Annotated in this window: 31 protein-coding genes and 1 tRNA gene (1 of these 32 only partly in view); 17 read left to right on the forward strand and 15 right to left on the reverse strand. The window is 70.5% G+C overall.

Going from position 1 to position 42,943, the window contains the following annotated elements; genetic code table 11:
- Positions 1–313, reverse strand: the start of a protein-coding gene (locus ACFUJY_RS24885) for a hypothetical protein (RefSeq protein ID WP_383303470.1). It extends 1,658 nt beyond the left edge of the window; only the first 313 of its 1,971 coding nucleotides appear in the window; it begins with the start codon at positions 311–313; its stop codon lies beyond the left edge, outside the window.
- A 324-nt stretch (positions 314–637) separates the two neighbouring features.
- On the opposite strand from ACFUJY_RS24885, the gene ACFUJY_RS24890 reads away from it, so the two are divergent.
- The 3 genes from ACFUJY_RS24890 (at position 638) to ACFUJY_RS24900 (ending at position 7,694) form a co-directional block, all read left to right on the forward strand.
- Positions 638–1,960, forward strand: a complete 1,323-nt coding sequence (locus ACFUJY_RS24890) for a hypothetical protein (RefSeq protein WP_383303472.1) — start codon at positions 638–640, stop codon at positions 1,958–1,960.
- A 276-nt stretch (positions 1,961–2,236) separates the two neighbouring features.
- Entirely contained in the window at positions 2,237–6,736 is a 4,500-nt protein-coding gene (locus ACFUJY_RS24895; RefSeq protein WP_383303474.1) for an AAA domain-containing protein, read from the forward strand.
- Between the two features lies 1 nt (position 6,737).
- Positions 6,738–7,694, forward strand: coding sequence for a hypothetical protein (locus ACFUJY_RS24900; protein WP_383303477.1), 957 nt, complete (start codon positions 6,738–6,740; stop codon positions 7,692–7,694).
- Between the two features lie 290 nt (positions 7,695–7,984).
- On the opposite strand, the gene ACFUJY_RS24905 is transcribed toward ACFUJY_RS24900, so the two are convergent.
- Together ACFUJY_RS24905 and ACFUJY_RS24910 are read right to left on the reverse strand one after the other, a co-directional pair.
- Positions 7,985–9,028 (reverse strand): serine hydrolase domain-containing protein, encoded by a 1,044-nt coding sequence (locus tag ACFUJY_RS24905; RefSeq protein ID WP_383303480.1) that lies wholly within the window; start codon positions 9,026–9,028, stop codon positions 7,985–7,987.
- 99 nt (positions 9,029–9,127) lie between these two features.
- Positions 9,128–10,072: a glycosyltransferase family 4 protein gene (locus ACFUJY_RS24910; protein WP_383303483.1), complete on the reverse strand. Its 945-nt coding sequence runs from the start codon at positions 10,070–10,072 to the stop codon at positions 9,128–9,130.
- Between ACFUJY_RS24910 and ACFUJY_RS24915 the strand changes: the two genes are divergently transcribed.
- Positions 10,050–10,511, forward strand: coding sequence for a tyrosine-type recombinase/integrase (locus ACFUJY_RS24915; protein WP_383303486.1), 462 nt, complete (start codon positions 10,050–10,052; stop codon positions 10,509–10,511). The two genes, ACFUJY_RS24910 and ACFUJY_RS24915, sit on opposite strands and share 23 nt — an antisense overlap.
- A 46-nt stretch (positions 10,512–10,557) precedes the next feature.
- Here the strand turns inward: ACFUJY_RS24915 and ACFUJY_RS24920 are convergent.
- The 5 genes from ACFUJY_RS24920 to ACFUJY_RS24940 form a co-directional block, all read right to left on the reverse strand.
- Positions 10,558–10,630, reverse strand: a tRNA-Arg gene (locus ACFUJY_RS24920).
- A 91-nt stretch (positions 10,631–10,721) separates the two neighbouring features.
- Positions 10,722–13,982: a type I restriction endonuclease subunit R gene (locus tag ACFUJY_RS24925; protein WP_383303488.1), complete on the reverse strand. Its 3,261-nt coding sequence runs from the start codon at positions 13,980–13,982 to the stop codon at positions 10,722–10,724.
- Positions 13,979–15,217, reverse strand: a complete 1,239-nt coding sequence (locus ACFUJY_RS24930) for a restriction endonuclease subunit S (RefSeq protein ID WP_383303491.1) — start codon at positions 15,215–15,217, stop codon at positions 13,979–13,981. The genes ACFUJY_RS24925 and ACFUJY_RS24930 overlap by 4 nt, the downstream gene beginning before the upstream one ends.
- Positions 15,214–16,833 carry a type I restriction-modification system subunit M gene (locus ACFUJY_RS24935; protein ID WP_383303494.1) on the reverse strand — a complete coding sequence of 540 codons (1,620 nt, stop codon included), beginning with the start codon at positions 16,831–16,833 and terminating at the stop codon, positions 15,214–15,216. The genes ACFUJY_RS24930 and ACFUJY_RS24935 overlap by 4 nt, the downstream gene beginning before the upstream one ends.
- A gap of 17 nt (positions 16,834–16,850) precedes the next feature.
- Positions 16,851–18,989 carry an N-6 DNA methylase gene (locus ACFUJY_RS24940; protein ID WP_383303496.1) on the reverse strand — a complete coding sequence of 713 codons (2,139 nt, stop codon included), beginning with the start codon at positions 18,987–18,989 and terminating at the stop codon, positions 16,851–16,853.
- 368 nt (positions 18,990–19,357) lie between these two features.
- Here ACFUJY_RS24940 and ACFUJY_RS24945 point away from each other — a divergent pair, with 368 nt between their 5' ends.
- Positions 19,358–22,753, forward strand: coding sequence for an ATP-binding domain-containing protein (locus ACFUJY_RS24945; RefSeq protein WP_383303499.1), 3,396 nt, complete (start codon positions 19,358–19,360; stop codon positions 22,751–22,753).
- A gap of 63 nt (positions 22,754–22,816) precedes the next feature.
- Positions 22,817–23,557 (forward strand): hypothetical protein, encoded by a 741-nt coding sequence (locus tag ACFUJY_RS24950; RefSeq protein ID WP_383303501.1) that lies wholly within the window; start codon positions 22,817–22,819, stop codon positions 23,555–23,557.
- A gap of 54 nt (positions 23,558–23,611) precedes the next feature.
- Here the strand turns inward: ACFUJY_RS24950 and ACFUJY_RS24955 are convergent, their stop codons facing one another.
- Positions 23,612–24,892 carry a M6 family metalloprotease domain-containing protein gene (locus ACFUJY_RS24955; RefSeq protein ID WP_383303503.1) on the reverse strand — a complete coding sequence of 427 codons (1,281 nt, stop codon included), beginning with the start codon at positions 24,890–24,892 and terminating at the stop codon, positions 23,612–23,614.
- A gap of 271 nt (positions 24,893–25,163) precedes the next feature.
- On the opposite strand from ACFUJY_RS24955, the gene ACFUJY_RS24960 reads away from it, so the two are divergent.
- Together ACFUJY_RS24960 and ACFUJY_RS24965 are read left to right on the forward strand one after the other, a co-directional pair.
- The gene (locus tag ACFUJY_RS24960; protein ID WP_383303506.1) at positions 25,164–25,811 is read left to right on the forward strand and encodes a TetR/AcrR family transcriptional regulator; all 648 of its coding nucleotides are present in this window, start codon (positions 25,164–25,166) and stop codon (positions 25,809–25,811) included.
- Positions 25,812–26,046: 235 nt separating this feature from the next.
- On the forward strand, positions 26,047–27,579 hold the full coding sequence (locus tag ACFUJY_RS24965) for an MFS transporter (RefSeq protein ID WP_383303509.1): 1,533 nt from the start codon (positions 26,047–26,049) through the stop codon (positions 27,577–27,579).
- Positions 27,580–27,706: 127 nt separating this feature from the next.
- On the opposite strand, the gene ACFUJY_RS24970 is transcribed toward ACFUJY_RS24965, so the two are convergent.
- Positions 27,707–28,219, reverse strand: a complete 513-nt coding sequence (locus ACFUJY_RS24970; RefSeq protein ID WP_383303511.1) for a MarR family winged helix-turn-helix transcriptional regulator — start codon at positions 28,217–28,219, stop codon at positions 27,707–27,709.
- Positions 28,220–28,364: 145 nt separating this feature from the next.
- Here ACFUJY_RS24970 and ACFUJY_RS24975 point away from each other — a divergent pair, with 145 nt between their 5' ends.
- Complete coding sequence (locus ACFUJY_RS24975; RefSeq protein WP_383303514.1) at positions 28,365–29,147, forward strand: dioxygenase; 783 nt, start codon at positions 28,365–28,367, stop codon at positions 29,145–29,147.
- A 13-nt stretch (positions 29,148–29,160) separates the two neighbouring features.
- On the opposite strand, the gene ACFUJY_RS24980 is transcribed toward ACFUJY_RS24975, so the two are convergent.
- On the reverse strand, positions 29,161–30,207 hold the full coding sequence (locus tag ACFUJY_RS24980; protein ID WP_383303518.1) for a questin oxidase family protein: 1,047 nt from the start codon (positions 30,205–30,207) through the stop codon (positions 29,161–29,163).
- 412 nt (positions 30,208–30,619) lie between these two features.
- Between ACFUJY_RS24980 and ACFUJY_RS24985 the strand changes: the two genes are divergently transcribed.
- A complete protein-coding gene (locus tag ACFUJY_RS24985) occupies positions 30,620–31,618 on the forward strand; it encodes an RNA polymerase sigma factor RpoD/SigA (RefSeq protein WP_383303520.1) in 999 nt (332 codons plus the stop codon).
- A 109-nt stretch (positions 31,619–31,727) separates the two neighbouring features.
- Here the strand turns inward: ACFUJY_RS24985 and ACFUJY_RS24990 are convergent, their stop codons facing one another.
- On the reverse strand, positions 31,728–32,708 hold the full coding sequence (locus ACFUJY_RS24990; RefSeq protein WP_383303523.1) for a helix-turn-helix transcriptional regulator: 981 nt from the start codon (positions 32,706–32,708) through the stop codon (positions 31,728–31,730).
- A 61-nt stretch (positions 32,709–32,769) separates the two neighbouring features.
- Here ACFUJY_RS24990 and ACFUJY_RS24995 point away from each other — a divergent pair, with 61 nt between their 5' ends.
- A complete protein-coding gene (locus tag ACFUJY_RS24995) occupies positions 32,770–34,290 on the forward strand; it encodes an MFS transporter (RefSeq protein ID WP_383303525.1) in 1,521 nt (506 codons plus the stop codon).
- 77 nt (positions 34,291–34,367) lie between these two features.
- Here the strand turns inward: ACFUJY_RS24995 and ACFUJY_RS25000 are convergent, their stop codons facing one another.
- Positions 34,368–35,123 (reverse strand): DUF6227 family protein, encoded by a 756-nt coding sequence (locus ACFUJY_RS25000; protein WP_383303527.1) that lies wholly within the window; start codon positions 35,121–35,123, stop codon positions 34,368–34,370.
- A 192-nt stretch (positions 35,124–35,315) separates the two neighbouring features.
- Positions 35,316–36,365 carry a P1 family peptidase gene (locus ACFUJY_RS25005; RefSeq protein WP_383303530.1) on the reverse strand — a complete coding sequence of 350 codons (1,050 nt, stop codon included), beginning with the start codon at positions 36,363–36,365 and terminating at the stop codon, positions 35,316–35,318.
- A 212-nt stretch (positions 36,366–36,577) separates the two neighbouring features.
- Here ACFUJY_RS25005 and ACFUJY_RS25010 point away from each other — a divergent pair, with 212 nt between their 5' ends.
- From ACFUJY_RS25010 to ACFUJY_RS25035, 6 genes are read left to right on the forward strand one after another with little or no spacing between them, the layout of a single operon-like run.
- Complete coding sequence (locus ACFUJY_RS25010) at positions 36,578–37,729, forward strand: MFS transporter (RefSeq protein WP_383303533.1); 1,152 nt, start codon at positions 36,578–36,580, stop codon at positions 37,727–37,729.
- The gene (locus tag ACFUJY_RS25015) at positions 37,726–40,050 is read left to right on the forward strand and encodes a molybdopterin oxidoreductase family protein (protein WP_383303535.1); all 2,325 of its coding nucleotides are present in this window, start codon (positions 37,726–37,728) and stop codon (positions 40,048–40,050) included. Before ACFUJY_RS25010 ends, ACFUJY_RS25015 begins: the two co-directional genes overlap by 4 nt.
- Positions 40,051–40,057: 7 nt before the next feature.
- A complete protein-coding gene (locus ACFUJY_RS25020; RefSeq protein WP_164402152.1) occupies positions 40,058–40,660 on the forward strand; it encodes a 4Fe-4S dicluster domain-containing protein in 603 nt (200 codons plus the stop codon).
- Positions 40,657–41,466, forward strand: a complete 810-nt coding sequence (locus tag ACFUJY_RS25025) for a ubiquinol-cytochrome c reductase iron-sulfur subunit (RefSeq protein WP_383303539.1) — start codon at positions 40,657–40,659, stop codon at positions 41,464–41,466. The genes ACFUJY_RS25020 and ACFUJY_RS25025 overlap by 4 nt, the downstream gene beginning before the upstream one ends.
- On the forward strand, positions 41,463–41,900 hold the full coding sequence (locus ACFUJY_RS25030) for a hypothetical protein (protein ID WP_383303542.1): 438 nt from the start codon (positions 41,463–41,465) through the stop codon (positions 41,898–41,900). Before ACFUJY_RS25025 ends, ACFUJY_RS25030 begins: the two co-directional genes overlap by 4 nt.
- Positions 41,901–41,952: 52 nt before the next feature.
- Positions 41,953–42,168, forward strand: coding sequence for a hypothetical protein (locus ACFUJY_RS25035; protein ID WP_383303544.1), 216 nt, complete (start codon positions 41,953–41,955; stop codon positions 42,166–42,168).
- 55 nt (positions 42,169–42,223) lie between these two features.
- On the opposite strand, the gene ACFUJY_RS25040 is transcribed toward ACFUJY_RS25035, so the two are convergent.
- Positions 42,224–42,796 (reverse strand): hypothetical protein, encoded by a 573-nt coding sequence (locus ACFUJY_RS25040; RefSeq protein ID WP_383303546.1) that lies wholly within the window; start codon positions 42,794–42,796, stop codon positions 42,224–42,226.
- Positions 42,797–42,943: the final 147 nt, after the last annotated feature.

Here is a 42,943-nt window from a genome sequence, read left to right on the forward strand (position 1 = left end):
ATTCTTGGTGTGTTGCAGGCTGCTCGGCCAGTGCTCCCATCAGTTCCCCGATGAACCGGACATGCCGGTGGAAGATGCCGATCAGATCGCACGGATCGCCGCTCTCCAACCACTGTAGAGCTGACGCGGTTGGCAGGAACCCGTCTTCTGTCCTGCTCAGCACACCTGCTCGGACGAGTTCCGGCAGTATGCGACTGGAAGCCCGGCCCTCTACGGGAAGCGTGGAGTCGTGAGTTCGACCATCTGCCGATTTATGCAGACCGGTGATCAAGTTGCGCAGCTGGCTTTCCCACCCCGATACCGAGCCAGACATCTTGGGTACTGAACTCGTACGCAACGACCAGGCGAGCGGGTAAATAATTTGCCCCATGGGGCGGGACAATATTTACAGTGCTGAAACCAAAGGGAGGATGATTGTAAATTGCGTCAGATTGCTCAAGTGGTTCCCTTCGGTGGCTATTTCTGAACGTTTTTCGCCATTTCTGATCGGTTATCGGCTGGGCAGGTAGGCCGGTCAGTGCGGACTGCATCGTGGACGCTTGAATGCCTACTGGAGGACAGGGGGTCGGCCGGGAGGAGGTTCCGTGCTTCGGGAAATCTCCGGCGCCCTCGTTGCCCGTCCTTCATGCTGACGGGCATGCACCCTCGTGACAAAGAGATATGGCTGGCGATCGACCAGGGCGTCCGGGCGATCGACTGGGAGGCGTGGTTCGGTTGCCCGGAGGGCGCCGACTACCTCTCGCGCGCAGGCCACGAGGTCACCGCACGTGCGGTGGCCGGGCTCACCGCGTTCCTTGGCAGCGGTTGGCTGCCAAGGGCCGTGACCCCCTCCCCTGCCTCGGGCCGGACGAGCGACACTTTCGTCGGTCTGGGCCGGGCCGCCCCAGTACTCCAGATCATGAAAGGCGCCGAGCAGGGAGCATGGGTGGAAGCGGTCCGGTGGTGGGCGGCGTACGCGCTTCTGGAGGAAGCAGGGGTGCCTGGCCTTGCCTCGGTTAGGCGGGATGTCCGACGCGACATCACCCTGTCCCGGTTCCTACACACCCAGACGCAGGCCCGGCTCGCGCTCATGGGGGTGTCCCGGGGACTCCCGGTCGAGCTGGAGCCGACGAAAGCCAGCGGCGGTCCCGGCGATATCCGAATCGGTCCGGTCTTCATCGAGGTCGTGACCTTCGCCGAGGACCAGAAGCTCCAGGATTACGAGAAGTTCCGCCAGAACTGCCGAGTTCACCTCCTTACCCTGGACAGGGGCCGCGACATCCACTGGGAAGGCGACTTCCCCGAACTCCTCAACGGCGACGACTTCGAGACGTGGAAGAAGCGGACCGAGGAGGCCGCTCAACAGTGCGCGGACTTGGAGACTGCGGTTGAGGTTCTCAGTAACGCCGGAAGGCGGCTGACCGTCCACCCCGGAAATGCGCCCCAAGGCACCACCTTGACCGGGGAGACCGTGGAGAGCGACCAAGGCAGGCGGCTGCTAGGCAAGGTGCGGGGCAAATGCCACAAGACGGCAGGGGCAGGCACCGCGTGGATTTGGGTGGAGGACCACAGCGGCCTCTTCTACTTTCCGATGCCCTTCGCTGCAATGTCCCTCCCGGCCAAGACTGACGCGCTCGCGGATCTGTTCGGGCCGCTCTTGGAGGAGTACGTCCATGTCGCCGGAATCATCGTGTCGAACGCGGCCCGCCGACGCCTACCGCTCCCGTTGGACGAGGACGCGCTGCGCCCTGCTGCACAGGGCTTCCAACGGGGCCTGCCCCTCGACCGGGTCCGCGAGACGATCGTGATCCCCCGGAAGATACTTCTGCCTGATCAGACGAACCTGATCGCCAGAATGTGCGATGCCGAAGCTGCTGTACTCGACTGGGCCCTGCTGAGACTCGGTGTCCCCGGGGGTGTGAGGTCGCTCCTGGCGGATTGGTCGACGACGCGCCAGGTTTCCCCGCTGTGGACGCCCTGAGCCGGCCTCGGCGGTAAAGGTGTGTGGAGTCACCTAACCCAGTAGTAAGCACCCGAGAGCAAGCTGGCTAACGACTGGCCGGGTTACAGCCAACTTTCGCGGAACGCGGCTTGTTCACGTCGTTACTCGCCGGTCTCTGTTGATGAAACCGCTCCTTTCTCGCATCCTGGAAGGCTTTCCGTCGAGCCATGACCTGGGGGATAGGTGTCTCATAACTCTGCTCTGCGTGCGAACGATCCAGAGGCGGTCCACCGCGCGCGCCAACTTATCGAATACATGCGCGAAATTGTTCGCGGGTCGTATAAGCCGGTGCGGGACTGCCAGAAGTATCCGGAGGTCCTCTGGCTCTCCAGCCTGCCGGACGACAGGCTGCAGCGGCACCCGGACGGCGACCGGCTGCTGCTCAAGGTGCCACACCGCCCGCCAAGGCCGGCTCCTGCACTGCCCGAGGTGCTGGTGGGGTGGGTCGACCCCGAGGCCGCCACTACCGCGACGCCCGAAGCGCCACCGCTAGCCGAGTCGGGTCCAGGGCAGGGGTGGCAGGAGGACGAGAACGGAGACCTGTTCGAGGTTTCCGAAATCCTCCGGGAGGAAGCACACGAAGTGCTGCGGGCCTACTCGCGATGGCTCGAAGCGTGGCGTAAGTGGTCGGAAAAGGAGCGTGTCGACCAGCCGTATCGGGAACTTCATCAGCAGCTGTACCGAATGGTGACCAGGATTCAGCAGGACGGTGAGGAGTATGAGGCTGTGCTGGGTTCCGGATTCCTGAATATCGGATCTGCGCGTCCGTCGGCGCGGATAGCCCGGCACATCCTGACGGCGCCGCTGATACTCACCATGAATTCCACCGATATGACCATCACCGTCGCTCTCACGCCCGGCGACCCCGCACGGCTGGAGGACAGCGAGTTCCTCGGCGCGGACGAGGGATACAGCACACGGCTACTGAGCCCGCTGCGGGACCGTGTCGACGCGGACGGCTTCCATCCGCTGTCCCGTGACTCTCAGGATGTGCTTGCTGATTGGTCGGAGAGGGCGTTTGGTATCGATCGCGCGGTGGCGTTCCACCACGGCTGGGGCCGCCCGCCTGCCGACCCGGCACTGCCGGTGCCCACACTCGGGTTCACGCCGGCGATCATTCTCCGTCAGCGGGGACAGGGCGCCCTCGTGAACTTCTACGATGGCATCGCGAACCGCCTCGCCCAGCCTGGTGCAATCGCGCCCCTGGGGCTGGCTCAGTTGTTGTACCAGCTGGAAGCGGAGGACCGCAGGGTGTGGGGCACGGCGGGTGGCCGGGACGTGCCCCCCGCCCTCGGCCCCGATCCGCTGTTTCCGCTGCTGTCGAACGAAGCCCAGCGGGAGGTGCTAAGGCGCCTTCAGACCGATACTGGCGTCGTCGTTCAAGGGCCGCCCGGCACGGGAAAGACGCACACCATCGCCAATCTCGTCTGTGCCTTGTTGGCGGACGGCAAGAGGGTGCTCGTGACGAGCGAGAAGAGCCAGGCGCTGAAGGTCCTGCGGCAACAACTGCCCGCCGAACTGCGCAGCCTATGTGTCCTCCAGGGCGGCCGGCGCGAGGACGGCAGTGGAGACCTTGAGCAGTCCGTGCGCGCACTCTCCCAGCTCAGTGCCACTCAGTCGACGGAGCGTCTCGACGTGCGGATCAAGGGCCATGAGTCGTTGCGCTCGAAGCTGTCCGACACCCGCGCGCGGCTTCGGGACGAACTCCGCACTGTTCGTGAGGCGGAGTGGTACGAACACCTCGATGTGGCACCCGGTTACGAGGGGCGGCTCGCGGAGATCGTGGAGACCGTCGCTGCCGGTGCGCCGAAATATGACTGGATGCCCGCCCTGCCCGCATCGGCACCGCGAGAACCCTCGCTCAGCGAGGACGAGGCCCAGCGCCTACTAGGTCTAGTGGCCCGGCATGGGGCTGAGGTGCTGGAAGAGCGTGCCGCCCGCTGCCCAGACCCCGCAGACTTTGTGGCACCCGTGTTGTTCGAAGAGGCGGTCAACACCTTGGACGCAGCGGTGCGCTCCTGCGCCGAAGCGTCGTCCGACACGCTGTCCGTCGAACTCGCGAATCAGGGGCCCGATCTGATCACGACGTTGGTAGAGCTTCTGGATGCAGCTGAGCACGCACTCCAGAGTGAAGGGCTACCAGGTGAGCCAGCGGCCTGGTTGCCGGGCGAATGGACCACGCGTGCCCTGCGGGACGGTATGGCCGGCCAGCGTAGCCAGTTGTGGGACGCAGTGCGCCGGTCGGCCGCACGCGCTGAGGAGGTGCAGAGCGCGCTTCAGCGAAATCCCTTTGCCGTGCTCGACGTACCTGAGGTGGCGCTCGCCGAGGAGTCGCGCCTCATCGCCGCTGGGAGGGACCTCGAACAGTTCCTGCGAGGTGGCGGCAAGCTGCGGAAATTGGTGCCGAAGCCGGTCCAGAAGGAAGCACAAGTCCTGCTTCAAGGTTGCCGAGTGGACGGGCGACTGCCCAGTACGCCGGAGGAGATCTCCGCACTCGTGGCTCACCTGGCCGCACGCCAGTGCGTTCGGCAGCTGAACGAGCGCTGGCAGAGTGTCGGCGCACCTGCCGCCGAGGGTTCCACGGAGGTCGCTCTGTCGGAGCTGCTGGACCGGGTGCCGACGCTCCGTGCGGTGGACGGGTTCACTCAGTCCGTGCGTACGCTGCACGACGTTCTACTCAAGGCCCGAATCAAGGCCACAGTGCGGACGGCGCAGCAGTGGGACGACGTCCGTACATCGGCGTACTGTGCGGGACTGCTGCTGCAGGCCCGAGCGGCGGAGGAGAGGCTCCGGTCGATCGGCGAGCAGCTGCCGCGACCCGATGCCCATGGAGTGGCTGAGCTGGCGGAGGTTCACCGAGCCGTCACCACCCGTGATCCGAAAGCGTACGTGGCCGCGATCGAGTCACTGACCGAGGCGTTCCATCGCGAGGCCGATCGCCGGGAGGCCCGCAAACTCCTGGACCGACTGTCCGGGGATCACCCCGAACTGTCCCGGCGCTTTGCCGAGTCCCCGACCGATGCGGCTTGGGAGAGCCGCTTCGTGCACTTGGACGGTGCCTGGGCATGGCGGCGTGCGCGTACCTTCCAGGACACGATGCTGACACCCGGCAGGGAACCCAAGCTGGAAGGGGAGTTGGAAGCGGTCGAGGCGCAGTTGAAGAGCACGGTGACTCAACTGGCGGCCGACAGAGCGCTGTACCACTGCTTGGACCGGATGACGGCCGGCCAGAAGCAGGCACTGAGTGCCTACGCGTCGGCCACGGCGAACGCCGGCAGGGGAATGACGGCACTCGGCAAACGGCATCTTAAAGCGGCTCGTTCCGCGATGCGTGACGCACGTGACGCGGTGCCGGCGTGGGTTATGCCGATAAAGCAAGTAGCCGAAATGATCGATCCCGAGCCGGACGCCTTCGATGTCGTCATCGTGGACGAGGCAAGCCAGGTCGGTTTGGACGGCCTGATGCTGCTGTGGCTCGCTCCGAGGGTCATCGTCGTGGGTGACGACAAGCAGTGTGTTCCGTTCTACACGGGCGGTAAGCATGAGCGTTTCAACGAACTCCTCGACTCACTCCTGCCCCATCTCACCGACTGGCAGCGGGACGGGCTCAGCCCCAAGTCGAACCTCTACGACCTGCTGTCCGCGCGCTTCAGCGAGACGATCCGGCTCACCGAGCACTTCCGATGCATGCCAGAGATCATCAAGTGGTCGTCCGCTCAGTTCTATCCCGACAACGAACTCGTACCCCTGCGGCAGTACGGAGCGGACCGGCTGCGGCCCCTCGAAGTCGTCCACGTCCATGAAGGCCACTGCGAAGGACGGCGAGAGACGCTGATCAACAGGCCCGAGGCTGAGCGCATCGTCGCCAAGTTGCAGGAACTCGCAGAGGACGAGGCGTACGCGAAAAAGAGTCTCGGAGTGATCGTGCTCCGTTCCGGACACCAAACGCGGCTGCTGGAGAATCTCATCGACACACGGATCGACTCCGCGGTCCAGGAGCGGCACAACATGCGTGTGGGCACGGCCGAACAGTTTCAGGGGGACGAACGGGACGTCATCCTGCTCTCTCTGGTAGTCGATGCTGACAACACTCGGGCCCTGACTGGCCAGGGCGACGGAAGGCGATTTAATGTGGCCGCCAGCCGGGCCCGTGACCAGATGTGGCTGTTCACTTCCGTCACGCCGGACCAGCTGCGCAGCAAGGACCTGCGCCACTCCCTGCTCACCTATATGCAGGCGCCGCCGGAACTCCAGGGAAGCTCTCCCGGCCTTTCCACGGTGTCACCCGACGATCGATGCGAACCGTTCGACTCTCTGTTTGAGCAGCGGGTATTTCGCAGGATCAAAGAAAACGGCTACCACGTCGTTCCCCAGTGGAAGGCCAGCGGCAAACGTATCGACCTCGTCGTCGTCGGAGAGACGGGGCGCCTCGCCGTGGAGTGCGACGGCAGCCCGTATCACTCCTCCCCCGACCAGATCCGTGACGACTACGAGCGAGAGCGGGAACTGCGGCGGGCAGGCTGGCAGTTTTGGCGTGTCCGGAGTAGCGAGTTCGCTCTGTCTCCCGAGGATTCGCTAGCGCCGCTGTGGAAGCGCCTTGATGCTCTGGGCATCCGGCCCGGGGTCATCGAGCATACCCAGGGCGAATCGGCGAGCACATGGGTCCCGGTCGAGGTGGATGATGCCGACCTCACCGCCGATGAACTCGACGCCATGCTCGATGAGGATGCGTCCGTCCATCTCGAAGGAGTCTGATGTGAACGAGATTTTTGACGACAGCACGCTGACAGAGATCGCCCACCTGATCTGCGGGGACGAGACGTCGCTTCACTACCGGAAGGGGTACGAGATTGCTGCGTTCTTTCAGCGGGCGGGCTGGGACGACGTTCCGGACTACGACGGCACACCTAGACACAAGTGGGCCCGGGAACTCCTCAAGGAGCGGCAGGAGGACGGCACGGACGACGCTAAGCGCGCAATCCTGCGCCTCGCGAACCGCCTTGAGTACTACAACCAACATCACGAGTACCGCGCCACGCTAAAGCGGCTTAACGAGGTACTCGTGCTCGACGGGCGCCGGATCGGCGCGGACGGAGGTCAGCCGGCCCTCGTCCGCTGCGAAGCCGGTTTCGAAGACGAGGTACTGCAGCTGCCGCGTGTCGAGCTGAAGGTCTCTGTGAAGGATGTGGTGAGCGACCCGGATCTCGCTACAGCCGTGCAACTTAGGCTGGACGAGGCACGCACCTGCTACGAGCACGGCGCCTACACGTCGGCGATCATCATGCTGGGCAGCCTTCTGGAGGGGGTGCTCGCCCATGCAGCACAGGTCCGCACCGCGGACGAACGCATGCCGAAGCCGTTGCGGAACATGGGGCTGAATGACTTCGTGGACTTCGCATTCAAGAACAAATGGATCGAGCACGATGCCAAGCTGGCCTCTGAGCTTGTCCGGCACTACAGGAATCTTGTCCATCCCCTGGCGGAGAAAAAGACCGGACACAGTCCGAACCGCGACACGCTGGACATGTGCTGGCCGGTGGTGAACGCCACGCTGAACGATCTTGCGGCGACAGCAACAGCCAGCCTTATCCCGACCTCTGTACCTGTACCCGCAGAGCGAGGTCGTAGCCGAAACGCCAATGCCTCCATACAGCGCCCAACGCCAGCCTCCGTTGCTCGTCGTCCGGGCGGCGCTCCAGTGGTGGGCACTTGAGCTGAGGGGCCAAGATGAGCGCTTGCGGAGAAGTGCGCATCGCGCCATTTAGCGGCCGGTGCGGATTATCACCGTGAGGGCCGGCGAGGCCAAGACGAGTGCTGAAGTGCTCCTCGCAGGCGTTGCGAGGAGCACGGGTAAGCGTCCGTAGGCGATGCCGCCTCAGCGGTTGGAGGAGGCACGATATGCCGAGAATTGAGCCTGTGGTCGTGACGGTGCGCTGGCCGCGGTGGTCGATGATTCGGCCTACCCGGATGCAGGCGAATGGGGGGACCCGCGCGCCCGCCATCTCACTCGAAGGCAAGCCCACGAAAGGCGTTGCGGATGTCCGTCAAAGGCTGTCGGCCGCGGGTGTAGTAGAGCTTGTTGGTCAGAAGGACTGCCCAACGTTGCTGACGAGGTGAGATCCACATACCGGTGCCCGTGAACCCGTAGTGGACCCAGACTGCTTGGGCGGGAGCAGTACCGGGCGCGGGGTGCCAGAACAGACCGCGTACCGGCTGCAGCTCGCCGGTCTGGATGGTCAGCGATTCCCCGGTCCAGGCGGGGCCGAACCCTGCCCGGCTGGGCGTGTTGCTGGGGTTGAGCATGTAGCGCAGGAAGGCGCCGATGTCGTCCATGACGGTGAAGGCGCCGGCGATCCCGCACACTCCGCCCAGGAGCCGTGCGGAGAAGTCGTGGGCGGTGCCCTTGAGGTGGGTGTCGGTCTCTGGGTCGAGTTCGGTCGGGGCGCATCGTGAGGCGGTCTCGGCGGGCAGGGGCCCGAAGCGGGTCGTGTTCATGCCCAGCGGCTGCCACGTCCGCTGAGTCGCGAGTTCGTCGAGGCGCTGGCCGGCGAGATGCTCGGCGAGGTAGCCGAGAATGAGGGCGGCTCGATCGGTGTACTCGACGGCCTCGCCGGGAGGACGGTGCAGGGCTTCGTGGAGGACTCCGTCACGAACGTCTTGTGGGTCCGTGCCGTAGAGGTTCTTGAGCTGGGCTCGCAGCGGAACACCGGCCGTATGGGTTAGCAGCTGGCGGGCGGTGACGCCCCCGAGCGGGTGGCCGTCGACTTCGGACCAGAAGGTGGCGAGTGGGATGTCGAGATCGAGTTTGCCTTCCTCCCAGAGGGCGCCGATCGAGGCCCACACCGCGAGGATCTTCGTCAGGCTGGCCGCATCGAAAATGGTGTCGGGCCGCATCGGCGTACCGGGGTCGTCGGGGTCGAGCACTCCCGTGGAACCCGAGGCATGGATGCCAGCAGCGTCACCGACGGCCCATACGGCGCCTGGGTAGACCTTGTCGCGGACGCCTTCACTCAGGAGCTGTTCGATGCTGTCGGTGCGGTACGTCATGGTCTCCCTGTTCGCCGTGTGCATCCCGCCGGGTCAGCGTAGTGACGTGGGCGGGTCCGGTGGGCGATCGGCGTGGCGGCATCGTTTGGTGTGCGACGTTCATGTGAGCTGGCGGCCCAGGTCCGTCAGGGCTTGAGCGGTCGCCGAGAGCGGGTAGCGGGCGGCGTTCGCGTAGCCCGCCTGTCGGAGAGCGGGCAGCAGTCCCGGTGCGGTCCGCAGCCGGTTCAGGTCGCGGGCGAGCGCGGTGGGCTGCTTGAAGTCGGTGGCCACTCCGGACCCTGCGAGGACCTCGGTGAGGCCGGGCACGGGCTGGTACAGGACAGGCAGGCCGCAGGCTTGGGCCTCCAGCGCGACCAGGCCCATGGCCTCCAGGGTGGTGGACGGCAGGACCAGCACGTCGTGTTCGGTGAAGGCTTTCCACAGCTGTGGACGGCGGAGCCAGCCAAGATAGCGGGCCCGCACCCCGGCCCGCTGGAGCAGCGGGGTCAAGGCGCGGAACTGGGCTCTGGGGGCGGCGACGCTCAGCTCGACGCCCGGAATGGGCGCCAGGCCGGTGATGAGGCGCTCGACGCCCTTCTCGGATGTCAGCCGTCCTGCGTACAGGACTCGCAGATGGCTGGTTGACGTGCGGGCGGGTCTGGCCGGTGGATCAGTGAGCAGATGGTCGGGGATGCCCCACGGGATGTGGACGACCTTGCGGCGGTCTGTCTGCGGGGCGAGTTTGAGCAGGTGATCGGCCATGGCGCCGGTGGAGACCACGATTGCGTCGGCGGCCCTCGCTGTCTCGCGCAGCACTTGGAGCTGGTCGCGGTGGGCTTCGGCAAACAGCAGGTCGGTGCCGTGGACCATCGCGATCCTCGGGTGTGCCGGCAGGGCCCGAAGTAGGGCGGGGGTGGCGCCGAACGCGAGATGGTGCAGGTGCAGAACGCCGACCTGTGCCGGATCGATCGCGGTCACCAGGGCCCGGCGCAGGGCTGCGGCGCAGCGACTGAAGGACCGCCAGAAGTGGGAGAGCGCCTGGGTGGAGACCGGAAGGGTCTTCACCCGCGAGAACGGAGAACTGCTCCACCCCGCCAACGTCACACGGCGGTTCATCGAGCTGCACGAGGAAATCGGTCTTCCGCCGGTCCGGCTCCACGACCTCCGTCACGGTGCCGCGACGCTGGCTCACGCGGCCGGTGCCGGCCTGAAGGACATCCAGGAGATGCTCGGCCACACCTCGATCACCATCACGTCGGACACGTACACGAGCCTGCTCCCCGAGGCAGATCTGGCGATCGCAGAGGCCGCGGCCCGGCTCGTGCCGCGAGCGCGCGCCACTGCCGAGGGCATCCCGTCCGGGGCCGGCGCCCAGCCAGGTGAGGCCGACGAGTCCGTGCCAGATGGTGCTGCTCCGTGGGGCCAGATTGGGGCGGCAGCTCCCCCGTCCGCTCACGCACCGCTCACGCAAACGGCCCCGGACGAGAAGCCCGAGGCCGAGTAGGCCCCTCCTTGGGGGAGAAACCCCAGGTCAGAGCGGTAGTGCGTTGTGCCCCCGGCAGGATTCGAACCTGCGACACCCGCTTTAGGAGAGCGGTGCTCTATCCCCTGAGCTACGAAGGCGTCCGCCGGCGGACCGGCGTACCGGCGTCAGTGTAGCGGGTGGGGGTGTGCGGGCGCGGAGGGTAACCCGCCCGGGGGCTTCGTTGGTGGGTCAGGTGTCCGGGGTGCCGTTCGTGGACCATTCGTCGGCGAAGTGCTCCATCTGCTTCAGAACCAGCTCGATGGCTTCGGGCGCCTGGTCCGGCGGGTAGTCGCGGCGGGCCAGCAGGCGCTTGATGGAGCTGCGGAGGCGGGCGCGGACCGGGGGGCGGGAGAGCCAGTCCGGGGCGAGCTTGCTGCGGATCTCCATGACCAGTTCGCGGGCGATGCCGGCCAGCACCTCGTCGCCCATCACCGAGCGGGCCGTGCCGTGGTCGGCGACCGCGTCGTAGAAGGCGAGTTCACGCCAGTCCAGCGGCGGCTCGAACTTCTCGCCGCGCCGTACGTCCGCCATGACCGCCTGGGCCATCCCGACGAGACCGGCGACGTACTCCGCTCCCGTGCACTGCTGCCGCATGTACCGCGCCATGAGGTCCTGCAGCCGCTCCGAGAAGGCAGTCCGGCGCACGATGTTGTGCCGGGTGACCTCGCGCATCTTCCGCTCGACGAGCCGCCGCAGGGCCTCCGCCGCCAGGTGCGGGGTGTCGCCGCTCTGCAGCTTCGCGAGGAGCGCGTCGTCGATGTGCGTCAGGTCGACGGTCTCCAGGCCGGCCTCGGCGAGCAGGTCGGTCACCCCGCCCGTCTCGACCACCGAGGACGTCAGCTGCGCGAGGTAGAGCTCGACGTCGCGGGCCACGGGAAGGCCCCGGGCCTCACGGTTCATCGCGTCGATCTTCGCCAGGTAGGCGCGGACCTCCACGAAGAACTGGATGTCCCGCCGCCAGGCCGGCCGGTCCGGGAAGCGCTCGCCGATGTCGGAGGAGCTGCCGCAGAGCGCGTGGAAGCGCTCCAGGCGGTGGGCGTGCTCGCGGTAGCGCCGGCCGAGTGTCTGCCGGGGGTCGTCGAGCGCGTCGGGGTTGTTGCCGGGGGTGGCCGGGTCGAGGAGGTGGCTCGCGGCCCGCCTCGCGGCGTCGATGAACGCCGTGCCGGAGGGGATGTCCAGCCGGGCCCGCCAGTCGAGGCCGCGCAGGATGCCGTCCAGGATGTCGTACTCGTTGCGCAGCTCGTCCAGTGCCCGGTCGAGGTCCTGGCCGAGCGTACGGTCCTGCCGGTCGGCGTCCGTGTACTCGGCGATCGCCCGCTGGAGGTTCTCGGTGAGCGGCGCGTATCCGACGAGGAGACCGTCCTGCTTGCCCCGGAACCGGCGGTTGACGCGGGCCAGTGCCTGCATCAGGCCGGCGCCCCTGAGCGGCCGGTCCAGGTACATGGTGTGGACGGGCGGCGCGTCGAAGCCGGTCAGCAGCATGTTGTTGACGATGAGCAGCTGGAGCTCGTCCTCCGGGTCCTTCGCCCGGTTGATCACGGCCTTGCGGCGGCTGTCGCTCAGGGCGTGGGCGAGAAGCCGCTCGCCGTCCTTGCGCGTGTTAGAGGAGAACACGATCTTCATCGCGCCCTTCTCGAAGTCGTCGCTGTGCCACTCCGGCCGCAGTGCGCGCAGCGCGTCGTACACGCCGACGCAGATCTCGCGGGTGGCGCAGACGATCATCGCCTTGCCGGGCGCCCCGCCCGTCTCGGAGGCGCCGACGAACGGTCGCATCGCCGTCCGCCGCGTCTCCCAGTGCGGTACGAGGTCGGCCGCGAGCTCCCGGAGGCGCGCGGGAGCCCCGTACATCGCGTTCATCGTGGCCACCGCCTGCTCGACGCGGCGGCGCTCGACGTCGTCCAGCCCTTCGGTGATCCGGTCCGCCTCCTCGTCGATGGCCGTCGGGTCGACCTCACGGTCCAGCACGAGCTGGATGACCCGGCTCTCGTGGAAGACCTTGACCGTGGCCCCGTCGTCGGCGGCGCGCTTGAGGTCGTAGACGTCGATGTAGTCGCCGAACACCTCGCGCGTGTTGCGGTCCGACCCGGAGACCGGCGTACCGGTGAAGGCGAGGAGCGTGGCGTGCGGGAGCGCGTCGCGCAGGTGGCGGGCGTAGCCGTCAAGGCTGTCGTAGTGGCTGCGGTGCGCCTCGTCCACGACGACGACGATGTTCCGGCGGTCGGAGAGCAGCGGGTGGTCCGCGCCGGACTCCTTCTCCTCCTTCGTGCGCCCGAACTTCTGGAGCGTCGTGAAGAGGATGCCGCCGACCCGCTTGGCGGCGAGCTCCTCGCGGAGCCCGGCCCGGGTGAGGACCTGCTTCGGCGCTTCCGGGAGGATCTCGCTCTCCAGGAACGTCGAGTACAGCTGGTCGTCGAGGTCGGTGCGGTCCGTGATGACGACGACGGTCGGATTCAGCAGTGCCGGGTCCCTCATCACCATGGTGGCGGTGAGGACCATTTCCTCGGACTTGCCGGAACCCTGCGTGTGCCAGACGACCCCCGCCTTCCCGTCGCTCGCGGCGGCGACGCGCACGGCCTCGGCGGCGCGGGTCACGGCGTAGTACTGATGAGGCTTCGCGATCCGCTTCGTCCGCTTCGACGGGACGAAGTTGACGAACGATGTGATGAGGGCGAGGAAGCGGTCCCGGGTGAACAGGCCGTGCAGGGCGAGGTTCTGCCCGGTGTCCCCTATGCCCTCGGCGTCGAGCGGGTCGACGCGCTCGCCGAACTCGTCCGTGTTCCACGGCGCGAAGTGCTCGTACGGAGTGAACGGTGTGCCGTACTTGGCGGTGATCCCGTCCGACACGAGGACGACCGCGTTGTGGCGGAACGCGGTCGGGAACTCCTCGGCGTACCGGGTGACCTGCGTGTGGGCGTCCTGGAGGGTGGCGTCCTCGTCGCCCGCGCGCTTCAGCTCCAGGACGGCGAGCGGCAGCCCGTTGACGTACAGCACGACGTCGAACCGCCGGCGCCTCTCGCCGTCGACGACGGTCACCTGGTTGAGGACGCGGTACACGTTCCCGGCCGGGTCTTCGAGGTCGGCGAGCCGGATGGTCGGGTTGTGCTGGGCGCCGAAGGAGTCGGTGTACGTGACGGAGCGGATTCCGGAGGTCAGATGGCCGTGTGCGGTGCGGTTCTCCTCGTACGTGTCCTGGGAGCCGGGCGTCGTCGCGGCGCCGACCGCGTCCCGCACGGCCTCCGGCGGCAGGTCCGGGTTGAGCCGTTCGACCGCGTCGCGCAGGTCCGGGTAGAGGATCAGGTCGTCCCACGACCTCCGGTGGCCGGAGCCGGGCGCGAACTCGTTCCCCGGGGCCGGTGTCCAGGCGAGTTCGGCCAGTTCGTCGAGGGCGAGAAGCTCCCAGTCGGACTCGTGGGGGCGGTGGTTCTCGCGGTCACCGGGCGCGCCGGTCATACGTGGTCCTCGACGATCTTCTCGGCGTCGCGGACCCGGAGGCGGCCGGACATGAGCTGGGGGAGGAGGGTGTCGCGGAGGGCGGCGAGGGCCCGGGACTCCCGCAGGGCGGCGGTCAGCCGCCGGCGCAGCGGGAGGACGGCGCCGAGGTACGCCTCCATCGGCCCGGACGGCGGGATGAGGAGTTCGGCACCGACGATCACCTTGGCGTTCATGTTCGCCTGCACCGATCCGCTCCGAGTGCTTTCCGCGTACTTCCCGTAGGCATCGGACTTGAGGAAGCCCCAGACGAAGTAGGAATGGGCGAGCGAAGCCGTCTTCAGGCGGACGAGATAGGAAGCGAAAACGGCATCCGTCGGGTCTTCGACGATCGCTGATTTCCCGGGGTCCGCCATGCGTGCGACCAGCAGGTCGCCGACCGACAGCCGGTATTTGTCGAGACTGGGATCATCTATCGCGCAGTGGGGGACCTCGGGCCACGTGATCCAGTTGTTCTTGTTGATGTCCTTCACGCGGAGGAACTTCGGGCCCACCGGGTCCGTGGTGCTGGTCGCCGTGTAGCCGTACTGGGTCGAGCAGAGGTCCGACAGACGGCCCGCGGTCCAGTCCGAGCGGACCGGGCCGGCCGAGACCCCGAAGCGCTGGGAGTACACGGCGTGCGACAGCGCGTCGGCCTTGGCGGTGATGCGCTTGTTGACGGCGATCTTGTCATCCAGGGCCGCCAGCACCCTGGCGATGGCGGCCTGTTCGGCCACTCCGGGGAGCGCGGCCCGCACGCGCCCGATGCGCTCGGGCGACGTGTGGAGGATCTTCGTCCCGGTCGCCGTCGCGACGAGTTGACGGTTCACGTCATGAGACAGGAAGAGGTAGTAGGCGAAATTCTTGTCGAGCCGCCCCGGGGCGCACTCGACCCGGCCGATTCGCTGATTGTGCAGATAGGTCTTCCCGTCGTCCGGGACCAGCCCGGGCAGTCCCAGGATCTCGCCGCCGGGCGTCTGGCAGGTCATGACGACGAGCAGGTCCGCGGGGTCCAGCTCGAACTGCGACGGGTATTCCCCCCGGAACTCGCGGACCCGGGTGGATTCGAAACGGAAACCACCGTCGTAGTCGAAGTTCCCGATGCTGACCAGGGTGGGATTCCCGGTGAGTTCATCGGTCATTCCCTCACCGGGAAAGGCGAATCCATGACGCACGGTCAGGACGTCCCCGAGTTCCGTTTCCTCCCAGGGCGTCATCGGACGTTCTCCAGCTGCTCCCGGACCGTCTTCTCCAGCTCCGCCGACCGCTCGAACAGCCCGAACAGCTCATCCGTCAGCGAAGCGATCTGCGCCGCCACCGTCTCCGCGTCCTCCGTCTCCGCCTCGACGGCCCCCACGTACCGCCCCGGCGTCAGCACGTACTCGTGCTCCCGCACCGTCTCCAGCCCCGCCGAGAAGCAGAAGCCCGGTACGTCCTCGTAGACGGCCCCCTCGGCCTTCGCCGACTCCGTCCCCCGCCACGCGTGGTAGGTACCCGCGATCTTCGCCAGGTCCGCGTCCGTGAACGCGCGCTCCGTACGGTCGACCATCACGCCCATCTCGCGGGCGTCGACGAACAGGATCTCCCCACGCCGGTCCGTCAGGCTCTTCGGTCCCTGGGAGGACTTGTCCTTCGCCAGGAACCACAGGCATGCCGGGATCTGCGTCGTACGGAAGAGCTGCGCGGGCAGCGCCACCATGCACGCCACCAGGTCCGCCTCCACCATCGCCTGGCGGATCTCGCCCTCGCCGCCCGCCCGGGAGCTCAACGAGCCGTTCGCCAGGACGATGCCGGCCGTCCCCCGCTCGCCCAGCTTCGAGACCATGTGCTGGACCCACGCGTAGTTGGCGTTGTTCCTCGGCGGGACGCCGTACCTCCAGCGGCTGTCGCTCTCGTCCCGCGCCCAGTCCTTGATGTTGAACGGCGGGTTGGCCATCACGAAGTCGGCCCGGAGGTCCGGGTGCTTGTCGTCGGCGAAGGTGTCGCCCCAGCGGGCGGCGAGGTTGCCGTCGATGCCGTGAATGGCGAGGTTCATCTTCGCGAGGCGCCAGGTGCGCTCGTTGAGCTCCTGCCCGAAGACGGAGAGGTCGGTCTTGTGGCCCTTGCCGCGGTGGGCCTCGATGAACCTGGCCGCCTGGACGAACATCCCGCCCGAGCCGCACGCCGGGTCGTACACCCTGCCGTGGTACGGCTCCAGGATCTCCACGATCAGCCGGACCACCGACTGCGGGGTGTAGAACTCGCCGCCCCGCTTGCCCTCCGCACGCGCGAAGTTGCCGAGGAAGTACTCGTACACCTCGCCCAGGACGTCCTGCGCCGGCTTGTCCTCGCTGCCGCCGAAGCGCGCGTCGCTGATGAGGTCGACCAGCTCGGCCAGACGCTTCTGGTCGACGCTGTCGCGGTTGAAGATCTTCGGGAGCACGCCGGCCAGGGCGGCGTTCTCCCGCATGACCGCGTCCATCGCCTCGTCCAGGAGCTTGCCGACGCCCTGGCTCTTGGCGTTGGCCGCGATCCAGGACCAGCGGGCGGTCTCCGGGACCCAGAAGACGTGGGCGCCGGTGTACTCGTCGCGGTCCTCCAGGAAGTCATCGATCCGGTCCTCGGAGATGCCGTCCTCGGCGAGCTCCCCGGCCAGCTCGTCCCGGCGCTCCTCGAAGGCGTCGGAGACGTACTTCAGGAAGATCAGGCCGAGGACGAACTCCTTGTACTGCGCGGCGTCGATGGAGCCGCGCAGCTTGTCGGCGGCCTTCCAGAGGATCGCCTGGATCTCCTTGGGAGTGGAGGCGCTGAACAGCTCCTCCTGCTCGGTGGCCTTCTTCTTGCGCGGGGGCATGGCGCGGGTCGTCTCCTTCATCCGGCGGTGTCGGGCAGGTACGGGGTGATCGTCAGGGTGCCGTCGGCCATACCGGCGGCGGTGATACGGGTGAGGTCGTCCAGGGCCTCGGACTGCTGCCGGAGCAGCTCGGCCCGGTGCTCGATCCCGGCCAGCACGGCCTCGTACCGCTCCAGCTCCTCGGGACCCAGGTCCGGGATGCCCAGGTCCTCGACGGCCCGGGAGGCCCGTACGGCCCCGCCGACGCGGCCGTGGCCGGCGGCGGCGGCCCGCAGGAGCGCCGCCAGGACTAGGGGGCGCAGCGGAGGATCGGCGTCGGGACGGACGCGCAGGATACGGGCGGGGGTGAGGACGAGCGACAGGCCCTCGGTGTCGACGTGGACACCGAAGCGGGGGCTGGTGGTGACGACGAGGTCGCCCGGCTCGGTGAACTGGACGTGCTCGTACGCCGTGAGGACCAGGCCCCGGTCGACGCGGCGGCTGCCGAACCGCGCGGCGCCGGTGATCTCCTCCGGGCCGATCACCGCGTAGTGGCCGTCGGCCGACAGGTGCCCGGGGGCGATGCGGTGGCCGGGGCGGCGGCGCAGGCGGCGGTCCTTGAGGAGCCGGCGCACGGTCGTGCGGCGCACCTGCTGGTCCTCGGGGCGCAGGACCGCCCCGGTCCGCACGGGGACGCCGGCCCCCCGTGCCGCCCGTGCGTCGAGGCCGGCGAGGTGCCGTTCGGCGTCGGCGATCCGGGCGGGGCGCACCACGACGGCCCGGGTGTACCGGGACTCGGGGGAGCGGTGCCGCGGGGCGAACGCCGAGCCGGGCAGGTCGTCCAGCTCCTTCGCCGGTACGACGGCCCCGTAACGCGGCTCGTGACGGCGGTCGCCGCGCCAGCCCGTGGTCCTCCAGATGGTGACGTCCTCGGTGAGCAGAGCGCGAACCGGCTCGGTGAGCGGCTGGGCGGAGTAGTCGGCGAGCAGGACGCGGCCCGCCCGCTCGTCCTCGGGCGTGCGGGCGAGGATCCAGACGGCGGTGCGATAGCCGGGACGGTAGGCGAAGGCCCCGTCGGGCAGGCTGATCGCCGCCTTGAGCAGGCCCTCGGTGAGGAAGGAACGCCGCAGCCGGTCGGCCTCGCCGTGCCGGGGGAGGGGCCCGACCAGGGCGTCGGCGGGGCCGAGGACGACCGCGGCCGAGCCGTCGCGGAGGCAGTCGGTGAGGTCCTGCGCCCGCTCCAGCACCCGGCGCGCGCTGCGGGTCTCCCCCGCCTCGTACGGGAGCGTGCAGACCACCACGTCGGGGTCGCCCCAGTCCTCCGTGGACAGCGCGGTGCCCTCGGCGACGTCGAGCGAGAACTCGTACACGCCCCGGACGAGCATCCGGCGCCGGACGAGACGGGCGAGCGCACGGTCGGGCTCGGCCGCGAGGTACGTGTGGCCGGCGTCCTCGGCCGCAGCCGCGTGCAGGGCGGCGAGCAGATCGCCGCTGCGGGCGTACGGGGTGGCGACGACGGACTCGTCGGGCAGGGCGCCGATGCCGGCCAGGTCCGCGAGGAGGCGGGCCACCGCCGGGGTGGGCTCGTCGGCGGCCGGCTCGTGGGAGCCCAGGCGGCGACGGGCGTCCAGCACCCAGTCGAAGGCTTCGGCCGCGGTGTAGGCGGCCTCGGTCAGCTCGTCGGCGAGCGCGCTCAGGGCCGGGCCCAGGCGTTCCGCGTCGGGGACGGCCCGGAGCTCGGCGAGGAGGAAGGTGTCCTCCGCGTCGAGGTCGGCGGCCCGGCCGAGGAGGCCGGCCCAGGTGTGCTCCCCGAGGGCGGTGTCGTGCTGCTGCCGCAGACAGATCAGGGCCGTCAGCGCGCCCACCAGGACGGGGGCGGAGAGGCCGGAGGACCGCCAGGCGGAGAGGGTGTGCAGGGCCGTCTCCGCCCGCAGGCGGCGGGGCTCGGCGTTGCCGCGGCCCGTCCGGATCAGCCAGTCCACGATCTCCCGCGCGTCGAAGAGCGGGCTGCCGCCCTCGCGGGTCACCGGCTCGGGGAAGTCGGGGTGGCGCCGGTTCCAGTTGGTGGGGACGGGCCGCTTCACCCGCGCGAGGGCGGCGATCTCGGCGTAGCCGATGCGCCGGGCCGGCGGACCGGGCAGGGCGGGGGTGTCGCCGGGCAACGGCCGACTGTTCATCGATCCCCCTCCGGTGAGCCTTCTCGGGTGCCTCGCGGAGTCCGTGGAGCCGCCGGCGGCGTACGAGAGGAGCCTACTGGTGACCAACAACCACGGGATTCTGGTTCTGGTAACCCCTCTTATCAACGCTCTGCTGCCCATGACGCCACGCGGGGCGGCAGCGTTCCTGCCGCCAGCGGCGCCGCCGCATGCGCCCCACACCGTGCCCACGGGGGAACCGGCCCGGGATCGAATCGCCGCTCGCCACCGCGGTGATGTCCGGGAACCGGATCACTGACCGCCCGTCACCGTGCGGTTTCTGATAGTTGTTTGAGCGGGTACGGGCGCAGGCCCGTGGCGGTGCCTCCCGGCACCGGGGGAGGACGCACATGAGCACCACCACTCGGGACGAGATCCTCGCCGGCGAGCAGCGGGCGGTGGACCACGCGTACGACTGCTACACCACGAAGCTGGCCGAGCTGAGCGGCACTTCGGCCGCCACCGCCTCGGCGAGCGGCAAGGACGGGATCGCCAACCGGGCCGACGCGGAGGCACGGGCCGCGGCATACGGAGGGCTGGGGGACGAGGCGCTGGTGTTCGCCCGCGTCGACGTGCCGGAGGACCCGGGCGGAGAGGCCCGGCCCTGGTACATCGGGCGCCGCGGGGTCAAGGACGGCGCGAACGATCCGGTCGTCCTGCTCTGGACCAGCCCGCTGGCGAAGACCTGGATCGAGACCCGCCCGGAGGACCCGGGCGATGTCGTCCTGCGCCGGCAGCTGCGGTGCGTACGGCAGACCGTGGAGAGCTATGTCGACGACATCGGCCTGCCGGCGCCCGTACCCGTACCCGAGCCCGCCCCCGTACCCGTCCCGGAGCCTCGGCAGGCCGCCGACACCGGTGCCGCGGAGGAGCCGGACGCGCTGCCCGCCCCGGAACGTACGCCGGGCGTGACCCCCGGTGATGTCGTACGGCACCAGCGTCGGAAGGCGCTCCAGCCGGACGAGTTCCTGCTCCGCGAGCTCCAGCGGTCGCGCGGCGGCCGGATGCGGGACATCGTGGAGACGATCCGCCGCGACCAGATGGAACTGGTCACCGGCTCGCCCTCGGACATCCTCATCGTCCAGGGCGGTCCCGGTACCGGTAAGTCGGCGGTCGGCCTCCACCGAGTGACCTGGCTCGTCAACAACGAGCACTTCAAGGCCCAGGACATCCTCGTCATCGGCCCCCACCAGCGGTTCCTCGACTACGTCGGCCAGGTCCTCCCCACCCTCGGCACCCGGGACGTCAACGCCGTCCAGCTGGACCGGCTGTGGGAGGGCGAGATCCTCGGCACCGACACCCCGGAGGCGCGTGTCGTGAAGTCGGACGAGCGCATGGCGGCCGTGCTGCGGCGCCGCGTCGAGAGCGACTACCACCCCGAGGCTCTCGACCCCCTCACCGCCGCGCCCTCGTTCAAGGGCGACGAACCCGGGATCGTCGTCAACGCGGGCAGTACGACCCTCCGCGTGCCGAAGTCCGAGGTCCTCGCCCTCCTTGACCAGGCGCACGCGGGCGACGGGCCCTTCCGGGAACGGCGCGACCGTTTCCGGGGCCTCTTCGTCGACCGGCTCCTGCAGGAGCTCGCGGAAGTCGCGCCGCGTCGCGGGCAGGCCGGCACGATCCGCCGTGACCTGGAGCGCAACCGCCGGGTCGAGCGCCTCGTCGAACGCGTCTGGCCGTCGCCCGGACCCCGGGAGGCCCTGCGCAGCCTCTACGATTCGGCCGACCTGCTGCGGGACTGCGCCGACGGCATCCTCGACGAGGGCGAGCAGGCGGCCCTGTGGCGGCCTCGCGCAGCCAGTGCCGACGCCGATCCGTGGACCCTCGACGACCACGTCTGCCTCGAAGATCTCGGCGTGCTCATCAGCGGCGACACCCCGCCGAGATACGGCCACATCGTCGTCGACGAGGCCCAGGACCTGACCCCCATGCAGGCCCGCTCGCTGCTGCGCCGCTGCGCCGCCGGCGGGTCCATGACCGTGCTCGGCGACCTCGCGCAGGCCACCGGGGCGCACATCCCGACGAGCTGGGACCGGCTCGGCGCGCTCCTCTCCGACCACGGTGACTGGAGCGTCGCCCAGCTCGGCACCAGTTACCGCGTCCCCGCCGAGATCATGGAGTTCGTCGCCCCTCTCGCCCGCGTGATCGCCCCGTCCCTGCCGTATCCGCAGGCCGTCCGCGAGGCGGGAGCGGGGGCCGTGCGCACCGTGGCGACCGAGCCGTGGAAGCTGCTCGACGACACCGTCGCCCACGTGGCACGGCTCGTCCGCACCAGCGACGGGAGCACTCCCCGCTCCGTCGCCGTCGTCGTCCCCGACGACTCGGACTGGCTGGATGCGATCAGCCGCCGGATTCACGAGGGAGCGGACATCGCCGAGCGGGACCGCGAGGCGGTGTCCGTGCTGGCCGCCGCCCAGGCCAAGGGAATGGAGTACGACCACGTCCTGGTGGTCGAGCCGGCGACGATCGCCGAGCGCGGCCCCGCCGGCCTGCGCCAGTTGTACGTGGCCCTCACCCGCAGCACCCAGAGCCTCACCGTCCTGCACACCGCCTCGCTGCCGGAGGCGCTCACGGACCCGGGGAACGCCCCGTCCCGCACGGCGCCCGATGCCCGGCCGCCGGAGGGGGAGCGGGCCGAACGGCTTCCGCGGATCGGCAGCGACGTCCGCGTCGAGGTCATGGACCGGGCTCCGGGCGGCCGTTACAAGGTCAAGCCGTTGTCGCCGGTGATCGACCGGCCGCTCGTCCTCACCGTCCGCCACGGCTCGGTACCGCCACGGCGGGGCGAGGAGTTGGACTGCTGGGTGTTCGTCAACGAGACGACCCAGACGGTGCTGACCGCCGACCAGCGGGGCAGGTCGCCCGTCTCGGAACGCATGGCGGGCCGCTATCTCGCCGCACTGGACGTCTGCGGAGAGCTGGCCCGGAACGATGGCGACGTCACCGACGCGCGCAGCCGCCTCGCCGAGCTCCAGGGCATGGCCAACCGGGTCCTGCGCCGGGACCAGGCCGACTGGGTCGACGTGCTGCACCTGCTCGGCGACCCGGACCGGGAGCGTCTCGGCGCCCTTCGCGACCTCGCCGCGACAACCAACCGCGCGCTCAAGGACGGCAGTTTCGACGCGGACCGGCTCGCGCGGAGGCTGGACGCATCCGGCTGGGCGGGGCCCCTCGCCGCGGCGGCGCGAGCACTCCAGGAACGCTTCGCCACGGAGACCGAGCCGGCCTCCGACGGCCCGGTGCCGGGCTCCCCGACGCAACCCGATCAGAAGGAAGAAGCGCAGATGACCACTGCGGAATCGACCGCCGCCACACCGGCCCAGACCACGAAGGACGGCTTCCTCCGCGCGCTGGAAGCGGCTGCCGGGGCAGACCGCACCTGCAAGAAGCACGAGGCGGTCCGGCACGCGCTGAAGGCCGCACTGCTGTGGGCGGACCTCCAGCCGGCCGACTCCCCGATCGTGGACGTCAGCTGCGTCACCGCACACGGCCTGTTCCTGTACGAGGCCCTGGGCGCGGGCCGCTCCACCTACGCGGACCTGCGCTCGGGCGCGACCCGCCTGCTGGAGATCAACCACACACTGCCCGCGCCGGCCGACGGGCTCTACCTCGTCCTGTCCGAACCGCCCGCCGAGGACTGGTCCGTGGACACGATTCGCGACATCTTCCGGGTCAACGTCATCTGGCACACCCCGTCCGGCTGGCGGGGCGTGAACGCGGACGTGGCTTCCGGGGCCTCCGGTTGATTTCCCCGAGAGGTGATCGAAGAACGACGCGGTGGTCCGTGCACATGACTGAAGGGGGCGGAAATGGTCAGCGTGAGAGGCCGTTTTGAATATCCGGACGGACTGACTCCCGGCCAGTCCAAAGAGGGGGGTCTGCATCACAATTTGTACGATGCCCAGGGGAATCTGGTCGGGCACGGCACGTTCGTTCCCGACGAGGAGGGCGACGAGGCTCCGGCGGACACCCCGCCGCCGCTCTTCTTCGGGCCGGATGAGTGTTCCTGCGAGCAGGACACCCGGTCGCGGGAGCGTGTGGACCCCGAGGAGGTGGCCGCAGCCCTGATTCTTCTGATCAGGGGTGCGGCGTGGGCCGCGCCACGCGTCAGGAGGTGGTGGCAGGAACACCTTCTTCCGGCCGCGAGGACAACGCGCGCACGGCTCTCCCGGTCCCGTGGACAAGGGGGCGACGCGGGCGACTCGGGCGACGCGGTCGAAGTGGACCAGGGGGGCGTGAGCGGCGAAGAGGACCGAAGCAGCATGAGCGGGGAAGAGGCGTCGGCGCGTCTCGCTGCAGCCTTGATGGCCAGACTCTTCAGCGACGAGCAGATGGAGATCTTGCGCAGGGCCCGGATCGCGGGCGCGGACGGCTCTTCGGATCCGAGTGCGGTGGAGCAGGCCGTGTTCCAGCAGGTCGTGCACGAATTCACGGCGATGGTCGAGGCGAATCCCGCCCTGTTCGGCAAGGGCTCCCTGGCCGAGCTGGGAAAGGGTGTCGCCATGCTCCGGGCCGATGGCGGAACGGGGATGCGCGCCATCGAAGGGTAGAGGTCGGCCCCGGGGCCCCTAGGGCCTGTCCGGCGGATCTTCGCGGGACAGGCCCTAAGGCCGCGTCACCTGCACCCGGTAATCCCCCTTGTCGTCCTTCTCCAGCACCGAGATCCGTATCCCGTTCGCCCGGTCCGTGAACGTGTCGCCCGGTTGGAACGGGGCGTCCGAGAGTTCGGCGTGGACGTTGGGGAGGCGGGTGCAGCCGGGGCTGTTCTTGGTGCTGTCGGCCACCGAGATCGGGCCCTGGCCCGTGTCCACGTCGGAGCTGACCTTGTAGATGAGGACGCCGGGGCGGCAGACCGCCTGGTCGTTGCCCGCCTGGGTGCGGACCTCCACCGCGTAGCCGGACTCCGCGGTGAGGGGGACGAAGGCCAGCTTCAGGCCGCCCCGGGTGGCCAGGGGCTGCAGGACGTGGTCCGTGGTGCCGGGGCGGGCGGCGCAGCTGACCTGGTCGTTGTCCAGCCAGCCGAGCTTCCACTTGTGCCAGCCGAGCAGGTCGTTGTTGGCGCCCCAGTCCTCGGACATGATGTCCCAGTGCCCGACGGAGCCGCCGCCCTCCATCGTGTAGAGGTCGGGCAGCCCGAAGACGTGGCCGTTCTCGTGGGGAAGGACCCGGTAGCCGGTCTGGGCGTACGAGCCGGAGCCGTCGTCCTGGCGGCTGTAGACGAATGAGGTGTTCGACAGCGGCACCCCGTCCGCGATAGGGGCGTCGTCGTTGCCCGAGAAGGTCACCGAGAGCACGGTGTCCAGGGCGGAGGGCCCGGCGTTCGGGGTGACCAGGATGTTGACCAGGTCGTACGCGTCGAAATCCACCTTCGGGTCCGCGGCGGCCACGATGTCCTGGACCAGGTGGCGGTAGCCCGGCTCGTACGGGGAGCCCCGCTCGATCCCGTACTCCTCGAAGGGCAGCGGCATCCGCAGCCACGAGCGGATCGGCGCCTCGGGTATGTAGGTGAGGCGGCCGTACGAGCTCGTCCGGAACCATTTCGTGGTCTGCGGGAAGAACTCGGCCAGCCGGTCCGTGGCCGGCTCGGTGCCCTCCGCGTCCGGGAAGTCGATCATGAGGTTCAGCGCGCGGACACGGCCGGTGGAACGGGCGTAGCCGGGCTGCGTCGGCATGCCCTCCGACATCTGTACGCCCATGGCCGACGCGATCCGGCAGGGGCCGAGCCCGGTGGCCAGGGGGGCCGTCGCGGCGGGGCCGGCCGACGCGGGGCTCTGGAGGGGCAGCGTGCTGCTCGCGGTCGCCAGGGCCGCGATGACCAGGGCCGTTGCAGCGCCGAGAGCGACCGGGCGGCGGTGCTTGCGTATCCGGTGGCGGGGCTGCTGCATCGAGGCGCCTTCCGGTCCGCGGCAGCCGGCCGACCCCGGCTGCGCTCTGCCGCCAGCCTCTGCCGGGTGATCGCGGGCCGCTCGCTGGGTGCGCCGTTCGGCTGGTTTTCCCGGACGGTGGTGTGCGTGACGCAGGTCACAAAGGGCCGGGAAATAACCGGGGACCCTCTCCCCGTTTGCACCGGTGTCCCCGCGAAACGGGGAAGCGGTCCCCGGTTGGTTCCCCGGCCGTGACCGCAGCCGTGAGCACCGGAAGACAAGGAGCACCGCCGTGGCCACCACCGCACCCGCGCAGCCCCGCACGCCCAAGCCGAGGGCCGACGCGCTGCGCAACCGGGAGCGGATCGTGACGGCCGCGCGCGAGATGTTCGTCGAGTTCGGGCCCGACGTGCCCCTGGACGAGGTCGCCCGCCGCGCCGGCGTCGGCAACGCGACCCTCTACCGGAACTTCCCCGACCGGGCCGCCCTCGTCCACGAGGTCGTGCTCGCGGTCACCTCCCGTACCACCGACCGCGCCGAGGAGGCCGCCGCCGAAGAAGCGGACCCCTTCGCCGCGCTCACCCGCTTCGTCCACGCGGCGGCCGACGAGCGCATCGGGGCCCTGTGCCCCATGCTCTCCGGCGGCTTCGACAAGGACCACCCCGAACTGCTCGCCGAGCGCCGGCGCCTCGAAGAGGCCGTCGAAGGGCTCGTCGCGCGCGCCATGTCCGCGGGGCGCCTGCGCACCGACATCGCCGTCGGTGACGTCCTGGTCGCCCTCTCCCAGCTCACCCGGCCGCTGCCGGGCATCGCCTGCCCGAACATCGACCGGTTCACCCACCGTCACATCCAGCTGTTCCTGGACGGACTCGCGGCCCCGGCCCGGTCCGTGCTCCCCGGAACGGCGGCGACCTTGGAGGACCTGCGGCGCCGCATGTGACGTGATCCGCGCCCGCCGCACTCCCTGCCCCCTTACCTGAAGCCTTCCTCTCACCCGAAGCCCGACGACTCCCCGTCAGACGGGACGACTCCCCGTCAGACCGGACGGCTCGCCGCCGGACCAGGCGGCTGCCCGTCCGACCTTCCGTCAGACCTGTCCTCAGCCGTGCCCGCGCCAGCGCAACGCACGGTTCGCGATCTCTCGCGCCCTCGCGCGCTCCTAGGTGGCTACTCCCATGTCCAAAACAGCTGACATACGACTCCCCGACCCCAGTCGCTGGAAGGCCCTGGCCTTCATCGCGCTGGCCCAGTTGATGGTGGTGCTCGACGCCACGATCGTGAACATCGCGCTGCCTCACGCCCAGACCGCGCTCGGCATCACCGACGCCAACAAGCAGTGGGTCATCACGGCCTACGCCCTCGCCTTCGGCGGGCTGCTGCTCTTCGGCGGGCGCATCGCCGACCTCTGGGGCCGCAAGCGCACCTTCGTCGTCGGCCTGATCGGCTTCGCGCTGGCCTCCGCGCTCGGTGGCGCGGCGCAGAACCAGGCCATGCTGTTCGGCTCCCGCGCCCTCCAGGGCGTCTTCGGCGCGCTGCTCGCGCCGGCCGCGCTCTCGCTGCTCGCGGTGATGTTCACCGACGCCAAGGAGCGAGCCAAGGCGTTCGGCATCTACGGGGCGATCGCCGGTGGCGGTGGCGCCGTCGGTCTGATCCTCGGCGGTTTCCTCACCCAGGCGCTGAACTGGCGCTGGACCTTCTTCGTCAACATCCCCTTCGCGATCGTCGCCGCCGCCGGTGCGTACTTCGTCATCCGCGAGCCCGCCGGCAGCCGCAACCGCTCGTCGCTCGACATCCCGGGCGTCGTCCTGTCCGCGCTGGGTCTGGTCTCGCTGGTGTACGGGTTCACCCGGGCCGAGTCCGCGGGCTGGTCGGACGCGCTGACCGTCGGTTCGTTCGTCGCCTCCGCCGTGCTGCTGCTGGCCTTCGTCCTGACCGAGGCCAAGGTCAAGTCGCCGCTGCTTCCGCTGCGCGTCGTGATGGACCGCAACCGCGGCGGCGTCTACCTCTCGCTGGGCCTGGCGATCATCGCGATGTTCGGCCTGTTCCTCTTCCTGACGTACTACCTCCAGGTCGTCAAGGGCTACTCGCCGATCAAGACCGGCTTCGCCTTCCTGCCCATGATCGCGGGCATGATCACCGGCTCCACGCAGATCGGCGCCCGGCTGATGACCCGGGTCCCGGCCCGTACGCTGATGGGCCCCGGCTTCCTGACCGCCGCCGTCGGCATGCTGCTGCTCACCCAGCTGAGCATCGACTCCTCGTACGCGGCGGTCATCCTGCCGGGCCAGCTGCTGCTGGGTCTGGGCATGGGTACGGCGTTCATGCCGGCGATGTCGCTGGCGACGCACGGGGTCGAGGCGCGTGACGCGGGTGTCGCCTCGGCGATGGTCAACACCTCGCAGCAGGTCGGCGGTGCGATCGGCACGGCCCTGCTGAACACGATCGCCGCCTCGGCCGCCACGGCGTACGCCACCTCGCACGCCGCGCTCGGCGCCGAGAACCCCGAGCTGCTGAAGCTCCAGTCGATGGTGCACGGCTTCACCGGTGCCATCTGGTGGGCCGTCGGCATCCTGGTGGTGGCCGCCGCGATCGCGCTGACCTTCGTCAACGCCGGCCGTCCGGTCCCGGCGGGGACCTCCGGAGGCTCCGCTTCCGGTGACGCGGAGGGCGTCGAGGACGAGATCAGGGTCCCGGTCGTCGCCCACTGACCCGGCCGCCCGCGCGGATACGTTCCACGCCGGCCCTCATACGTTTCTGCCCCGGCCCCTCGTACGGAGGGACCGGGGCGGACGTGCGTGACGGAGGGACCGGGGCAGAAGTGCGTGACGGCGGGGCTCAGCGCAGCCAGGGCAGGTCGGCATCAGCGCCTTCCGGCTGGAGTCCGGCCGCGAGGATCTTCATGATCTCGCCCAGCGAGCGCACCTGCTCGGGCGTGAGGCGGTCGAACATCGCCTGGCGGACGGCCTTCACATGGCCGGGCGCGGAGCGGCGCAGCATCGCGTGGCCCTCGTCGGTGAGGACGGCGTTCTGGCCGCGCTTGTCGGAGGGGCAGTCCTCGCGGCGCACCCAGCCGTTCTTCTCCAGCCGGGCGACCGCGTGGGAGAGGCGGGAGCGGGTGATCTTGGCGTTCCGGGCCAGTTCGGTCATCCGCAGCCGGTGGCGGGGCGCCTGAGAGAGCTGGACCAGCAGGCCGTAGTAGATGTGTGGCATGCCGGCATCGGCCTGCAACTGGCGGTCGAGGTGATCCTCCAGGAGCGTGGTGGCGTGCAGATAGGCACGCCAGACGCACTGTTCTTCGTCGGTGAGCCAGAGCGGCGCACCGGTTGATGCCGTGGTCATGTACTCCACTGTACGACCTTTTCTTGAAAGTTGAACTAGATAGGGCTAAGGTCTCTCAAGGTAGGAGCTTGAAGATTAAAGAATCCTTCCTGTCGAAGCCCGTCGAAGCCCTCTACAGAAGAATTACCTTGAGTAGCCGCAGTTGGGGAGTGTCATGACAATCACCGCGGAGCGCATGCCCGCCCTCTACCTCTCCCACGGCGCCCCGCCGCTCGCCGACGACCCCGTCTGGCCCGGCGAGCTGGCCGCCTGGTCGGCGGAGCTGCCCCGCCCCACCGCGATCCTGATGGTGTCCGCGCACTGGGAGGAGGCCCCGCTCGCGCTCGGCGCCACCGAGACGCTTCCGCTGGTGTACGACTTCTGGGGCTTCCCCGAGCACTACTACCGGGTGCGGTACGCCGCCCCCGGAGCCCCGCGCCTCGCCGAGAGCGTCCGCAAACTGCTGCGCGGCGCCGGTACGCCGGTCCAGGACATCCCGGACCGCGGCCTCGACCACGGCGCGTACGTCCCGCTGGTCGAGATGTTCCCGGACGCCGACATCCCGGTGCTCCAGATCTCCCTGCCGACGCTCGACCCGCAGAAGCTGATGGACATCGGACGCAAGCTAGCACCGCTGCGCGACGAGGGCGTCCTGATCATCGGCAGCGGCTTCTTCACCCACAACCTCGCCGCCCTGCGCCACACCGGCGGCGGCGTCCCCGGCTGGTCGGCGGAGTTCGACGACTGGGGCAACCGCGCACTCCAGGCGCAGGACGTCGACGCGCTCCTGGACTTCGAGCACAAGTCACCGGCGGGCCGCCTGGCCCACCCGCGCACCGAGCACTTCGCCCCCCTCTTCGTCACCCTCGGCGCCGCCGAGCAGGAACTCGGCCAGGGGCGCAGCGTGATCGACGGCTTCTGGATGGGGCTGGCGAAGCGCTCGGTGCAGTACGGATAACGGACAGCAGCAGTCAGAGCGCCGGAGGGTTCAGCTCCACCGAGCGCAGCGCCGCCGCCAGGGCCGGCGCGCCGCCCACGTCCAGCGCGGTGTCCACGAACTTGATGGTGTGGTCGTCGCCGTGCGCGGCCGCCCGCGCGAACACCTCCTCGGCCGTGAGCGACGCCCCGTACCCGGCCGGGAGCACGGCGGCCTCGGCGGGGGAGTACGCGGCGGTCACCGCCGCACTCGCCGCCCACGCGGCCCCCACGCTCGGCGCCCACAGCGCCCGCGGCAGCGCCGGCAGCGTCCGCAGTACCGCGTTGGGCGCGGTCGCCGCGTGCACCAGCATCACCGGCGCCCCGTGCCCGTACCGCGCATAGCGGTGAACGGCGGCCTCCACCAGCTCCGCCAGCCCGGCGCGCGCCTCGTCCGCCCCGGCCGGGACCGCGCCCCGCCACTGCGGGAACGCCGTGATCTGGGCCAGCCGGGCCAGGATGCCGCCGGTCTGGTCGGGCACCCGGGGCACGGCGTCCAGCGCGGCGCCGGCGGTCCGGACCGGGGCGAGCGGGGCCGGCGGGGGCAGCGGCTGGTGGCGGGCCGCCCAGTAGCCGAGCGCGTGGGCCAGCTCCCGGACGCGGGGACCGCTCTCCTCGGCCGTCAGCAGGGTGCGCACACTGTGGCCGACCCGGATCACCGGGTGCGTGGCACCGCCCGCGATGCCCGGGAGCAGCCGGGGCCACCACTCGGCGAGCACGTCGCGCCAGGGGCGGCCGGCGGTCTCCCGCTCGAAGTACGCCGCCCAGTCGGCGATGCGGCGCGGGTCGCCCAGGGCCTCCTGCCAGTTCGCCGGAGTGACCTCGGCGAAACGGTCCGGCATGTCCTCCAGCTTCGCCCGGTAGTAGTCGAGCCAGCGGTGCACGGCGGCCGCCTGGCCGTTGCGGACCAGGGCCTCCACCGCCATCGGCGCGTGGTTGGACAGCCAGCCGTCGCGCTCGGGGCCGGAGGAGTGCAGCCGCTCCAGGGCCTCGTCGAGCGTCCCGGAGGTGTCGGGGTCGGTGTGGTGCGTCGTCTCGTCCATGACATCGACGCTATGCACTCGGTGCGCGCCCGGTAACGGGCCGCGGTCCCAAGATCCCGGGCATGGGGCCTAGGACTCCCGACCGGGGGCCGACGGGCGGGGGCGGCGTGCGGGGGCCGGCGGGCCGGCGGGCCGGCACCGGGGCGGAGGTCCGGGCAACCGGCGACCCGTACCCGGCGTCTTCCGGGGTACGGGGGGTGTCGGAGGGCCCCGAAGCGACCTGGGTACCCGGCCTGACCAGCACGGACGTACCTGGTTGCGGCATGCGCCCGCCCCGGTGGCCGGACAGGGTACTGCATGATCGCGAAATTGAACGCCAGGCATGGGAATTCTGTCCGGATTCCAGTCGTTGTTTCCATCGGATGCAGGGCACCCGAGAGGGTGTCGCGACCTACTCAGCAAGGGAGCACGCATGGCAACCCGTGCCGTCGCCCGTCGTTCGTCCGCCACCGGCGGGACCAACCGGGCGAGCAGTGTTCGCGCCGTGGGCGGAGAGATCGCCGATCGCGACCTGGTCGGCATGTACCTGGACGAGATAGCGCGTACGCCGCTGCTCGACGCCGCCAAGGAAGTCGATCTCTCACAGGCGGTCGAGGCCGGTGTCTACGCACGCCAGATCCTCGACGGCGAGGTGGAGAGCGACGCGGGCGGCGCCTCGCGCGAGGAGCTGGAGGCGCTGGTCGCCGAGGGCGAGCGTGCCAAGGACGTCTTCATCCGCTCCAACCTCCGCCTCGTGGTCGCCGTCGCCCGCCGCTACCCGCGCGCCGGGCTCCCCCTGCTCGACCTGATCCAGGAGGGCAACGCGGGCCTGGTGCGCGCGGTCGAGAAGTTCGACTACGCGAAGGGCTTCAAGTTCTCCACGTACGCCACGTGGTGGATTCGCCAGGCCATCACGCGCTCCATAGCGGACCAGTCGCGCACGATCCGCCTCCCCGTCCACCTGGTGGAGGAGCTGGGCCGCATCCGCCGGGTGCAGCGCGAGTTCAACCGGGAGAACGGCCGCGACCCGGAGCACGCCGAGATCGCCGCCGAGCTGGGCTCCACCCCGGAGCGCGTCGGTGACGTCCTGGACTGGGCCCGCGACCCGGTCAGCCTCAACATGTCCGTGGACGACGAGGGCGACACGCAGTTCGGCGACCTCCTGGAGGACACCTCCGCCATCTCGCCCGAGCAGTCCGTGCTCACACTGCTGCGCAGCGAGGAGCTGGAGGAGCTGATCGGCAAGCTGGACAACCGCACCGCGTCGATCATCCGCATGCGGTACGGCATCGAGGACGGCCGCGAGCGCACGCTCACCGAGGTCGGCAAGCAGCACGGCCTCACCCGCGAGCGCATCCGCCAGATCGAGAAGCACGCACTGCTCGAATTGAAGCGAATGGCTCACGACACGGGCTTTGACGCTGCGGCCTGAGCCCGAGTCCAGTAACCTCCGAATTGGGCCGCTTCACCCGGCCCCCCGAAGCTGAGTCCCGGCGCCCACCCCCCCTGGCGCCGGGGCTCATTCCTTTACGCGCGGCCCCTCACGCCCCGCCCGGCCCCCCGCCGGACCCCGCGCGGCTGAGCCGGCCGCCCAGATCCGCCACGTACGCGACCAGCTGCGGCGGCCGGTGCACGGTGAACTCGCAGTCCACCATCGCCAGCCGCACCGCCACCCATTCCAGCTGGTCCCGCAGTACGCTCCGCAGTCGGCAACCGCCCTCGCCCTCCGGTTCCAGCGGGCCCATCCGGCCGTGCAGCCGCGACGCGACGAACTCCGGCGGCGCCGCGAAGCTCACCTCCACCTCGATCTCGGGCTGGCGGCGCGCTATCGAACTGGACAGGAACTCCGCCGCGTCCCCCTCCGGCAGCTCCCGCGGAGCGAACCGGGCCCCGGTAGCGAACGGCTCGCTGACCCGGTCCACCCGGAAGGTGCGCCACGCCTCGCGCCCCAGGTCGTACGCCACCAGATACCAGCGCCAGCCGGTGCTCACCAGCCGGTACGGCTCGACCTGGCGCCGCGACTCGGCACCGTCGCCCGCCCGGTACGCGAAGCGCAGCCGCTCCCGGCCGGTGACCGCCGAGGCCATCACGGTCAGGGTCTGCGGGTCGATGGTCGAGCCGTCGCCCCGGGCCAGCGGGACCGTCGCGTTCTGGAGGGTGGAGACCCGGTGGCGCAGCCGGGACGGCAGCACCTGCTCCAGCTTGGCCAGCGCCCGTACGGACGCCTCGTCCACGCCCTCGATGGCATGGCCGGCGCCGGCCCGCAGCCCCACCGCGATGGCGACCGCCTCTTCGTCGTCCAGCAGCAGCGGCGGCATGGCGGTGCCCGCCACGAGCCGGTAGCCGCCCACCGAACCGCGCGAAGCCTCCACCGGATAGCCGAGGTCGCGCAGGCGGTCGATGTCACGGCGGATCGTGCGCGGGCTGACGGCCAGCCGCTCGGCGAGCTCGCTGCCCGGCCACTCGCGCGGTGTCTGGAGCAGTGACAGCAGATTCAGCAGTCGTGCCGGGGTATCGGTCATGCCTCCAGGATGCGCGCTCAATGGGTCACGACCTGTCCTATTGGCTGTTTAGGTTCTTCCCATGACTTCCTCCGCACCACTGCCGTCTCCGGCGGCTCCTTCCGACCGCCGCCGGTGGTTCGCCCTGGCCATCGTGATGACCGCGGCCTTCATGGACCTGGTCGACGTCACGATCGTCAACATCGCCATCCCCAGCATCGAGCGGGACACCGGCGCCTCGTTCAGCTCGATCCAGTGGATCGTCGCCGGATACGCCCTGGCCTTCGCCGCCGGACTCATCACCGGCGGCCGGCTCGGTGACATCTACGGCCGCAAGCGGCTCTTCCTCATCGGCATAGGAGGCTTCACCCTGGCCTCCGCGCTCTGCGGATTCGCCGCCAACCCGGAGATGCTCGTCGCCTCCCGCTTCCTCCAGGGCGCGACGGCGGCCCTGATGGTGCCGCAGGTGCTCTCGATCGTCCACGCCACCTTCCCCGCCCACGAGCGCGGCAAGGTCTTCGGCCTCTTCGGTGCGATCGTCGGCCTGGGCGCGGTCTCCGGGCCGCTGCTGGGCGCACTCCTGACCGAGTGGAACATCGCCGGCCTCGAATGGCGCCCGATCTTCCTGATCAACCTGCCCGTCGGCATCCTCGGCCTGGTGCTGGGCAGCAAGTTCATCACCGAGTCCAAGTCGCCCCGGGCCCTGCGCCTCGACCTGGTCGGCGTCATGCTCGTCACGCTCGGCATGCTGATGCTCATCTACCCGCTGACCCGCGGCCGCGAGCTGGGCTGGCCGCTGTGGGGCCACCTGTCGATGGCGGGGAGCGTCCTCGTCTTCCTCGTCCTCGTGCTGTTCGAGCGCGCCAAGGCCGGCCGGGACGGATCGCCGCTGATCGAGCTGTCGCTGTTCCGGGTCCGGAGCTTCGCCGCCGGGATCGCCGTACAGCTGACCTTCGGCGTCGGCCTCGGCATCTTCTTCCTGGTCTGGACCCTGTACATGCAGATGGGCCTCGGCTGGAGCGCGCTGCGGGCCGGCCTGACCGGAGTCCCGTTCTCCGTCTCCGTCTCGGTCGCCGCCGGCCTCTCCGTACAGAAGCTCGTGCCCCGCTTCGGCCGCAAGGTCCTCCAGACGGGCGCACTCCTCATGGCGGCCGGACTGCTGCTCTACATCTGGGAGTCGCACCACTACGGCATGGGCATCACGTCCTGGCAGATGGCGCTGCCTCTCGTCGTGATGGGCGTCGGCATGGGCCTGATCGTCGCGCCGCTGGCCGACGCGGTGCTGTCCGAGGTGCCGAAGGAGCACTCCGGTTCCGCCTCCGGCCTCTTCAACACCGTGCAGCAGATGGGCAACGCGCTCGGCCTCGGGCTCGTCTCCGTCGTCTTCTACGGGGCGATCGGCGACCGGCTCACCCCGGAGCAGGTCGGCCCGGCCTTCGCGGACGCCTTCGAGCAGTCGCTGTGGTGGGTGGCCGGTGTGCTGGTCCTGATCTTCGTGGTGATGTTCGCCCTGCCGGCCAGGCCGAAGCAGCACGTCGAGGGCGCGGCGGAGGACGAGCCCGCCGCCACGGAGCCCGCCAAGGAGCCGGTGCTCACGCACTGATCCGACGGCGTACGCGGCAGGGTCACCGGTGCCCGCGCCCCCCGGGGGACGCGGGCACCGCCATGCGGTGGGGCGGGTCAGCAGATGCGCGTACGCGCCTCCATCGCGCAGCGCGCCGTCTCCTCGTCCCCGTACACCTCGCACATGTGACGGCCGTCCGGGGTCGCCGTGTGCTCGACCTCCCACAGGCTCGTCTCGCTGCCGTCGAGGAGCAGGAACGCGTGCTCGTACAGCGTGAAGCCGGCGTCCCGGCCCTCCACCCGGCACTGGCGGCCGAACACCTGCGTGATGTGGTGCGCGAAGGCGGCCCGAAGCAGCCGGGCGGTCTCCTCGCCGGGCACGTCGCCGTTCTCCGCGCGGCGCAGCACGCGGCGGGCGTGGTCCGCGGAGTTGTCCGGCGCGTACATCCGGGGGAGCGGGGCCGGGGGAGCGGCCAGCAGCGCCGACATGAGCTCCAGGTCGGCCTGGGCCCCCTGCTCGTCCCCGAAGTCGGGAACGTCCCACAGGCCGCCGGTCAGCCGGGCGGCGGCGATGTGGGCGTCGGCCTCGTCGTCGTACAGCTCGTGCTGCCGGGTGTCGGGATGACCGTCCCCGCGCGGACCGCTGTGCACCAGCTCCCACAGGGTCAGCGCGGAGCCGTCGCTCAGCAGATACGCGTGGCGGTAGGTCTCGCGGTGCAGGGTGGCACTGTGGTGCGAGGAGTACAGGGAACTGCTGTGGGCCAGCGCGCAGCCCAGCCGCTCCACCGTGCTGTCGGGGAGGTCGAACGAATTGAGAGCCCGACGCAGGATTCGCTCGAGGTGCTGCTCGGTCGTCTCGTACGGATCGCTCAAGGTGCTGTCTCCAGGCCGTCGCCGCGTGTGACATGGTGCGTGCATAACGTAGCCCCTGGGGCTGACATCGGGACCGGGGTTCAGAAAAACGCACGGGGCGCACGGAAGGTTCCGCACCCACGGGCCGGACTTCCGTACGCGGGTCGGGTTTCCGCGCGCGGGCCGGACTTCATGACGCGCGCGGCCCGGGCTTCATGACGCGGGCGGCGGGCCGTAGAGGTCCCCGTACGACGGGAAGGTGCCTCCGCCGTCGTGGCCCCGGACGCCCTCCGCCCCCCGGACCGCCTTCACGATGGCCCGCGCCACCGCCTCCGCACCCGCCGCGAGCAGCGGGTTGAACGCGGCGGGGTCCCCGGCGTCCAGGTCCCGCCGACCGGTGGCGAGCGCGAACACGGTGTCCCCGTCGGTCATCAGGTGCACGGGCCGGATGGCGCGCGCCAGACCGTCGTGGGCGGTGCCCGCCAGCTTCTGCGCCTGCGCACGGGTGAGCCCGGCGTCGGTCGCGACGACGGCGAGCGTGGTGTTGAGCGGGGGGCGCGCAGCGGTGCCGCGCGCGTGCGCCAGGCGCCGTCGCGCCGCCTCGTGGACGTCGGCCGGCGGGGCGACGGCCGGCTCTTCGCCGCCGTACTCCCCGAACAGCACCCCCGTACGAGGATCGAGCACCGAGCCCGCCGCGTTGACCACGACGAGCGCGCCGACGGTGAGCCCGGACGGCAGGAGGACGCTCGCGGTCCCCACCCCGCCCTTGAGCTGCCCGGCGACCGCTCCGGTGCCCGCGCCGACGCACCCCTCGGCGACCGGCGCGCCCTCCTCGGTCCGGGCGGCGTCCTCCACGGCCGCCCGGCCGGTCGCCGCGTCCGGCCTGGCCCGCCAGTCACCGCCCCGCCCCAGGTCGAACACGCACGCCGCCGGGACCACGGGGACCACCTGGGCCGGATCGGCGCCCACCCGGACCCCGCGCCCCCGCTCCTCCAGCCAGGCCATCACCCCGGACGCCGCGTCGAGCCCGTACGCGCTGCCGCCGGTGAGCACGACCGCGTCGATGCGCTGGACCAGGTTGCGCGGATCGAGCGCGTCCGTCTCCCGCGTCCCCGGCCCGCCCCCGCGCACATCGACGGCGGCGACCACCCCGCCCTCGGGGGCGAGCACCACGGTGGTCCCGGTGAGGGCGCCCTTCCCGGGGACCTGGGCATGGCCGACGCGCAGCCCGTGCACATCGGTGAGGGAGTCCTGACGGGGCATCCGGTGCTCCTTCGCGGGGCGGGAGTGGAGGGTGAGCGGTCGTCAAGGTACCGCCGAAGGCCCTGCGCGCCCGGGGAGGGGCTCCCCCCCCCGCCCCCCGCCCCACCCCTCCCACCCACCCGCCTCCACCCACCACCCCGACCCCGCGACTCGCCCACCCCGCTGGCCCACAAAACAGGACCAACCACCCCACACCGCCCTACCGTGGCACCGTGACAGAGCTACCTGAAGCCGCAGGCGCAGCCGCGCAGCCCGTCCCCGGGGGCCGTACCGGAGTCGTCGACGGGGCCGGTGGCGCGCCGGCGCCGGGCGGGTCCGGGCGGGCCGGCGGGCTCGTTCCCAGGTCCGTCACCGCGCGGGCGACCGCGGCCGGCGTCATCGTCTCCCTTCTGCTCGTCGTGGCCATCGTGCTCGGCAGCCGGTTCCTGGAGCACTTCGACTCCGCGCTGCTGCCGTACGCCGTGGCCACGGTGTTCCTGGCGTTCGGCGTCGCGTACCGGTACACCGTGTGGGTCTCCGCCCCCGGCGCCATGCGGCTGTTCAAGAAGGGCTGGGGGAGCCTGTTCTCCGTGGCCAACTTCCGCCGCGCGCCCACCGCGCTGCCGAAGATGATCGCCACCTACCTCGGCTTCCAGAAGTTCCTCGGCGCCCGCTCGCACGCCCGCTGGGCCGCCCACCAGCTGATCTTCTGGGGCTGCGTCCTCGCCGCGCTGATCACCTTCCCGCTGACCTGGGGCTGGTTCACCTTCACCTCGGGCACCGGCTCCGGACCCGGCTACGAGATGCGTATCTGGGGCTTCAAGATCATCGGGTTCGACTCCCTCGACTTCCTCGGCTGGCTGATGTTCCACGGCCTGGACATCGCCGCCGTCCTCGTCATTCCCGGCGCCTCCTACTTCCTGTGGCGGCGGATGAAGGACCGGGCGGCCGTCACGGGCCAGCGGTTCGCCTACGACCTGGTGCCGCTGATCGCGCTCATCGTCATCTCCGTGACCGGGCTGCTGCTCACGTTCTCCTCGATCTTCCTGCACGGCGGCGGCTACGAGTTCCTGGCGATCCTCCACATGGTCGCGGTGGTCTTCACCCTCATCTACATCCCGTTCGGGAAGTTCTTCCACATCGTCCAGCGCCCCGCCGCCGTCGGCATGCAGCTGTTCAAGTACACCGGCCGGCAGGACGAAGAGGTCTTCGCCTGCCGCCGCTGCGAGGAACCCATCGACACCACCCCGTACGTCGACAACCTCCGCGGCACCATGCGCGATCTCAGCCTCGGTTTCGACGAGTGGGCCGAATACTGCCCGCGCTGCAAACGGGTGCTGCGAGGCAGCGCCTATCTCTCCCAGGTGAAGAAGGGCTTCAATTGACCGCGGACTCGCGAACGCCCGAACCGCATGCGGTCGTTCCCATCGATCCCTCCCTCGCCCCGCCCGGCACCCGCGCCTTCCGCGACGCGGGCGGCATCCCCGCCGACCGTTGGCACGCAGATCAGAACGGCGAGACCCTCGTCCCCACCCACTGCTGCTTCTGCGGCGTCCAGTGCGGCATGTATCTGCGCGTCGACCGCGGCGGCAAGGTCTTCGGCGTCGAACCCCGCAACCACGACATCAACCGCATGCGCCTGTGCCCCAAGGGCATCAACGCCTACCAGCAGATCAACCACCCCGACCGGCTCACCGCCCCTCTCATGCGCCGCTCCCGCGACGAGGACTTCCGCGAGGTCTCCTGGGACGAGGCGCTCGACTTCACCGTCGCCGAGATCCGGCGCATCCAGCAGGCGTACGGGAACGACGCCTTCGGGCTGCTCGGCGGAGCGAGCCTGTTCTCCGAGAAGACCTACCTGGTCGGCAAGTTCGCCCGGGTCGCCCTCAAGACCCGGCACGTCGACTACAACGGCCGGCTCTGCATGGTCAGTGCGGCCGGCGCCAACAAACTCGCCTTCAACATCGACCGGGCCGGCAACCCCTTCTCCGACATCCTCCTCACCGACTGCCTGCTCATCGCCGGCTCCAACGTCGGCGAGTGCTTCCCCGTCATGACCCAGTACGTGTGGGGCGCCCGGGACCGGGGCGCCAGCCTCATCGTGGTGGACCCCCGCGAGACGGCCATCGCCCGGACCGCCGACATCCACGTCGCCCTCAAACCCGGCACCGACTCGGCGTTCTTCAACTCCGTGCTGAACGTCGTCATCGAGGAGGGCCTCACCGACGAGGCATACCTCGCCGCCCACGCCACCGGCTGGGAGGAGGTCAAGGCCAAGGCCGCCGAGTACCCGCCGTCCCGCGCCGCCGGGATCTGCGGCATCCCCGCCGAACAGATCGTCCAGGTCGCCCGCACCTTCGCCCGCGCCCCCAAAGCCATGGCCTGGCACGCCCGGGGCATCGAACACCACTCCCAGGGCGTCGAGAACTGCCTCACCGTGATCAACCTCTGCACCGCCACCGGACACATCGGCAAGCCCGGTGCCGGCTACGGCACCATCACCGGCCAGGGCAACGGACAGGGCGGCCGGGAGCACGGTCAGAAGTCCGACCTCCTCCCCGGCGGACGCTCCATCAACAACGCGGAGCACCGCCGGCAGATCTGCGAGATCTGGGGCATCGAGGAGTCCGAACTCCCGCCCGCCGGAACCTCGATGATGGAAATGGTCTGGCAGATGCAGCGCCGCGAGATCCGCGGCCTGATCGGCATCTGCAACAACCCCTTCGTCTCCCTCCCCAACTACAAGGTGGTCAAGGAGGGGTACGACGCCACAGAGTTCCACGCCCAATTCGACTTCTTCCTTTCCGAGACCGCCGCCAACGCGCACGTCGTCTTCCCCGTCACCACCTGGGCCGAGGACGACGGCGTCATGGCCAACGCCGAGGCCCGGGTGGTCAAGCACAACAAGGCCCAGGACCCGCCCCCCGGGGTCCGCACGGACACCTGGGTCATGTGTGAACTCGCCCGCCGGCTCGGCGCCGGCGACAAGTTCGCCTTCGACAACTCGCGCCAGGTCTTCGACGAGCTGCGCATCGCCTCCGCCGGCACCGTCAACGACTACTACGGCATCACCTACGAACGGCTGGAGGAGACCGGCGGCATCTCCTGGCCCTGTCCGTCCACCGACCACCCCGGAACCCCCCGGCTCTTCGAGGACGGCAAGACCTACCACCCCGACGGCAAGATCCACCTCCAAGTGGTCGAGTGGCACCCGCCGATGGACCCGTACGACGACGAGCACCCCATGACGCTCACCACCGGACGCACCGTCGCCCACTTCCTCTCCGGCAACCAGACCCGCAGGCTGGGCGGCCTGGTCGAACAGACCCCCCGCCCCTGGGCAGAGGTCCACCCCTCCCACGGCTTCCGCAACGGCGAACCGGTCCGCGTCGTCACCCGGCGCGGCAGCGAGGTCTTCCCCGCCCTCGTCACCGAGGCGATCCGCCCCGACACCGTCTTCATCCCGTACCACTGGCCGGTCCCCACCGCCGCCAACGCGCTCACCATCGACGCCCTCGACCCCCGCTCCAAGATCCCCGAGTACAAGGTGTGCGCCTGCCGCATCGAGCACGCCGAGCGGATCGACGAGGTCCCCGCGCCCCCGGTCGCCCCCGGACACGTCGCCTATCCGGAGGCCCAGGTCTCCCGCACCGACCCGCTGCCGCCCACGTCCCCGCAGGGCCGCGGCACCTCGGAGAGGAGCTGATGCCCGCATGATGGGCCGAACGATCTTCATCGACCCGGGCCGCTGCATCGGCTGCCAGGCGTGCGTCTCCGCCTGCCGCGAATGCGACTCGCACCGCGGTAAGTCCATGATCCACCTCGACTACACCGACGAGGGCCGGTCCGTCGCCTCCCTCCCCACCGTCTGCATGCACTGCGAGGACCCCGTCGCCCCGTGCGCCGAGGTGTGCCCCGCCGACGCGATCCTGGTGACCGCCGACGGCGTCGTGCAGCAGGCCGACACCACCCGCTGCATCGGCTGCGCCAACTGCGTCAACGCCTGCCCCTTCGGCGTACCGAAGATCGACCTCCAGGCGAAGCTGCAGATGAAGTGCAACCTCTGCTACGACCGCACCGCCTACGGCCTCGCCCCCATGTGCGCCACCGTCTGCCCGACCGGAGCGCTCTTCTACGGCACGGCCGAGGAACTCCAGGCCGAACGCCCCGGTGTCCAGGTCGCCGACTCCTTCGTCTTCGGCGAGAGCGAGGTCCGCACCGGCGTCGCGATGGTCGTGCCCGCCGACCGGGTCCAATGGCCGGTCCCCGGCGGCCTGCCCGTCGTGGAGATCAACGGGAAGGACGTCCGACGGTGACCGAGACCGACTACCCGCCCCCCGGCGACCCGAAGCAGCCCCCGCCCCGCGACTCCGGCAGCACGTCCCCGGCCGCCCCCGGACAGCCGGGCTCCGGCGACCCCCGCGAGGCCCTGCACGACCGGATCGCCGCCGACGCCCTCACCACCCGGCGCGACTACCTGCGCATCGTCGCCACCGTGTCCGGCGGGCTCGCCATCGGCGGCCTCGGAGTCGCCGGCGGCATCCTGCCCCGCCACGGCGACCCCGACGACGGCAAGGCCCCGGCCCCCAAGAAGATCGCCGCCCAACTCCTCCCCGGCGAGTCCATCGCCTTCGACTACCCCGACGAGGAGGATCGCGCGGTCGCCGTCCGGCTCAACGACGGCACCCTCGTCGGCTACTCCGCCATCTGCACCCACCTCGCCTGCGGCGTGCTCTGGCGCAAGGACCGGGGCACCGAGGGCGAGCTGTACTGCCCCTGCCACGAAGGCGTCTTCGACGCCCGCAGCGGCGAGGTCACCGCCGGACCGCCGCCCCGCGGGCTCCCCAAGGTCGTGCTCACCGAGGAGACCGACGGCAGCATCTGGGCCGTCGGCACCACCCGCTCCGGCGAGAGCATCGAGCACGGGCTGTGCCGCCAGTTCGGCGAGGAACGCCCCGACCTGGCCTCCCGCCTCGGCTGCCCCGGCGTCCGCGACGGCGCGGAGGCACCCGCCGCCCCCGGCGGAACCGCCCGCACGGTGGCCCCCGGACCGGTCGCCCCCGGCCCGTCCCGTGCACGTACCGGAGCCGGCGCGGCCGACACCACCGGGAGCCCGTCATGAGCGACGACCACCGGCCCCCCGGAGCCCCGGGCCCGCAGCCCGCGCCCGACCCGCAGACCCCCGGGCCCCCGCAGCACCCCGGCCCGCACTACCCCGCCTACCACCCCGGCAGCGCGCGGCCCGAGCTCAACCGGCCCGTCCACGAGCGCTACCCGCAGATCCGGCCCACCAGCGGCTACGGCGACCCCCGCGTCCGCCACACCGGGCCCGGACCCGGTGCCGGCACCGACCAGGAACCCGAGCGGTCCGCCAAGCTCACCGCCCGCCTCGTGCTGGCCATGTCCGTCGTCATCGGGCAGCTGTGGGGCCTGACGGTCATCGTGGACGAGTGGATGGAGGGCAACTCCGGCACCGCGTGGTGGGGCGCCGGCTTCCTCTGTCTGTCGTTCCTCGTCGTCCTCGGGCTCTGGCTGCTCGACCCCAAGGACCGCTGACCGGCCGACCGGGGCGGGAGCCGCCGTCCGGGCCGGCCCGTACCCTGGAGGTATGAGTACCGCCCCCGCCCCCGGATCGCGCGACCCGGAGCCCACCATGCCGGACCGGCCCAGGCCCAGGCCCAGGCCGGCGCTGGTCTTCGACGATCCGCTGGACCAGCAGTCCGCGGACGACACGGACCAGGGGTGGGGCGAGCGGGCTTCCTTCGGCAACAGCGCCGCGGATCTGGCCCGCTTCCTCGACGAGAAGCCCCCGCACCACATCTGACGCCACGCCCCGCGCGGGGCGATGAGCCGGCGCCGCCCCGACCGGGCCGCACGCCTCAGCACAGGACCACCGCGAATCCGCCGGAGATCCCCGCCCCGGCCAGACCGGCCGCCGTGGCCCTGGGCACCGCGAGCACGATCAGCGCCCCCTCGCCCGACGGGCCCCCGGCGTCCGCCCGCGGCACCCGCTCCACGCGCGCACCCCTGGCCACCACCCGGGCCTCCGCCGCCCCGGGACCTGCCGACGCGACGACGTCCACCCGGTCGCCCGGCCGCAGCAGCCGCACGGTCTCCGCGTCCGCGATCCGCACCGGCGCCGAGACCAGGCGTACCGGAGGTGAGGCCCGCTCCCGGGACGCCGCCCGCGCCGTATCAGCGCCCTGCCCGCCGCCCCCGGCCAGCCCGGAGACGGCCAGCGCGGCCGCCGTCAGCGCCAGGCCCGCCGCCATCGACCGCCGCTGCCGCCACACCGCACGGCGCAGCCGCTGACCGGCGCCCCCGCGCACCCGCAGCGGCGGGAACGCGGGCACCCCGCACGGCGGCGGTGCGGGCAACGGCCCCGGCGGCGCGCCGGTGTACGGAGCGGCGGAAGCGGTCTGGGGGACGGAGTGGGAACCGGAGGAGCGCATCACGAACACCGCCTGCGTCAGGGGCCGATGGGTGGGGCCCGGGGGGGGGGCCCCCCCCCCCCCCGCCCCCCCGCCGCCCCCCCCCGCCCCCGCCCCCCCCCCCCCCCCCCGGCCCCCGGGGACCGCCCCCCCCAGTGGGCAAACACC

It is taken from the genome of Streptomyces sp. NPDC057249 (assembly GCF_042669245.1).
Taxonomy (GTDB): domain Bacteria; phylum Actinomycetota; class Actinomycetes; order Streptomycetales; family Streptomycetaceae; genus Streptomyces.

Excerpts from the sequence above, each read along its gene's own strand:
- ACFUJY_RS25035 (WP_383303544.1), top strand. The coding sequence starts at position 41,953 with ATGAGTACCGCCCCCGCCCCCGGATCGCGCGACCCGGAGCCCACCATG.
- ACFUJY_RS24945 (WP_383303499.1), top strand. The coding sequence starts at position 19,358 with ATGAGCACCACCACTCGGGACGAGATCCTCGCCGGCGAGCAGCGGGCG.
- ACFUJY_RS25030 (WP_383303542.1), top strand. The coding sequence starts at position 41,463 with ATGAGCGACGACCACCGGCCCCCCGGAGCCCCGGGCCCGCAGCCCGCG.
- ACFUJY_RS24940 (WP_383303496.1), bottom strand. The coding sequence starts at position 18,989 with ATGAACAGTCGGCCGTTGCCCGGCGACACCCCCGCCCTGCCCGGTCCG.
- ACFUJY_RS24995 (WP_383303525.1), top strand. The coding sequence starts at position 32,770 with ATGACTTCCTCCGCACCACTGCCGTCTCCGGCGGCTCCTTCCGACCGC.
- ACFUJY_RS25005 (WP_383303530.1), bottom strand. The coding sequence starts at position 36,365 with ATGCCCCGTCAGGACTCCCTCACCGATGTGCACGGGCTGCGCGTCGGC.
- ACFUJY_RS24990 (WP_383303523.1), bottom strand. The coding sequence starts at position 32,708 with ATGACCGATACCCCGGCACGACTGCTGAATCTGCTGTCACTGCTCCAG.
- ACFUJY_RS25040 (WP_383303546.1), bottom strand. The coding sequence starts at position 42,796 with ATGCGCTCCTCCGGTTCCCACTCCGTCCCCCAGACCGCTTCCGCCGCT.
- ACFUJY_RS24985 (WP_383303520.1), top strand. The coding sequence starts at position 30,620 with ATGGCAACCCGTGCCGTCGCCCGTCGTTCGTCCGCCACCGGCGGGACC.
- ACFUJY_RS25020 (WP_164402152.1), top strand. The coding sequence starts at position 40,058 with ATGATGGGCCGAACGATCTTCATCGACCCGGGCCGCTGCATCGGCTGC.
- ACFUJY_RS24980 (WP_383303518.1), bottom strand. The coding sequence starts at position 30,207 with ATGGACGAGACGACGCACCACACCGACCCCGACACCTCCGGGACGCTC.
- ACFUJY_RS24925 (WP_383303488.1), bottom strand. The coding sequence starts at position 13,982 with ATGACCGGCGCGCCCGGTGACCGCGAGAACCACCGCCCCCACGAGTCC.
- ACFUJY_RS24955 (WP_383303503.1), bottom strand. The coding sequence starts at position 24,892 with ATGCAGCAGCCCCGCCACCGGATACGCAAGCACCGCCGCCCGGTCGCT.
- ACFUJY_RS24895 (WP_383303474.1), top strand. The coding sequence starts at position 2,237 with ATGCGCGAAATTGTTCGCGGGTCGTATAAGCCGGTGCGGGACTGCCAG.
- ACFUJY_RS24935 (WP_383303494.1), bottom strand. The coding sequence starts at position 16,833 with ATGCCCCCGCGCAAGAAGAAGGCCACCGAGCAGGAGGAGCTGTTCAGC.
- ACFUJY_RS24950 (WP_383303501.1), top strand. The coding sequence starts at position 22,817 with ATGGTCAGCGTGAGAGGCCGTTTTGAATATCCGGACGGACTGACTCCC.
- ACFUJY_RS24975 (WP_383303514.1), top strand. The coding sequence starts at position 28,365 with ATGACAATCACCGCGGAGCGCATGCCCGCCCTCTACCTCTCCCACGGC.
- ACFUJY_RS24965 (WP_383303509.1), top strand. The coding sequence starts at position 26,047 with ATGTCCAAAACAGCTGACATACGACTCCCCGACCCCAGTCGCTGGAAG.
- ACFUJY_RS24905 (WP_383303480.1), bottom strand. The coding sequence starts at position 9,028 with ATGACGTACCGCACCGACAGCATCGAACAGCTCCTGAGTGAAGGCGTC.
- ACFUJY_RS24930 (WP_383303491.1), bottom strand. The coding sequence starts at position 15,217 with ATGACGCCCTGGGAGGAAACGGAACTCGGGGACGTCCTGACCGTGCGT.
- ACFUJY_RS24890 (WP_383303472.1), top strand. The coding sequence starts at position 638 with ATGCACCCTCGTGACAAAGAGATATGGCTGGCGATCGACCAGGGCGTC.